Raw genomic sequence first — 53,891 nt, forward strand, 5'->3', positions numbered from 1 at the left:
GGGAGACAGCGAAAAAATCTTCGAGTACATTGAAGACGGCCAACACCATCACCATCTCATCTGCACCTCGTGCAGGACGAGCGTTCATTTACACAAATGCTTTATCGAACAATGGGAAGAAAAAATAAAAACGGTACATGGATTTGAGGTACGTTCGCACATTCTCGAATTGTTTGGGCTATGTCCAGAGTGCCAGACGAGCGCAACCGCGCCCTTGAACTAGCATGGGCACTGCCATATCCGACAACACAAAAAATGATACTTCCAAACTACAACCGGGGTTTACCACAATCGGAGCCTGGGCTCTCGGAGTAGGCGCTTTAATTGGCTCGATGGCGTGGCTTATTCACGCTCCCATGATTGCAACTGCAGGGAACCTGGGCGCAACCCTGGCTTGGCTCATTGCCGGTGTTCTCTCTATTCCGCTGGCGCTTATTCTCATGGAATTATCGTCCATGTTTCCCACTGCGGGCGGACCATATTTCTATAAATACTATGCGCTGAAACGCCTGATTCCAGGCTATGGTGATTTGCTTGGCTTTCTCACAGGTTGGCTCTTTTGGATCGCCCTAACCGTAGGACTGGCAATGATGTCGATTGGTTTGGTCAACCTTCTCGTCAGAACGCTTACACCTGGCTGTCCTTTGGTCCAACACTGGCTTTTCGGTCCGTTCGTCATCGTCACACTATTTCTTTCAACAGCAGTGCTTAATTTGCACCCGGCCAGGACATCTTCAAAAGTATCGATTGGATTTTGTTTGCTCAAGATTTTTATGGCTGCAGGCTTCGTATTGCTTGTGATCAGCTCGAACAAATGGTCGATGCATGAGGCGCTGAAAATTGTAAACCCGGGCGGTAGCAGCAATTTGCATGAAAGTATCGCTTCTGTTCTGATGCTCGCATTGACAGGTTTCACCTTCTTAGAAATTACTGGTTGTACGTCAGCTGAGACATACAACGCCGAGAAAGCCGTTCCGAAAGCAATGATGCTGACGCTTCTGACGGGTGCCTTAGTATTCGGAACGATAAGTTTTTGCTCTGCCGGCATAATACCGCTTGCCTGCGACAACAAGCTGAAAACAATGGTCATCAGTGGTACAGCACTGGAGGCAACATGTCCAGGAATCGTCACATACGTTGCCGGCACAAGCGCGGGTGAGCTATTCTTTGGTTGTGTCATCGCGTCCATTGTTGGTGGCACATTTGGTGCACTACTGGCGCTTGCCCGAGTCGGTTATTCCATGTCTGCTAGCGGACTGTTCCCGCTGCAGTTTGCGAATACTAATCGAGACGGTGTGCCCGTCTACGCACTGTGGTTCCAGTGCTTCTGCGTCATTATCATTGCCTTGAGCACGTTGTTTTTATCCCGCCTGGGGTGGTTTCCTAACGCTTATGTCTTTCTGGGCGAGACCTTTGGATTCATGTACTCGCTGATTGGAGTGCTCTATGCAATATGTTTTCTCAGCTTGCGATACACAGATCCGGAGAGGGAACGCCCTTTCCAGGTCGGAAGCATGAAAGCCGCATGGTCTGTCAGTATCATCACAATCATAATATGGAGCTATGCGGCGATTGGTTGTGTGCAGCCAATCCATCAGCTGACAGGCTTATTTATCATGTTCAGTGGTGTGCCGGTCTATTATTTCTATAAAAATCGCAGTCTCACCAAAATTTAAAAACTCTCCTACGAGACAACGATCCAAATCCGCTTAAGAATTGCATTTTTAAAAGTTGACTTTAACGCTAACGATAATCTATTATCATTAACGTTTGGGATCATAATCGCCAGAAGATTCGATGATTACTTCAATCAAAGGGCTTGAACTGTGCTCGCGAATCGAAGCGAACACGTACAACTGACTTCCGATCAAAGTAAAGGAAATAATGCGATATTTAGACTCGAAAGCAAAGCGCTGCCGCGCCGTTGGAGTGAATCTTTACGGCAATGCAAAATTTGACCGATTGTTAGCACGAGGGGCAAATCCGCCCGGAGAGCACGGTAATAAGAAACACAAATTATCCGATTATGGCGAGCATCTAAAAGAGAAGCAAAAGATACGTTGGACTTATGGTGCCTCGGAAAAACAATTTGTTCGTGCTTACGAGGAAGCGAGCCGGGCGAAGGCGGCGACAGGCACAGTTTTGCTGCAACTTCTGGAACGGAGACTCGATAACGTAGTGTATCGTTCCGGACTCTTTGCAAGCCGAGACCAGGCCCGACAGATCGTCAGTCACGGGCACGTCCTTGTGAATGGAACGAGGTTGAATGTAGCTTCAGCTCGTTTAAATCCAGGGGACGAGATCACCTTTAAAGAAAAGAGTCACTCCTTGATCAAATCATTCAGCGAATCGAACCAATCAATCGTTCCGCAATGGCTTGAAGTCAACAAAACTCCTTTACGCATAAAATTTTTAGCCGTGCCGGAACGAGAAGATCTCGACCAGACTTTTCGAGAAAATCTGGTTGTCGAATACTATTCGCGCTAAATATTACTGGTCTCTGTCGTCCAACAACGTTGATGCCACCGTATTTGGTGCCCAACAAGTCAAATTTTTTTTGCGCGCCCTGAACTAGTTGCGCACAGGAGGTGTGTTAGCTCTTTTGAGCTAACACACCACTGCAATTGAGAGCATCCTTTCAGAGGCCTGAACGATGATGTGCGCCAGATAAACCGTATCTTTCCTCTCCAGTCCTCTCAGGCTGATGCCAGCGAGGTATACGCTCGTGGCGAGATTTACAGTTCGGGAGAGAGCCCCTTGTTTGCCAATCCGTAGCGTGCCTTCAGACCACGGGGCATGCCCTGGTTCATGACCGAGGCCTGCGTCAGATAGTCGAAGTGCCACCACTCGAATGGGTAGTTGACGAAACCTACTTCCGTCATCGCCCAAAAGAGAAGGCGCCGGTTGCGAAGCGCTTCTTTGTGGCTGGCGGAGTCGGAATTCGCCAGTTCCTCGTAGTAGCGCGTGCTGCTGACACTCGATGAATCAAGATAGATGCCGCCCATGTAGGCAGCCTTGCCCGTCGCCACCTCCTCGAGCGTAAGGTCCACGGCGCCACCGGTGGCGTGAGTGGGCCAGGTTGTTGGGTCATCGACGTTGAAGGTGCTGGGGTCGGTTGCGTAGCGGAGTGCAAAAGCAGTCCACTCGGCTTCGCTGGCATGAGGCAGAAGCTGGCGCGCCTGCTCAAGCATCCAGCCCCAGAGATCGCGCTGGACGGCAATTGGGCGAAAGCCATCCAGAACGACCACTCGCATGCCGTAGGAGCGAAGGAGCTCGTCGACCTCCTTGAGCTTGCGAGCGACGCTCTTTCGGGCGTACACGCGGATAAGCCCGGATTTGAACGCACGACCGACGGGTTGATTCAGTCCGTCGGTTCGACTGTAGAACGCATCCGTTCGAATATCGTAGTCAGCCAGGTCGACCAACGGTTCTCCATATTCGGGGGCCGTTTGATCGATCTGCACGTTCTTGTACTCGTCGGTGTCGTTCTGAGAAGCGCTAGGCGGAAGCTTCCGATCGCGAAAATCAGATAGTGTTCTCATATCGTCCTTTCTTGGTTAAGGCGTCTCGGCGCACGAGTCCAGAGAACCCGTGCAACGAAGAGGCGACAAGTGTTGTTGCGAAATCCGTAACCTAACTCCGCTGTGAGCAGATTGGAGAGATAGGAGCCGTGAATGCCACCACCAATGATGATGCAGTCGAGCATAAATGCCTCCTTGACAAACCAGAATGGCAGCGATGTTCATGACCGAAGCCTTGTGCTTGAGCCATGACCACAAGTTTGCAACGCTGGCAAAGACGAGCATCCAGCGACTGCGCAGTTTGAATTCCGCGCCTATTGTCGCGAACATGTAAAGCGAGTAGCGGAGATAGATGGACAAGAACAGAAGGGTAACTCCGCTCAGCCGGGTGCGGAGCTAGCGTGAACTAAGTTACACCCAGACGACAGCGAAGCCCAAAAGCCATGGTGACCACTAACGCGGCTTTGCGGGACCTTCAATCGACTGGGACTTTTCTGCAACTGCATTCATAATTTGTCCCTTTCTCGTCGAGATTTGAAAGCACGATCACATTCAGCAAGACAGCTTGGTCTTTTAGAGGCTGAAACGTGAATTTGGATTAGCTTTTAGGCGATTTGCTTCCCAGTGGAACAGTGCATTGTTGATGATGCCTTGAGAATACAAAAGGCAGTTGATATGAGGCAACGTCTATCACGTTAGAAAAGCCCTATTTCAGTTAGTTTCATCCGCCTTGGCTGGTGATTTTCGGGGTACCTGACAGCTTGTAAATAGTCCCATCTGCGCAGAAATGATAACCATTTCCATTTGGCGCGGCAGATGCGAATGGCGCTACTTAAATCCAGGTGCGCTAGCCACGCTAGCTAATGATAATGCGTTATCATTCCTGCTAATGAAAATCTGCATCAACCACCCACAAATGTAAACAAGCTTAGCGTTTCAAGCGCTAACGACCGCAAAAACAACTGGCAGTCAAAACACAGAACGGACCTCTTTTGATCAGAAGTCCGTTGACAGAGGCAGGAATTAGAGCAAGTGCAGCGTAGTCAATGAACACTTTCCGTAAATGGTAAGAGTCCGATTGCGCGAGCGCGCTTGATGGCCTTTGCAATCATTCGTTGACTGGTCCTACCGCAGCCAGTTATTCGTGCAGGCAGAATCTTGCCTGACTCCGAGATGAACTTGCGGAGGAAGTTCACGTCTTTGTAATCAACAAACGTAATTTTGTTGGCAACCAGCGGATCAATTTTCTTGGGACGCGAAGAGATGAATGGCTCTCGGCGAGACGAATTTTTCAAAATTGATTTCCTCCTGATTCTTGGGTGTGAACTTGCGTCTGCACAAAATCGTGCTCCTGTATCCATGCGAGGGCTTGTTGTTCAGCGTTCATCAACTCGGTGGCGTTCGCTGATGACAACAAAATTCCGAGTGACTGTGTCGATGAACGAGGAAACATGCAATTGACGTTAGTGTCTGTGTGCTGAAGGACAAAACACCAGAAAAGTGCTCTTGCTTTATTTTGAAGCGCCAGTGGTCCACGACTGAGGAGCCAGACCAGAAATGCCTGCGCCTCAGTGACTCCGGCGTTAGCGGCCTGCTCAAATCTATATAGCGCCTGACTGTAATTCGCGAGCGAAAATGCCCTCGTAGCAAGATACATTTGAGCACCAGTGTGTCCGTTATCAGCCGCCAACTCATAAAGTTTTTGACTGCGTTCGTGGTCGATTTCGCAAGCGATTCCGTGTTCCAACATAGCGGCTAGTGAGCACTGCGCCTTAACACTGCCAAGTTCAACGGCGCGACTAAAAAAATGAAAGGCTTCGCCCGGTTGTTCGTTCACGCCGTAGGCATTCAGATACATATAACCGAGATAGTAATTCGCTTCCGCATGGCACGCCCGAGCGCTTGCGAGAAGCCATAGACGTGCTTTCCGAATCGATTTACGAACCCCATAAGCACCGAACAAATATCTCACTCCCAGTGAGAAACACGCTTCGATGTGTCCAGCCTGTGCAGCCTGCTCGAGCCAATACCAGGAAGCTCGTAAATGTATTTTGTCAAATCCTCTTCCAGACTCGAGCATTTTGGAAAGACGATATTGTGACTGCCGATTCCCAGCTCGAGCCGCCTGTTCACACCAAATGGCAGAGGCAACCAGGTCTTGCTGACCATATCGAGCTTCTTCATAGACTATCGATAGATAATATTGCGCCGTCACATCGCCGGAGCAAGCTCTATTTTCAAGCTGATGTAGAAGATCGGTTTCGTTCACTTCGTTGCGACCGCTGTGTGCAGAGGGCTGTGCGCAAAATCACTCAATAGCTGGATATTCCATTGCGGAAACGGATCACAAAAGTCCTCCGAACCGGCCTCGGCAAGCAGAATCTCAGATTCTCTAATTAAGCAACTGTCAAGTCGGGAAATCATCCACTCCTTGTCCATGTGCATGCCGATGAAGACGAGCTCTTGACGCCTGTCTCCGTAGGGTTCGCACCAGGATTTATCTATGTCATGTAAAAGCAGCGAATCTTGTGGCCACTTCTCTTTCGGCATGGCAGCCCACCACATCGCACCCGGTTCTATACGACATGAACCACCCGCTTGCGACCAGGCAATTGAATAGTCCATGCGCGTATAAAGCCAGAGAAAGCCTTTCGAGCGGATAACGCCAGGCCACTCTTCAGCGAGAAAGTTGCGAATTCTTTCAGGATGAAAGGGGCGGCGAGCGCGGTACACAAAACTGGTAATTCCGTACTCAATCGACTCCGGGATATGCGTTCCCCGCATTTCTTTCATCCAACCTGGCGACTCTGCTGCGCGATCAAACTGAAAAAGTTCGGTGTGCAGTATCGCAGGCAGTGGCACACGTCCATGTTGACTGCGTACAATGCGGGCATCCGGATTGAGGTGCCGCAACACACGATACAGTTCATTCAAGCTGGTTTTACTAATCAGATCGGTTTTGTTCAAAACAATGACGTTGGCAAACTCGACTTGATCAACCAGCAAATCGCTCACGGTTCGCGCATCATGCTCGTTCAGTGCAAGAGCACGCCGTCTCAATTCCTCCCCTTCTTCGTAATCTTTCAAGAAATTAAAACTATCGACAACTGTGACCATCGTATCCAAATTTGCGACATCGCCCAAACTGTGACCGAGTGAATCAGTAAATGCAAATGTTTCGGCAACTGGCATTGGCTCAGAGATTCCAGTCGATTCCACGAGTAGATAATCAAATTTAGACTCGAGAGCTAGCCGCTTAATTTCCACCAGAAGATCTTCTCGTAACGTGCAACAGATACATCCGTTAGTCATCTCTACAAGCTTTTCGTCCAACCTGTTTAAGTGCGCACCACCTGAGGCTACGAGTTGCGCATCGATGTTTACTTCGCTCATGTCGTTCACAATAACGGCAACTTTCATGCCTTCGCGATTGTGCAAGACGTGATTGAGCAGGGTGGTTTTACCGGCGCCAAGAAAACCGGAAAGAATGGTGACAGGAAGTTTTTTCATAATCTAACTTCTCATGAGAGGTTGGTGTGCATGGGCATTCAAGCTTTCGGAAGGACCGTCTTCATCTAACTGAAAACCGCCGTATGGATCTTCATAAGCCGACCACGCTTCTTCACCGAGAGCGATTTCGTCATCTGTCAGCAAGCATTGGTCAAGTTGTGAACAAATCCAATCTTTGTTCATCTTGATACCGATGAAAACTACTTCTTGCCGCCGGTCGCCCCAGGGCTCTTGCCAATCCTCTTCGATTTGCGTTCTCAACTCGCTGTCACACGGCCAATCATCTTTTGACATTGAACTCCAAAACGAAGCACCAGCTCCGATGTTTGAAGAACCACCGGCTTGAGACCACTCGATTGCAAAGTCCATATGATTTGCAAACCAGAAAAATCCCTTTGATCGAATCACACCGGGCCAGTCTGAGTTGAGAAACTCAGCCAGCCTGGCTGGATGCATCGGCTTTCGTGCTCGATAGACGAAGCTTGTAATGCCGTATTCGATTGATTCAGGAACGTGCTCTCCACGCAACTCTTTCATCCAGCCAGGCGCTTCAGCTGCTCTTTCAAAGTTGAACGAACCTGTGTTTAAAATCTGTTTGGGTTCGATGTCGCCATGTTTCGAGATGATCAGTCGTGCTTCCGGATTTAAGAATTGCAAGATGTTTTTTAGCTCTGCGAGCTGCTCTGCCTGGACAAGGTCGGCTTTATTGACGATAATCACATCCGCGAATTCAACCTGGTCGATCAACAAATCAGAGACTGTACGCTCGTCTTCGGCACTCAATTCCAAATTGCGCATTTTCAAATCAGCTCCCTCGTTGTAATCGACGAGAAAGTTGAGTGCGTCAACGACGGTGACCATGGTGTCGAGAACTGCCAATTGAGAGAGACTGACGCCACTTTCATCTTCAAAAACGAAAGTTTCGGCGACAGGCATAGGCTCTGAAATTCCAGTTGATTCGATAAGCAAGTAGTCGAAACGTTCTTCTTTTGCCAGCCTTGAAACTTCAACGAGAAGATCTTCGCGCAAGGTGCAGCATATACAGCCATTTGTCATTTCAACCAATTTCTCATCGACGCGGTTGAGACTGGCAGTGCCTTGCTTAATAAGCTGTGCATCTATATTCACTTCACTCATGTCATTGACAATAACGGCGACCTTGAGCCCTTCTCTATTGTTGAGAATTTTGTTTAACAAAGTTGTCTTGCCGGCGCCGAGAAACCCCGACAACACCGTCACGGGAAGCTTTTTCATATTGAGTCCTTTATTTGTGAGCTATATTTTCGTTTCTTTGAAGGGAGCGTGCATTCGACAACCCGGGCAGTACTTTCTGAGCATCAAGCGCTCGGGCGTATTTGCCTTATTCTTGGTCGTCACATAAAAGTGCCGGCAGTCATGCTCTACGCACGCCAATCTAATGATTACTCTGGTGGATTTTTTCATCAAAACCTCTTTTTACATTGCAAAGGTGCTAGCCAGATGGGATTTTCCAACTAACTCGGTTGCTGTTTAGTTGATAATAGATTATCATTATCAGTAAAGTCAATTCGGCGTGAGAAAATTCAACGTATGGAAAGAAACACGCAACAACGACAGGCAATCATCGCGGTTTTTAATAAGACAAAACGACCTCTGTCAGTCCAGGAGGTTCTCGAGCTTGCTCAAAAGCGATGCCCGGGACTCGGTATAGCGACTGTGTACCGCAATCTGAAGGTGCTCGTTGCAGAGGAACGTTTGCAATCGGTCGACTTGCCTGGGGGTCAGGTTCTCTATGAGCTACCCACATCCCTGCATCACCACCACTTTTCCTGCTTGAAATGCTTGAAAGTCTATGACATCGATGTTTGCGGTTTGAATTTCCAGAAATTGGTACCCCAGGGTTTTCAACTAAGAGAACATGAGCTACTGCTCTCTGGGATTTGCAGCGGTTGCTCCGCTTAATCCTCAATGAATTGACCTGTCTCCTTTCCAAGGGCTCAGGTAAATGTACGACTGGTTGGTAATCGGCGGCGGAATTCACGGCACTTATATCTCGAACCATCTCCAAAAGGTGGCTGGATTTGATGCGCCCAAAATACTTGTTGTAGATCCCCACGAAAAGCCTCTCGCCGTTTGGGACAGGTGCACTAGCAGCACGCGCATGAAATATCTGAGATCACCTTCTGAACACAACCTCGACGTTGGTACATCAGCACTCAAACGCTATGCGCGTGCCTGGTCTGCGGAAAATTTCAAAGACCAATACGACCGACCTTCACTCAATCTGTTCAACAACCACTGCCGCCATGTCATAGCCGCAGAAGCGCTAGCCGATATGAGGCTTAAAGCCTCTGCTCTATCAATACATCCATCCGCCAATTCGTATATAATTGGCACCACATCCGGTGCAATCGAATCTAGCCGCGTTATAGTCTCCGTTGGAAATGCTGATCATCTCCACTACCCAGAATGGACAAAGGCCTTACCCGAAAAGGCTCCCCTGGTACACGTTTTTGCCCCTGATTCCCAGTCGATTTTAAATGAAAACCGGCAACAAGTTGTGATAGTTGGCGCAGGCATAAGTGGTGCTCAACTGGCTCTCGCTCTGGCGGACCAGGGCGACAAAAACATCACCCTGGTCCACTCTAAACCATTAACTAAGAGGCGCTTCGACGCAGACCCTTGCTGGCTTGAACAGCGCTGTCTAAACCAATTGCGACGCAAAAAAAATTACAATGATCGCCGAAAACTGGTGGACGCAGCCCGACATAGCGGATCATTACCGGATGATGTTCACCGCCACTTGATACTGGCCACGAACGACAATTTGTTGAAGTGTAGAGAGGGAATAATTGTCGAAGCGACATTTGACGGCGCATATATTCATCTTCGATTCGATGACGGAACAACTCAAGCTGCCGATCTTGTAGTGCTCGCAACGGGATTTCAGCGCGGTATGCATAATTCGGCTTTTCTTCAAACAGCGATCGAGAACTTACAACTTAGACACACGTCATGCAGATCACCAATCCTCGACGAATACTTGCGTTGGCACAGGGGCTTATTTGTCACAGGATCGCTAGCCGAACTAGTTGTTGGTCCGGCATCAAGAAACATCATCGGAGCAAAAATGGCAGCGCAAAGAATAAGCGCTGCCGTATTGCCGAAAAGACATCGTTTTAAAGAAGAAAGCTACTTCTACTTCCAGCGTCGAAGAGCTTAGTTGTGCCGTACCACAGATTCGGATTTGCCTTTTGACTTCAGACCCTGGCGAACCGAAGAATCGTAACCTCTGAAAGAATATTCCAACTCTTCAGCGTCTTCTGCGCAGCACTGGCAAATCGTACAGCCGTAGATGGGCTTATCAGGGTGCAAGATTGGCACAATAAATTGTGGGGGCAGACCGTCCGATTGAAGCGTCTGTCCATCGAAAGGTCCGCCTGTCAACACGATTTTGATCAGCATTCTTTTTCTCCATTTGTAATTGATCCGAATGGGTGCTGCCATAAACGCAAGCAGCCGTTGTCATAGCCGATGGCAAGGATGTGAGCGAGTGGATTCCATTTAAGCGAGGAAACTGCATGCGCAGAACGAAGATATGCGACTGGATCTAATCGATCGCGCCGATCGGTGCGCCATATAACAACTGAGCCATCTTCATCACTCATGGCGAGCAGCTGGTCATAGTCATGAAATTGCACGAATCGAATCTGTCCAATTTCTCCGTACAGTGCTTGCGGTACAGCCGTTTTAGGCGCACGATTGTTGAAGCCCCATAGCCTCGCTTCTGAGTTTAAAGAACAAGCAAGCCACTGCCCACCCCAACTCCAGTCAAGACTCGTGGTAGACGGAGTGGTCGTTCCTCCGACGTGCAAAACTACACTGCTGCCAACGCTCCAGACGGAAAGCCCGGCAGTGGACATATAAGCAATCACCGAACCCGAGCGATTGTATTTTAGCGCCGTAGGATAACCCTTGCAGTTGAGCCTGGCAGTTGGAAATTGCTCGCCCAATTTCCAAGTATAAAGACCATCGGCGGCAGCAGAAGCAAAACAGCTCTGTGAAAATGGATGCCAGTGTAAAGCAGTTATCGGCCACGTGTGCTTATCCTGTTCGTCAACCAAAGCACCCGTCGTCGTCCATACGCGAAGTAGGGACGCCTGAGAAGTCAAAAGCAGCGGCAACCAGGGTGACCATGAGAGATGTTCCGTCCAGCCATCATTTGGGTTTATAGTAGCGATGCATTCACCAGAACGGGTGCTCCATATTTTGCAAAGTTCGTCTGTACCCGAGGTAGCGATAAAGTCGCCACTTCCTTCCCAGTGAGCTTGCAAGATCGTCCCTTTATGAGCTTGCCACTGGTTGAGGATTCCTCCACCTAAAGCAAGGATAGCCAACTGTCCAGAATTAGCGCCAACTAGTAATCTGTCGGCTTGACGACTCCAGCTCATAGCCACAATCTTGCCAGAAAAAGCGGCTTCGCTAATGGTTTCTCGTTCGCTATTACGTCGAGCATCCAGCGTGGCTGAGCTGATTGACATAGTTGACTCACTCTTTTGGATTTCTGAAAGCCTACCAACGATAATGATATACCATTATCATTATCGATCAAGGAATCAAATTCAATTTCACAGAACAAACTACCGTCTTGCGGCTTCATTTTTGAACAAGGGCAGTTGAAGGCGGAAGGGCTGAAACGACAATGCGTCACAGCGTTAGCCGCATTATTTCATTAAATCGCTCAATCTAACTTATTGTGGGCGTGTCATTATTGAGATATGCTCGTTTAGCAAAGAGAAGAGAAGAGACTTATGTCCTCCGATTTAAAGAACCATCTCAAAAGCGCTAGTGAATTCTTAGCGATTGCCGCACCGATAATTTGCCTTTTTGACTGCGTTGTTCTTCCAATTTTCGCCGTGTTTGCTCCCTTCCTCGGCCATCACGTTATACACGGGGTCGGAGATCAATTTTTGACAGTTCTGGTTCTGGCTGTCTGTTTGCCATTTTTGATTCCGGGCGTACGCAAACACGGCAACAAAAGGGTTTTAGTTCTTTTCGCCTCCGGCGCCTGCCTGATGATATTTACCAATTGCCTGGGCGAAAAAATAGATTCAGTCTTGCACATTGCTCTCAGCGCAGTTACCAGTGCCCTTATTTTGCATGCAAACTGGCTCAATAAACGACTACTTTCATGCAGCTGCGCGCATCACCATCACAACGCTCATAAGTAATTGGCATTGACCGCCGCTTCTCGTGAGATATCCTCACAGATGAGCTGCCTTTGGATCGGGTCCAAACCCGGCGTATAACAGACAGCGTAAAGATGCACGTTGCCGTCCCACCGCTCGGCGGCACAGGCAACCGATTCAAACTGACCCACCTCTAGCAACGAGATGCCGCGTTCACCCTTGCGCAAAAGAGCCAAAATGCCAGGCTCTGACTTAAGTTGCGATGGCTTCAAAGGACCCAGAAATTCCATACGACCAATTATTAGCATTTCCATCTCTCACAAAGATACTAATGATAACATGTTATCATTAACACTATCAAGTTCATGCAAGCGCTGAGTATGAGTGATCATCGCAACAGGCATGCAACCAAATAAGGTGGCAGGCATTCTCTGAAGATGCAGATACCGAGTAAGACTTCGACCATTCATCTCACATGCTGAATGATAACCATTTTCAGATTTTTCATTTTTCTTATACCTCGAAACCATGACCAGAGCGGAGTTTCAATAAATAACCAGATAACCTGTTTGACAAAAATCTACTTAAGAGTTTTAGTTAGAAAGTACATCCCGCCGGAGACACGAGAAAAATGACTTGCCAAAAACACAACGGACATGACCACAAACATAGCTCGAGCTGTGGACACCAAATCATTCAACATGACGATCACACAGACTTCCTGCATGACGGTCATCTTCATCATGTGCATGATGATCACATCGACGAGCATACGCTCAGCGAAAGTTCGTTTAATAAGACCGCATGTACTCCAGACCATGACTGCGAAGGTCACGAAAGCGGACACACGCATGGCAAAGACTGTGGTCATGAAGCTGTGCCGCACGGAGACCATGTCGACTACCTTGTTCACGGACATCTGCATAGCCCCTGCAAAGACCATTGCGATGACCACGGAATAATCGCTGCTTAAAAAAATGGCTGCAACCGGAGAACAAAAAAGAATTCTAGTTAACCGGCTGAGTAAGGCTGTCGGACACCTGAATGCTGTTCAGCGCATGGTTGAACAAGAAGCTTATTGTGTAGATGTTTTGAACCAACTGAAGGCTGTGCAGTCTGCTCTGGACCGCACAGCCCATCTCATGCTGAAAAATCATCTGGATACATGCGTCGTTGAAGCGGTTAAAGCCGATGACTCAAAGCGAGTTATGGAGGAGCTATGGCATCTGTTAAAAAGTGGCTCAATCGAAGATGAACCCATACCTTTCGAATCAGCAACTTGTTGTGCTAAGAAAACAGAACTCTGAGATTACTGCTGCAGACAAGACTCGCCACTATATGCAGTGCAGAAACCGATCTAAATTTGACGAGAGCAGCACCACCCATAGTGTACAAAATGGCAAACCACATTTGGTGCAGTTTTATAAAGTCAAAATAGGCAGCGGAGATTTGTATCTCCAATTTGAAGTCTTCCAACATTACAGACCTGACAGAGCACAGGACACCATGAGAACGAACAAGTTCGTCTGAGCTTCCCATACTAGACTCGTTGACGTTACCCAAAACCTTGGCGACGAGGGACGATGCACTGGAAACACCTACCAGTTGCCCACTAGGTAACGGCACGGTCACCCAAAAAATCGAAAACAAAAGTCCCAGACAACCGCCTGGGACTTAATTCTAAATGGCGGGACCGACGGGACTCGAACCCGCGACCTCCTACGTGACAGGCAGGCGCTCTAACCAACTGAGCTACGATCCCAAAACTGGTGGACTAGCCAACAGACTGGATTGGCAGTATATCACACGATTTAATTCGTTCACAAACGGTTGTTCAGCGCTTGAGAATTCAAGTCAAGAGATGCCGCTGCGGATAAAATCCCGAACAGTTCTAGGATTCAGCCCATTGCTGACAACGATCTTGTCACTTTTGCTTTTTTGAACAGCTATTTACAAAAGTACGACATTTCCCTTGAACCAGCGAAAGATGCACTCGGGACGAGTACGTTCCATGAGCGCGCAATCGCATTTCCCTCAGGATGGTCGGAAGGGGCACTCGGGACGAGTGCGTTCCATGGCACCCTTCCAAGGCACCACCTACGGCGTCACAATATTAGTTCAGTCGCGATTCGGAACAGCGCCGTAGACGACACCATGCTCCAGGAAAAACTTGAGCAAAGTCACAGCCTCGCCCCATCCCGTTGAGCACTGCATCATCCAGTACAAATCTTTCTCAGTATTTTTGTAGCCGGTTTCGACCACTTCTACGAGAGTGCCGTTTTCGAGCGGCTCCAGATTGAACTTGACAGTGGTGGGCGTATCGCCAGACTTCCATTGAAAAACCAGCTTGTTCGGCGCCGAAACGTCGAGAATTGGGCATTCAATGTCCATCTCATCATTGTTGGCACCGCAGCGTACAAATTTAAGGTGGATTTTTCCGCCCTTTCTAAGGTCTACTGCTGTGCCTTTCGTAAACCAGGCATCCCAGCCTGCTGCAGTCGAGATGTGTTCAAAAACTTTCTCTATTGGAGCGGCGATATAGCTCTCCATCACGATATCCGGCACTTTTACGCCTGTTGCTAAATTCGACATGTGTGAGCCCCAACTTGAAACGAGAGTGTCAGTCTACACCTTTCATTCCCAAATGCTCGTTTCGGGTTGCAACAATTTTGGTTAAAACCCGCATGTGCTCTCTCATAATTGCAGCTTTGCAAGCACAGATTTTCCGTTCCTGCGACAATTAGTTCGAGCTTTGACAACCATACATCCCCCGGCATTTGCGTCAAGTTTGATATATTTTGGTGATACCAGGTTTAGGAGAACGAACGTGTTTTCACATCAACAGCGGCTATTTAATCTTGCACTGGCGTTTACGCTGACATGCGGAACGGGTTTCACGGTGCCGGCATTCGCGGCGGCTACAGGCGCCGAGATCGTGGCAGGCATTGAGAAAGAACACATCCTCGCTCCCGGCGCGCGCGTCAATGCTCGTGTCGACGGACCGAACGCCTACCTGTCGACTTATCGTCACACCAAAGCCAATGATACTGACCTCAAAATCGATGCTATGTTGATGTCACGTGTCGTCATGACACTAGACCCGAGCATCTCGAACGTCACAGTCTACTTCTTCAGCAACGCTGATTTAACCAAGTACAAACAACTGACCGTCAGTTCCGTTTCAGTCAAAGCTTTCGGATCTGGCGCTGTTGGCAAAGATGAGCTCATATCCTCACTCAACTTGATCGCAGGCAGCACCCAGGACGCCGCGGCGAAGCTGGCCAACGCTCTGGCAGCCGGGCAGGGAACTGTGGGACACCGCGTCGAATCAGCTATAAATGGTAGCGAAGTGACTGTATCGACCGATCTTGACCCCGATGCCTCCGAACGCGACGTCAAATATGCTGCACTGCAATTGGCAGAAGAAGCACTGCAAGCTGCTCCTGAAGTAAAAACCGTTAAAGTCGCATTCGCCGACCTCTCTCAACCCGGTTCGTACAGACAGGTAGTGATGGACGCCAACACAGTGCGCTCACTAAACTCAGCGGTCAAGAACGCCTTGGCACCTGTCTCCGTATCAGTGCACACGGGTGGAGGAGCCGCCACTACCGCTGCCGCCTCGAGCGACGCCGCGATGCCCGGTCCGATACAGGACGAACGCCAGAAATTGCTGGATCGCATTAATGCCCTTGGCAAAAACGGTGTTGGTGTTGCTCCCTTCCTGGCAGCATTCAAAGCTATCGAACAGCAGGTCGCCGATCACGTCACGGTTGATTCAATCGCAGACGCTGTGCACAGGCTGTCGGCAAACGTAGATAGCCAGGAAAAGTCTTACAAAGAAGCCAAAGCTAAGAAACCTACAGGCACAGGTGCGGCTAGCGTAGGCGGTGGCGCTGAACCGAGAATGCCTACCCGAACAAAAGTAGGAAGATGGGCAGCCGGCCTCGCTTCAATCGGGGAACTTCAACCATACCTGATCATCGAGCGCACCGATCAATACCTCGCTGATATCGAAGGCAAGTTAAAAGCAGCCCAGTTGCCGCAGAAAGAAAAAGACGAGAAATATGCACGCACCATGCAATTCTTCATCATTACTTTGAGCGGCAAGCCGGAAAAATCGTCAGAGCTTAATGCCATGAAACGCAAACTATCTGCATTCCAGGCACAGCACCCAGAACTCAACTACGACTAAGAAGGAGCGGCCACTGAAGAAGGTGCCGCAACAGATTCTTCCATCGTCAATTTGATTTCGAAAATATGGAAAGGCGGCTTGTCTGGAAGACGCTTGCGTAAAAGCGGCATGGCGACGTTATAGACGGGCGTGCCACTAGAGGTGATGCCTTCTAAGCTGCCGCTATGAGCATGCCCGTGGAAAACAACGTCTACCGGGTACCGCAGGAGCGGCTCTTCCAGGCGGCTCGTGCCAAGGTATGGGTAAATCTCGATCGGCTCGCCGTCAACTGTGTCCTTAATTGGTGCGTAGTGCAAAATGGCTATACGCTCGTTGGTACGCAATCGCGCCAGCGCCGACTCCAGCTTAAGCGCCTCTTGCACCGCTTCGTTTACGAAAGATTTGATTGCCGGCTCGCCCCATGGACCCAGCGCTCCTCTGCCAAAGCCGCCGCAAAAGCCCTTGGTACCCGCAAACCCGATGCCGAGAATTTCGGTCGCCTCTCCATCAAGAATGGTGACACCTGCGTCTGTCAAAATCTGTGTTACTTCCTGCTCTTTGTCTGATTCAAAATCATGATTGCCGAGCACACCAACGATGGGAATTTTGACCGGCGCCAGTTCTTTGACGAATATCTGCGCCTCTTCCGGCAATCCATAATCAGTCAGGTCGCCACATAAGACAAGAATATCGGCACTCTGATTGATCTCCGCAAAAACGTTGCGAAGCTCTCCCTGCGTTGTTTTCTTGCAGTGCGTATCGCCAACGGCAGCAACTTTCACAACGTCTTTCATTTTATTCAGCTCCGTAGCCGCGCCGTCGAAGAGTGTACACGGCACGCTGCCACGCTTGCCATCGTCGACATTTGCCCAACAGCCGGACGTGTTTTGACAGCAATAAGTTGCGGCAGATGAAATTACTGATGCGCCACGGGCTTTTCCTGTCTTTTTGAGACTTTTTCAAGTCATTTACGTCTGCAAACTGGTCCGCAAAATGCGGACTGATTTTTTGAGGAGTATTCGATGGCATCAGCAAAGACTTTCAGACAGACAAAATTAGATCCTGATACAGAAGCTTTCTACCAGAAGACTCTAACGCTGCTAAACGACTCAAAAATTCCATTTATGCTCGGTGGCGCATACGCCCTTTCTCAATTCATGGAATTTGAGCGTCATACAAGAGATCTCGACGTCTTTGTGTATCGCAAAGACGCTGAGAATGTTTTGAACGTGCTGGAAAGGGCGGGCTTTAAAACAGAGATGATGTTTCCGCATTGGCTCGGAAAAGCGTTTTCCGGCGAAGACTACGTCGACATAATTTTCAGCTCCGGAAACGGCATTGCCGAAGTGGATGAAGAGGCTTTTGCGCACGCCAAACAAGCCCAGCTCCTCGGAATTCCGGTGAAAGCACTATCAGCCGAAGATATCATCTGGTCCAAAGCATTCATCATGGAGCGCGAACGTTACGACGGCGCGGATATTGCCCACCTGCTGCGAGCCTGTGGTCACGAACTCGATTGGAATCGTCTCATCGCCAGGTTTGACGGGCACTGGAGAGTACTGTTCAGCCATCTCATTTTGTTTGGCTTCATTTATCCCAGCCACCAATCGCAAATCCCTGATTGGGTAATGGACAAAATGCTGGCAAAAACCTGTTCAGAAATAAAATCAAAACCACAGACAGAAAAGGTTTGCCGCGGCACGCTGCTCTCCAGAGGCCAATACCTGGTCGACGTGGATAAATGGCACTATGCTGACGGTCGACTCGCTCCAGGCGGGCACATGACGGCAAAGGATATTGCTCATTGGACCGCCGCCATCGACCAAAAATAAAAGCCAAAAATTTTTCGCGCGAGTGTTATTTCTATTTTGGTGGGTATATAGCGAGTAGCTTGGATCGTTCCATTTCTTTCTTAGTAAAACTGGGAGCGTCCAAGCCCTTTTTTTGCCTTTTTTTGGACTGTCAAAAATTTTTTCCAAAAAAAGCGTTTAGTTTTCAGCAAGCGGGTATAAGACAGTTAGCTCGGACTACTCCGTTTCTTTCTTAGTAAAAACCGGGAGTGTCCGAGCCTTTCTTTTGTCAAAATTCAGCTTATTCAACTGACCTATTTCGACTGAACCGGCATCAGCAAATAGCGATAGTTATCATCGCCAACGCCTTTGATGATGATTGGCTTGAGCGAGCCTGTCATTTCGAATGACACATCGTCCTGTCCCAGTCGCTGCAATACATCAAGCAAGTATCGTACGTTGACGGCAACATCTAAGACCTGCCCTTCAAAAGTCATCGAAACTTCTTCTTGAGCGCGTCCCAGGTCAGGCGTGTTAGCTGTTACTTGCAGGGTCTCACCTTCGAAGTGCATCTTGATCAAATGAGTTCTGTCATCTGACATTACGGCAACGCGATCGATCGCCGATACCATTTCTTCTCGACTGAAAGTAGCCTGATAAGTGAAACTCGATGGGAAGAGCTCCAGATAGCGCGGATAATCTCCGTTGATCAATCTTGTGGACAGATAATGCGTTTCTGTTTCGAAAACGATTTGTCCAGCGACCAGCGCAAGTCTTACATCTGCATTTGTGCCTTTTGAACTATCGAGCAATTTCACCAGTTCGTTGCAAGCACGAGCTGGAATGATTGCTTTCAAGTTGTGCGGTCGATCGAGAGTCGCTGTCGAGGTCTTTGATTCGCCTTCAACCTCTTTGTCGCCCTCTACTTTCTTGCCGCTTGGAACGGATACGCTAAGCACTTCGCTGCGGTTGGCTAAACGACTGCCGTCAGTGGCAGCGCATTCGAACTTGCCGTTCTCGATGACCATGTAGATACCGCCAAGAATGCTGTTCTGTTCAAAGCTGGCGGCAGCAAAACCGGTTTGAATAATGGCTTTGCGCAAAATGTCTACGGGCATTACAACGCCTTCGACAGAGCGAGCGTCCATGAAACGTGGGAAGTCGTCAGACGCTAGTCCCACCATGTTGAATTTCGATCGTTTGCAAGTAACTGTCGTTTCCAGTGTTTCTTTGTCGATTTGGAAAACAACCAGTTCGTTCGGAAGCTTGCCGACGATTTCCAGAAGCTTCTTACCAGGCAAAGTAATTGTGCCGGGAGTATATACAACACCGGTAGTCTTGGTTTCGATTGCCAGGTCTAAGTCGGTTCCCTGGAACTTAATCGTATTGGCGTCGACTGATTCGATAAGCACGTTGCTCAAGATCGGCTGAACTACACGAGTTGCGACTGCGTTTGTCACATCCTTCAGCGCTTTTGCGAGGACGTCCTTTTGAACAGCAAAATGCATATTTGAACCTCGGTGTTGAAACTTGTAGCTCGTACAGCGCGTTCAACGCTGTTCCATCGAAACGAAAACAGGGCGACTCCGCAATCTCACTTGCTTCGTACTCAAGATTATCTTCCTGACAGGCGGTTTGCAAGGTGCTTTGGAAAAGGAACAACCCTTTTCTTTCGTAGTACTGGTTCTGTTAGTTCTCTAAATTGAAATAAATAGAAGTAGCAGTGCAAGCCGTTTTCTGTAGATAAGCCTTGAAAGTCTCACGGTTGTTAGATCTGCCCTGTAAGTTTTCGCACTGTCAGGTGTTCAAAAGCCAAAAATGGGGAGTTGGCTTCTAGTCTGCAATACACAGGCAGTTTACAGAGTATAAACACGTTTTCTACAGGTTTTGAACAGGCACTTAATGTCTGAACTAGATTGCGATTTGAGAAATGGGCTGTGACACATTCAGTTGTTTCGGGATCCGCGCTTTGCTTCTAAGATCCGCATATAGAGCCGATGTAGATCAGTCACTCGTTAATTAAATGATCACTTCGCTCAGAAGTCAAATTATTCTTGGCGCTACGAGATAGCGCAGTAAAGCTCCGAAGATCCGCATATAGAGCCGATGTAAGATCTGATCTGATCGATCATGCGATCGATTGCTTTGGTTAATTCTGCTACGAGATCGATCAGTACTAAGACCGCACGTTCGATTCAGTCAGTAGGAAAGCGAGATTGCAAGCGGTTTTCTGAGAACGCCGCAATCTGCATACCTATATAAAGATTCGCTTGAGAGATCGAGAGAAAAGTTTCGCTCGCGATCAGTCGTTGATCTGGCGGGTCAGTACTTTGACTGCGTAAGCCAGGTCAGCATCTGACTGCATCTGTTCTTTGATGCGAGAGTGTGCGTACAGAGCGGAAGTATGTTTGCGATTACCGAAGGCTTGCCCGATTCTGGGGAAACTCATCTGCATGATTTCGTGAGCCATATACATGGCTACGTGCCGTGGCAGGGCGAGGTCCTGGGAGCGTCTGGCTGAACGCAGGTCGCTTGACTCGACTCGGTAGTGAGACGCCACAGTATCGATAATCATGTCGATGGTGAGGGTTTTCTTCTGTTTCTCTGGTCCAGCCGGCTGCAGAATGCTGCGCAGAGTGGCTGGGGTCAGTTCAGTACCTGTCATGCTGGCGTAAGCGTTAGAGCGGATCAGAGCGCCCTCCAGCTCGCGTATATTCGTTGTGAATAAACCAGCTATGTAATCGAGCACATCGTCTTTAACTACGATGCCGTCGAAGTCGCATTTCTTTCTCAAGATGGCAACTCTGGTTTCGTGATCAGGCGCCTGAATGTCTGCGGTCAAACCCCATTCGAAGCGGCTGCGCAGGCGCTCTTCCAGCAATGGTATGCCTTTGGGTGGACGGTCGGATGTGAGGACAATCTGGCAGTTGTTGTCGCGCAAAGTATTGAAGGTATGGAAAAACTCTTCCTGGGTCGCATCTTTGCCCTGGATAAATTGAATGTCGTCCAGCAGCAACACATCGAGTTTGCGATAGCGTTTGCGGAAATCAAGCATGCGGTCGTCGCGAATGGAGTTGATCAGCTCGTTGGTGAATTTCTCGCAACTGACGTAGCGCAAATTGCAGTTGGGCGAATTTTTGAGAATCTCATGTCCGATAGCGTGCATGATGTGCGTTTTGCCCAATCCTACGCCACCGTAGAGGAAGAGTGGATTGTATGAATGAGCGGGGTTGCTCGCCACGGCAAGCGCGGCAGAATGCACAAAGCGGTTATGTGAGCCGACTACGAAAGTATCAAAAGTGTATTTGGGATTGAGGTTGCCCTTGTTGGTTTGGCTCGTGACTTGCTGAAACCCGCTCGGCGCGTTGCTCTGGAAGTGTGGTTGCCGGGGAACTTCCGGGCTCTGGATCACCGAAATGTTGGCGATAGTGCCGGAGTATGTGGTTGGAGCAAGGGTCGGGTCTACGACAATGCGGAGATTGACCGGTTCTTTGACGACTTCTGAGAGAGCACTGATCAGGGCTTCGCGATTGTCGCCCTTCAATTTTCCCGACGCAAATTCGTTGTTAACGCCGATGGTAGCTTCGCCGTTGTTGATCTCAAGTAACTGCGCTGGTTTGATCCATGAATTGAACGTCGGCTGACTGAGCTTCTTTTGCAATATCTGCAGTGCCTCTGCCCAGACCTCTTTAGCCGATTTGCTGAGGCGGACGTCGTCTTGTTCTTTAATGGTCATCTACAGCTCTATCCCTGAATTGATCGAATCGTATACATGGAGCCATCCGAGACGGCTCTGACATTCCTTTCCTCTAAGTCCTTCGATAGAGCCGAGCAATTGTTGCCAGGTCATCTTTGGATTAACGGAAAGTAACCCTCATAAAATTCCCGACAGCAATGCGGTACTGAATCAAACGGATATCTCCGAGATATGCCAATACTGCCTGCGGACGGGCTTTGACAAGAAGATGCGAACGGCAAATTTACCGCGAAACGCACCGCCTGTTTCGTAAAATTTTTAACCGTTCCTGCTCGGAAACGGCGTGAAGTCTATGCGAGAGATGATAGCATAGCCAGTTATTTACAGTAGCCAAAGAATTTTAAATATTGGCATGGCCAGGAGTTTACGACCATGAAGCGTACGTTGATGGGTTCTAAAGCGAAAGCGAGAAAAGGAAGCGGCTTTCTCAAACGCATGTCCAGCAAAGCGGGACAGAAAGTGATCAAAGCCCGTCGCGCCAAGGGAAGATACCGTCTTTCGGTCTAGCTCGTGCTACCTCAGCATGAACGCTTGACGCGATCAAGTCTCTTCACCAGAGCCTATACAGCTCGAAAAAGCGTCAACACGCCACTTTTCACGTTATATGTGTTGCCGAAAAATAACCGACCAGGATCTAAATCCGCGGTCGGTGTTTCAATTCCTAAGGAAAGTACGCGAAATGGCTCTGGCTCTCAAGCAGTTGATAAAATGCCTCTTGTCAGAATGCCATTGGTCGGGTTCGTAATTTCGAAGAAGGTCTGCAAAAGCGCTTGTCAGCGTAATCGAGCCAAGCGCAGAGTGCGTGAAGCATACAGAACGATGCGGAAGGAAATGGTCGAATCGGTGCAGCGGCTTGAACAATGGTACGCCCTGGTGTTTGTTCTCAATAACAAGGCACTGGAAGCTAATTGGGAGGAGATTCGCGGTACTGTTGCCGGTTGCTTGACCAAAGCGGATTCGAAGTTCGGCATGGGCACACGTGAACGTAAGCCATCGTGAAGTTTGGAGCAGCTAGCTTTTCTGTTACAGCATTGCCGCAGGCAGTGCTGGTTTTCGCTATTCGTTGCTATCAAAAAACGCATTTATTTAGAACGCCGTCATGCAGGTTTTACCCGACCTGTTCAGAATATATGGCAGGAAGCGTGACGCGTTTTGGGGTCGTCAAAGGGACTGCTCTGGGGTTGCTGCGACTTTGCAAGTGCCATCCATGGCATGACGGCGGAGTTGATCTGGTGCCAACTGAAGCGAAAGTTTTTGGAAATGTCGATTGCGTCAAACACAGCTTGCATCATGGAATGCAGAGGTAACACTTGAATTTAGACCTGTTGATTTACTACGTGATGCTTCCAATGCTGGGGTTCTTTGCCAAAGTGACTCACAGCTACGGTTGGGCGATTATCTTGCTGACATTGGCTGTGCGAATGATTGTTTGGCCGTTAGTTGCTAAATCAACGCGATCGATGCAAGCGATGTCGCGTTTGCAACCGAAGTTAAAAGCGCTGCAAGAGAAGTATAAAGACAATAAAGAACAGCTAGCCATCGAAATGGCCGAGTTCTACAAAGTGCACAAGATGAATCCGATGGGCGGATGTTTACCCACGTTGATTCAGTTACCGATTCTCTTTGCCTTGTTTGGAACCTTCACGGCGCCTCCTTTTGGCGATAAAGCAATTGATGTGAAGGTCAATGTGGTCACGCAAGCCCAGGCGAAAGAAGCGCACAGGAATGAAACTTCAGGTTCGAATAGCCCATTTGTTGCGCCGGATGGTGCCACTGCTAAAGTTGTTGTCTTCCCGGGTGATGCGACAGTTGTTCAGGGTGAAACTGTAGATTTCAGTACGCGTTCGCTGATGGGTCCTTTGCCGGCTGATTTCAAGCCTAACTGGAAGTTGTTTCCAAAAGAGACTAAAGACATCAATACTGTTCCGTTGCAGGAAGCAGAAGTCTATCGCGTGCAATTCAACAACCCGGGCGAATGGCATGTTCAAGCTGTGATACCAGGCATTGCCAAAGCAGAAGCATTCGGTTTCATCAACAACCTCGGCAAAGTGGCAAAGGGAGCCGATCTCCTCAAGCCTGAAAACTTAGACAGCGTTGCACTGATTCTCTTGTTTGGTATCACGATGTACCTGTCGCAGAAGTTCACCGTTTCTACTCCGAAGGTTCCTGAAGAGGAGATGGACGAACAGCAAAAAGTTCAGCGCGACACGATGAAGATGATGCCTATCACCGTCACGGTGATGTTCTTCTTTATACCGTTGCCAACAGGCGTCTATCTTTACATGGTGGTTTCCAACATCATGCAGACGCTGCAAACCTGGTTGATCATGCGTAGCGCCCCACCACCAGAGGAGTCTGAGCTTGCACCGGCTGGTGCATCAGGCGGTGGTCCATTGCCATCTCGCTCACGTGACGGTACAGTTAACATGTCTGCCAAAGGCAATACCTATTCCGTTGATTCCGGTAAGGATAATTCGAACGGTAAGAAGCCGGCCAGTGCGGCTTCGAATGATGATGAGAACGACGGCGATGACGCCGGTCAAACAATAAAACTGCCTAAAAAGAAGAAGAAGAAAAAATCATGAGCCCATTGGATTTTTTGCAAGAGAATGCCAGAAGCTACCTTGAAAAGATACTGGCAATCCTCGATATAGAAGCCTCAGTCAATCAAGAAGAGATTGACGAGACAACTGTTTGTTACCGTATAGAGTGCAAACCAGATGATGCCAGAGTGTTGATCGGGAGAAACGGTCAGACCCTGGAAGCCTTGCAATTCATCGTCAGACAGATGTGCAAGAGCCAGCAAACTGATCAGGGACCATTTGTCATTGACATTCTGGATTATCGTTCACGCAGAAAACGCACGCTGGAAGAGCAAGCCAAGAAGGGCGCGGTTGCTGTGTTGAATGGTGACACGGAAAAATTCGCGTTACAACCGATGTCACCATATGAGCGTCGTCTCGTACATCAGTATTTGCAGGAGAACTTCGCCGATCTCGCATCGGAAAGCGAAGCAGAGGGCGCCGATCGTCATATCGTAATCAGCTTCAAGGGAATGCCGTCTGGTGCTGCCAGTGAAGAAGACGGCGAAGACGATTATTTCGAAGGCAGTTCTGAGGAAGCTTAATAGCTGCTCTGGCTGAGTTTTGTGGTTGATTTTCTGTAGTTGAGAGTCTGCGTCCCTGGAGCTCTTGACGCCATCACATCTCTAATTTTTTGGAATACCAAGGCTTTCAATTACCTCAACATGAGGAATTTTCAGCAGTTCTCTGGGGTCCAACAAGACTTTAGTAGAACGATTGCCGCCGCCTAGAATCGCCTCAGAAACGGCGAGGACAGCTGAGTCTATGTAAATTGGAATATCCGGTAAACCGAAAGGTGTTACGCCGCCAATTTGCATACCGGTTAGTTCTTTTGTCTGGTCGCCGGTCGCAAAGGAGCCTTTCTTTACACCCAGAAGTTTGCAGACTTTTCTGTTCACATCAACTTTAGTTGTTGCAAGAATGACGCAAGCGCAAAACTTCAGAGGGTCAGCTTTTCCAGCTACTACGATTGTATTTGCAGACTGTCCTTCTGAAAAACCATACTTTTCGCAGAACTGGGCTGTATCTGCGAAGTCAGGGTCGCATTCGAATATTTTGTAGACCAGCCCGAATTTTTGCAAAAATTCTTCGACTGTAGGATGTAGCGCGGCAGCGGTGTTTGTCATCGTCACATTATAACTCGCGTTTTTGCGCTACCAAACATACTCTGGATAGGTTAAAGTCTGAGTTGGGGTATCTCTGAGGCGTAATGGCGATTTTTAGACAAAGAGGCAATAGTTACACGGGATCACGTTTCCGACGGTTCTCGGCTCTGGCTGGATTTTTGATCGCGTTATCAGGCGCGAGCTTTTTTGTTGATGCACCATCAGCAGTGGCGCAAGATTATATTCGTCGCGATCCGTATGGTAATCCGCTGCCTCCTGAAGAGCAACCGCGAAAAATTCAGGGTGGCGCGCAGTCGACTACGCTGCAGTCGGGTACAAACTCTACGACTCTGCAAACCGGCACAAACTCAACAACTTTGCAAACAGGCACAAATTCGACACTACTAGAAACTGGAACGAAATCGACTCTGCTTAATCTGGGCACGAACGCTACGAAGTTGGAAACTGGTACTGCGGGAACTCTCTTACAGACAGGGATCGAGCGAAAAATCGAGCCACAAAATGTCTTGGTTCTTTTGGATTGCTCGTCAACTATGAAGCTCTCTTTTGATGGAAGCCAGAACGCGCCAGATGAACGATTGATCGCTGCAAAGGCTGCGTTGAAGCACATTTTGCAGTCGACTCCGCCTGATGTGCGCATTGGATTGCGAGTTTTTGGAAATCGGCAGTATCGAAACGACGGAATGGATTGTAATCAAAGCTTTCTTCTCGAGCCTATAGGACTGCATAATCGAGGAGAGATGATGGCAAAAGCAGAGATTTTGAAAGCGAGTGGTTTAACGCCGCTGGAGTACGCACTTCGTCAGGCTCCAAGCGATTTCGAGGGGTTGGAAGGAACACGGCATATCATTCTGATTTCAGACGGAGCAGACACATGCAAAAAGGATCCGTGCGCCACTATTCGTAAGCTGCGCGAACTGGGATTCAAGATGCGTGTCGATGTGATAGGCGTCGACAAAAAGGCAAAAGCTGCAGAAGGTTGGCAGCTACAGTGCATCGCCCAGGAGTCGGGCGGCAAATATTTTGAGGCGGAAACAGCGGCAAAGATGGCAGATGCTGTCGGTCAGAGCATGCTTGAGGCGATATCGCGAAATGCTGCAGATCAAAAAGTTGCCGGGCAAGTTGTGCCGAAGCCGCAAGCCTTGCAAGCGTCACCAGCAGCTGCGCTTGATGTTCCACGATCCCAAAAAGCTAAGTCGGAACCTAGTCTAAAATCACCGCCGAAATCTAAGCAGAAATAAGTTATAGGCGTCAGCGCGCGTGATTCCTGGTCGATGAGCCCATTTCTCAACAGAATCTCAGCGTATACGATGTTGACTTGACATCTGTGGTCTATAGCGTATACCATATGGTATACAGATAATGGAGTGAGGTTGACGAGATGGTCACAGCAGCGAAGACAAAAACAGCACAAAGGACCGTCAAAGCTTTTGATGCAGACATCGCCTGGATTAATGAAGAAGCGAAGGTACGAGGTTGCGTAGCTGCAGAGGTGATCCATGATTTGTGCGAGAAGGCTCGCCGCCAGAGTTACCTGCAAGACTTGAGCGAATCATTTGACGCACTCAGCCAGGAGTCGGAATTGAATTCAGCCTTCAAGGCGGAAAACGCAGAGTGGGATGCTACCCTCTCAGACGGTTTAAACGATGCCACTTAGAGGCGAAGTCTGGACGGTCAATTTGAATCCAACACAGGGGCACGAACAAGCCAAAGAGCGCCCTTGTGTTGTTCTCAGTAACGACGTCATGAACACGCGCATGGGTTTGAGTATAGTCGTGCCACTAACAGGCACGCCACACTACTTGAAATCAGGTCGGCTTTCACCTGCTTTGGTGGCGATTTTTGCACCCGAAGGCGGCTGCACCAAAGATAGCTATGCAATGGCGTACCAGGTGAGAACAGTCGACCACAGCCGGTTTAGAACTCAACTTGGTAAGCTTTCGCGCGGCACTTTGGAGAAGATAGTCTACTCGGTCAAGCAAATCATCGAATAGTGGTTACTTGCCAGGCTCGCACCATTCCAGACACGTAGCTCTTCCAAACTTGTGACTGAAATAATCGCGTGTTCCAAGCAATTCTGCTCTCAACTTTTTTCGTCCTTCGTCACCGCGAAACGGCAGCACGAGCGCGTGTCTGGCTACATGCGTAAGCATGTTGAATGTTGCTGGTAAGGCCGCCGCGCCTTTCAAATATGTGTTGAAAAACAAAAAGCGATTGCGAATGTAGTAGTAGGAACGCCAGTGTTTGCGCGAGTCTTGCGTAGATGCTGATCCAAGATGCTCGATGAATGCATCTGGAACGAACAGACATTTCCAGCCCTTTAGATTTATGCGGTGGCACAACTCTGTGTCTTCGAAGTACAGAAAATAGCGTTCGTCGAATAATCCGACTGCGCCCAGAGTTGTCGCGCGCAGCAACAAGTTCGAGCCATGCAACCAATCACAGTAGACAGGCTCTGCCACCGGCTGCGAAACCACTTTTGTTTTGGCGCTGCGAAAATTGATAGTGCCGCGGCTGGCCTCTATGTGTTTTTCCTGCGCAGTCAGGGAATCCACCACGGCTCCGCCAAGTGCGCCAGCTTTTTGATCAGTTTTAGCTTGTTCGACGAGAATCCCCAACGAATCCGGAGCCACTTTCGCATCGTTGTTGATCAACCAGATAAAGTCCGCTCCATTGGCGAGACAATATTCCATGCCGCGGTTGCAACCACCCGCAAAACCGAAATTTTCCGTTAGACGCAGAAGCGTCACCTCGGGAAACTCTTTCGCCAGCTTTTCACCGTCGTGTTCGTCCGATCCGTTGTCAACTAGCAGGACCTTGTAATTCTGGTATGTGAGCTTTTGCACAGAATCCAGGCATGCCCGTGTGAAATTTAAGCCACGCCAGTGCAGGACCAGAATCCACACCAACGGTTGCGCTAATTTATAGTCTGCGTCTTCCACTTTTTTCGCCATGAACCCACGGTAATAGCTGAGGCTTGCTAATATTAGAGGAAGTCGCAGGAGGATTGATTGTGGCCACTGATGATGCTTCAAATTTAGAATCCAACCAGGGCGCTGCCGCACCAAAGGCGGCCGAGCCGATACAACGCGGCTCAGGTATGGGCAACTTCTTCAAGGCGCTCAAGCACATCAATGAAGCTTCGGTCGCTGAGAACGTCAAGCAACGTTTCTCCGACTACGTGACGATTGCCCTGGTAGTTCTCTGCATTCTCAGCCTGGTTATGGCTGTTTCGGTACCGGTTCCTCCAGGTATCAAGCTCTTGCCGCTGCTTTTCACAGTCGGCGCTGTTGTTTTCTACATCATCAATCGTCTGGGAATTATGATCAGCTTGACCGCACGTCAAGCTCTGATTGTCTGGCAGATTCTCGTAGCAGGATTCTGGCTCGGTGTTACCAGCGCGATGCTGGTTATGCTCGCTTGTTTCTATTTCGTGTCGCAGGGAACCGGCGGATTATAGTTTTTGCTCAAGTTCAATAAGGCGGTGAAACGCGCAGCTGAAAGCGCGAGTCGTCGCGGAATCCACTTTTTCTGTGCTCTGGTTGTGCTGGCAGGCTGCTCCAGCTCTGTTTCGAGGCGCCATAGCAGTCAAGACCAGATTGTCGCGGGTATGACCCTGGAGCCAATGGGATTTTATCCTCTGAGGGCGCTCGATTCTGGTTCTTATTACGCTCAGACGCTTGTCTACGAAGGCTTGGTGCGCTACGGTTCGGATTTGAATGTGGTGCCGGCGATTGCAAAGACTTTTGCGATTTCGCCAGATGGATTGACGTACACATTCGAATTGCGTCCCGATGTGAAATTCAGTGATGGCTCTCCACTGACTTTTGCTGATATCAGTGCGTCTTTTAAGCTCGCTCAGTCGAAGTTGTCACCATTCAGAAGCGATTATGAGGCGATTGAGAGAATTGAACTTCAAAGCCCCTCAAAGCTCATTCTGCATTTGAATAAACGCAGTGCTCCGCTGCTTTCTCGATTGGTTGAGTTGCGCATTTTGCCGGAGAAAATAACATCCGCCAGAGATCATGGGAAAAATGCGTTGAGCAGAAATCCCGTTGGTAGTGGACCTTTTCGATTGCTGCGCTGGGAGTCTGGTCTCGAACTCGTTTTCGAGCCAAATCCGTTTTACTGGGGTGTGAAACCTGATTACAAGCAGCTGGTCTGGCGTGTGGTGCCTGATAAAACGCTTATGGCAATGGCATTGAGCCGCGGTGAGCTGGACGTTGCGGCACTTGATCCGACCAGTTGGAAAGTCATCAGGGATGGTGCCAGAGGCACAATCGAACTCGATCGATTTCCAGGTTCGCGGACGTTATATCTCGGTTTCAATACGGTCAAAAAACCGTTCAATAATGTACTTGTACGTCAGGCGATGGCTGAGGCGATCAATCGTACCGAACTTGCCAACGCCCTTTATTCCGGCTTCGCTGTCGTTCCCCGCAGCGACGTTTCTGTGGGTAGTTGGGCCTACAACGCATCAGCGAAACTGTGGCCGTTCGATTTAGAAAGTGCTCGCAAAAATTTGGAAGCAGCCGGATATAAATTTATCGGACGCAACTGGAAATCTACGTCTGACGATCAACTGCTGGCCTTCAGAATACTGACCATTCGCGATTATCAAGACGTCGCACAAGTGGTGTCTGATGATTTAAAAAGCCTGGATGTTCCCAGTGAAGTGCAGGTGGTTGAGTATTCGACTCTGCGCCAACGTTATCTGCAAAAAGGCGATTTTGAAGCGATTCTCTGGAGCCGCTCATCAGGTCCAGACCCCGAGTGTTCCCTGGTCTGGAGCAAGGATGGAGCCATGAATTACTCCAAATTTGCAAACACAAAAATAGAGTCACTGCTTGCCGAAGGCAGGCTTGTGACCGATAAAGTTGCTCGCGCAAACGTCTACAAAGAAATTCAGGGCATTCTCGCTAAGGAGCTGCCCTGGGTATTCTTGATACAACCTGACTTGCTTGTGGCGCATTCGGTGAATGTGGGAAACATCAAGCAAGCCAATCAAAATTTGACCGGCTTGCCTTGGGATAACCCACTATTCAACGCCGCCAGTTGGAAGCGCATCGACCAAAACTAACAAGTTTGCAATCCGGTTGGATTACTTGCCAGTTGTGGTTGTGGTAGTAACGGTAATGCCAGCGATGTTGGCTCCTGGGCAAATTGGTGTATTGCCGAGGTGCTCTCTATACCAACGAAGCGCTTCAGCCATTTTGTGAATGGCATGTCTGCGTGCCGAAGGAATTGAGTAGCTTGGTGGTGCCAAGTGGAAGTAACGTCCTTCATCTCCACAAGCTTGTGCAAAAGCTGGTGAAGCCATCGATAGCGCTGCAAGGACAAGAAGTGCTTGTCTCATTAACTCTGCTCCTTTCTGAGGTTCGCCTGTACCATGATCAATGGTTTTAGTATTGGTCGTGGCCGAGCCCTGAAAGTTCCTTATTTGCATAAAGAACTCCTGGTCATTGTACTATTCCACGGGTTGCCCCAAAAATGTCAAGAAATCGAATGTATAACACTTATCGCTGAAGGACAAATACCCTGGCTTGTTTTAGGACTTTACAAAATTAATCTACGAATTTTTCGACCAATCTTGTCAACCCCTTTGCCTTTCAAGTAGCCTGTTGACGGGTTTTCAAGTAGAATCTTTAAATCTGGGAGTTTTCCGAATATAGTCTGTGCGTTTTCGCCGGGCTACATCACATCATCAATAAGGCTTCATTGTGCCGCCCAAGGGACACAAACCCGCACCTCAACCCAGTCGTACTTCTTCGCCACAGCCGGCGGATTGTCGTGACGCGCTGCAATGGTTCGTGGATAGTGTCGGACTTTATCAGACATCCGCCAGGGGGCTGATTGCTACTGACTTCTCGGAGGAGTGCGAGTCGCTTCTCGAGGCAGCCATCATCAATTTAAAATCGCGTGGAATCAACCCGGTTGTCATCGCCGGTGATGCCCTTTACCGGCAGGGTGAATTTCTCTGGGAGCAGGCCGTACAGCACACCAGGTTTGGCAGACCGCTGGCCAGTCAGTTCGAATTGGATATGACCGGTGCCGATGTTTTGATTCTGCGGAACGTCGAGGCACCAGAGACAGCACACCACCTCTGGTATCTCTATCACCACGTTTTTTATCCCCGTGCACTGGCTGGAAAGCCTTTGCTGATGACAAGCCCGCTCACCCTGGATGAACTCCATAAATATGGTGCCGCTTGCGACGATTTTGAATTTGCAGGACGCAAAGTTACATGGCAAAAGCTTGCCTGGTTGATGGAAGCAACATCTCTTGACCTGGCTCATTATCGGACGTTGAAAGACGAAGCACTGCCTCCGATGCTCAAGGCAGAGCATGTATTACTGAATGCACTGAAAGAGCGTGGACTGGCAGTGCAACCGCAGCATGTCCTCGGTGACTACATGCTCGACATGGCTATGATCGATCGCGATCGCAAGCTTGATATTGAATGTGATGTTCTGACGAGTCTGGATTCAACTGGTGCCAATGCCTGGCAAGCGAAGAAGAATTTGCTTTTGCTGAGCGATGGTTGGAAGGTCTTGAAGTTTACGACTGCCGAGATTATCAGCAACACTCACGCCTGCGTAGACGTAGTGGAAGAAGTGTGGACACAGGGAAGGAAACGTTCTTCAATCGGCAGGCTGCTTTCAGGGCAAGCTGCTGCAAGTGTTCCTGAACTGCCTGTCGATGATGACGTTCAACGCCTCGTCATCACTCATGGTGCGGGTCCATGTGCGGTGGAAGGTGGTGCGGGCACCGGCAAGAGCAGTTGCATAATTCATCGAGTCGCTTATCTGCTTGCCCAGGGGATAAATCCCGATCGCATTCTTGTCATATCTCATTCGCAAGATACGGTTAAGTCGCTCAAGAGTGCTGTGGAAGCGATATCGGATCGGCAAGCGGCACAGCGCGTCTCCTTTCATTCCTGGCATGATCTTGGACTCAAGATTTTGAAGGAAAACTTGAGCGCCGTGAAAAGAAAACCGCCTTTGAAGGTCGAGTCTAATCCGCAGAAAGTCATTCAGAGATTACTGACAAAACACAAAAAAGACCTTGATCCGGTTACGCTGGAGCTCTCAGAAGAACTTGATGAATTCACGATTGCGTCTTTGATTTCGCTGTACAAGGCCAATTTGATTACGCCCAAGCACTTGAAAGAGAGAAGCAAAAGCGATGTCGATGAACTGGTTTCAAAAGTCTTTCAGGGTTATGAAGATCAGCTGCAAAAGATCAATCGCATTGATAAGGATGACATGGTTTCTCTGGCTGCTCATGCCCTTGTAGATCAGGTCGATTTGCGAACAAAATATCAAAACCAGTACGATTACGTACTGGTGGATGAGTATCAGGATGCCACTGCGGCTGGTGATCTTATGGCGCGTATCCTGGCGGCTCCGCAAGACAATTTATATCTCACAGGTGATGAAGACGAGGCCATTTACGAGAGCAAAGGAGGCTTGCCGCGCTTGATGGCAGACGTTTCGCTACGCATGCCGAATGCTCGTTGTTATATTCTGGAAAAAAATTGGCGGTGTCACCCGGCAATCGTTGATCACACGCGTCAGTTGATAGCGAACTTGAGTCGGCGCCGCGTCCAGAAAGACATGACTTCCGGTTGGGGAGCGGCTCCGACGACTGCCATCATCGGACCGCAATTTTCGGAAAGCGAAGAAGCTGAGGCGGAATGGGTCGCAGATGAGATTTCCATTTTGATTGACAGCGGTCGCAATCCGCAGGAGATAGCCGTTCTCTATCGCTATCACCGCTACGGCATCATTATCGAGGAGGCTCTTTCGCGTCGGAATATCCGTTGCGTTACGTCGCATCCGGAAGCGGGTTTGGTGCCAGACGAAGTCGGCGACGTCATGGCTTTCTTGAAATTGGTAATGGATCCTGATGGACCAAAAGCGCGTGAGTCGTTCGAACGCGTTTGTCAATTGCGTGTCAAAGAAGTCGACCCGAAGTTGTCTTCGACAATAGCCAGTTTTGCCGAGGCCAACAACCTTTCTTATCTGAAGGCGGTTGAAATTTATTCAGAGGCTGTAGCCGAGCAATCGTGTCTTGATCTGTCTCAACTGGTGCGGATTATTCGTACGATGCATCAGGAAAATTGTGCTCCAGCCGAGACGATATCGTTGCTGAAACGGACGCAGCGGCTGAGTGATTACTATCGGGCGGTGAAAGTTCCTCCTGGCGTCAATTATGAACCGCTTCGGAAATTGACAGCACTGGAAGAAGAGGCGCGCAATTACAAAACTGTCGCGGAATTCGTCAAGGCTCAAACGGCAACTCCGGCGCGGGGCTCCACGTCAGCGGGCTTTGATTCGGATCACGTGGTGCACATACTTACTCTGCACGAGGCGAAGGGCAAGGAGTTTGCCGTGTCGTTTCTGGTCGGATTGGCGGAAGGATTGTTTCCCGCAGACAGCGCTATGGATCTGGAGGAGGAAAGGCGCCTTTGCTATGTCGGAATGACTCGTGCGAAGGAGCTCTTGTACTTGTCATTTCCATCAATATTCAACAATGTTGGACTTCAACCATCGTCATTCCTTGTAGAGGCGCGACTGATGGCGCAACAGCCGATGCATATTCCGGCACCGACTTTGCCGCCTGCCGCACCACAGGCGGTGACTCAGCCGCCGCCCGCGCCCGCTAAAGTTGCCCCGTCCCAACCAGCGGCTAAGCCGCAGACTCCGGCACAGCCGGTCCAGCCGCAACCGCAGCCAGTCCAGCCGCAACCGCAGCCAGTCCAGCCGCAGCCGCAGCCAGTCCAGCCGCAACCACAGCCAGTCCAGCCGCAACCGCAGCCAGTCCAGCCGCAACCACAGCCAGTCCAGCCGCAACCACAGACAGTCCAGCCGCAACCCGTTCAGAGACCACCCCAACCGGTTCAGCCACCACCGCAGCCAGTCCAGCCACCGCAGCCGGTCCAGACGCGACCACAACCGATTCAGCAACCGATTCAGCAACCGCCGCAACCGATTGAGCAACCACGGCAACCAGTTCAACAGTCAACGCAGCCGGTCCAGGCGCAAACCCCGGCACAGCCAGTCCAGCCACAATCGCAAGCGCCGCAGCCAGTTCAACAACTGCCGCAGCCCGTCCAGCAACCGCGGCAACCAGTTCAACAGCCAACGCAACCAGTACAGCAACAACCGCAGTCCGTTCAGCAACAACCGCAACCAGTACAGCAACAACCGCAACCAGTACAGGAACAACCGCAGCCCGTTCAGCAACAACCGCAACCAGTCCAGCCAGAAGCGTTGCGAGCTCAGTCGCAGAGAGAACCGTCTGTGCAGGCAGAACAACCAGGACTTCGGCAAGATCCTTCAGTTCTTGATGATTTCAGCCCCGGGGCGCCGCCTGTTCACACGCCTGTAAATTCTCAAGTTGTGACACGGGCAGCAACTTCGAAGCCGGTTCACACGCTCGGAAACGCAGCAGCAGGTTTTCACAAGGCATTCCAGGAGCAGATTCTGGATCAACACGCGGCACAGCAAAGAGAAATTGCAGCCTCACTGCTTGCTGCCGAGGCTGCTGAAAAGAAGGAGCCTCCGCCGAGACCTGGTCGTAAAAGCAAGGCGGAAGCCGCTCAAGACGCTGCTGCCGGCATGGGCCCGGTTCAGGCTGCGCTTCAGCGCCGGAACAAGGCGAAACAACAACAGGCTGTAACGGAAGCGGCCAGCGCAGCTGCCAAGCCGACTGAAGGAGCGTCGAACACTGTTGAGCCTGTCGTAGAATCTGAGGCGCTCGGAGCCTTGCCGGAGTCATCGGCACAGAAGGAGTCTGTGGCTTTAGCACCTGAAGCGGTATCGTCGCCCACGGTGTCTTCATTTGAACAGGCTGCCGCAATGCAGTCGGCTTTAGAGGCAAGAGCGGAAGAGACAGATCAGGCTCAAGCTGCGTTGTTAGCTGCTCAGCAAAAAATGCAGGCGGCACGGAACCAACAAGCATCGCATGATCCTAATACCGGCGAAACAGTAATCATCAAAGCGGATCTTTCCATTGCGCATGATGCGATCGCGCCGGACCCAGTTCAACGCTTTACTGGTGCACCGCCTGTTGGAAAGCGGCGCGGTACGACGGATAAGAGTGCGCAGACACAACCGGCTGCCCAGGAAGTGCCCATGGCACAGCCCGCTCAACCCGTTCAGCCAGCGCTCGAACCTGCTGCTCAGACACAAACGTCATCAGATCCACAATCTACTCAACACTACCCATGGTCGATTCCTGCACAGACCGCAGAACCGGCTCTGGCTGAGTCATTTCAGCCCGCTCCTCAAAGTGATGAGTCTGAAAGATATTCCAGTCTGACCAGTGATGTGCCACCAGGAGTAGTGGTACATAACGGACCGGTCTCTAAAGGCAGAAAGAAAGATCCGAACCAGGTTCCTGTACCTGTAGAAAGTCCAAGTTTACAGCCTGGCATACAGCCAACACTTTCGGAGACAGAGACAGTTGCTTCTTACGATTACACCTTGCCGCCCGATGTAGGTGGCAAGGCTCAACAGCAAGCAATTTCCGCTGATCTGGGCGGATATGTGCCGCCTGCTCCCGACGAGCAACAGAAAATGTACCAGATGTTCGAGCCACCTCTGCCGCTTTCCACCGAGGAGCTTCTTGCTGAAGCGCTCTCATCTCACGATGATTCGGATGCTGCTTTTGCCGGTCGATCTGCTCAGTTGGACGGTATCAACTCGTCGTTTGAGGGCGAACAGGTCGGGCAGTATGAGCAATCTTACGATCAATCTCATCAATCTTACGATCGAGGCACTGGTCACCCAGCCTCCTCGACTGAAGAAGCTTATGACGCTGCATATCAATCGGATCAGTTTGACGAATATGATGACAGCTATTCGCCTGCGCCGGTTCAAAACAATCAGGCTATGTTGCAAGATTCCGCTGTCTGGGAAGACAGCGAGTCTGATATGGAGCATCGTCCGCGGTGCACCGGTTGCGGTACTTTTCTTGAAGTGGGTTCCCAGTTTTGCGGTGAATGTGGACATCGACTCGAGGCTAGAATTCCAGGTTGTCATCTTTGCGGCTCCCCACTTGAGCCATCGGCAAAATTCTGTGGTGAGTGCGGTTCCAAATGTGGTTCGGTTAGACCGGCACCACCTATGCCCGAACGCCTCCTCGATGCTCACAGAATTCCTGACAGGCAAAGTGAAGAGTACGAGCAGTACCGGGCGCAATCGACGGAGAAACCTACTCAAAGAAGCTGGGTAGTTAAGCTTTTGAAGATGCTCGAAACGTGATCGGGTCGGGTTATTTCAGGAGCCCTTGCTTAAGTGCTTGAACTGCAGCTTGTGTGCGATCTGAGACCTCGAGCTTGTCCATGATACGTTTCAGGTGTGTTTTTACTGTCTCCACGCTAACCATCAGGCGAGAGGCAATTTCGTTGTTGGTCAATCCTTCAGTCACACAAGTCAGAACTTCGATTTCTCTTGGTGACAGTGTCAGTTTTTTTACTTCGAGATCGCCCTGAGCTAATCCCGTCTTGATGTAGTTCAGAACAATTTCTGCGATTTCGCGATCAAACCAGGCGGCTCCGCTATCCACGGTTTTGATTGCCGCTATCAAGTTGTTTGTCGTGACGTTCTTGAGACAGTAACCGTGCGCTCCGGCTGCCAGAGCAGCAAAGACGTAAGACTGTGTTTCGAAGGACGTGAACATGATGATTTTTGTAGCGGGCACAGCTTCTTTCAGAAGGTGGCTGGCTTCGATGCCGTTCATCATGGGCATGACGATATCCATGACAATGACTCTGGGCTTGAGTTTCTTTGCCTTCTCGATCGCTTCTTTACCGTTACTCGCTTCACCCACAACTTCGAAACCCTCGACATTCGAGAGCAAGCTCTTGAGGCCGAAGCGCATTACTTCGTGGTCTTCTACGACCAGAATGGTGATTTTTGGATCCATTGAATTAAGCTTACACTCTTTTTGCAGTGAGGAACGCGATTTCAATCTGCTCAACTCTTCAACAGCTTCTTTTATTTTATAATTTATAGTAGATAAAGGGAAAAAGACAAAAGCCTGTGCCCGTAAGGGATACAAGCTTTTGTCGAAAGTGGACTGGGCATCAGCGTCTTGTTTTCAAGTTTCAAGCTGCTGCCAAGCATAATTAGCTGAAGAGCCAGCCGAAGATGGCGCGGAAGAATCCACGCACACCGTTGGCGACGCGCGTGCTGAACGGCAGAACGGTCTTCTTGAGCGCGTTTAACTGTGCCGCTGACCCGTTGAACCAGTCGGTGTCGACGTTGCCAGTGATACCGGCGACGGTGCCAGTCTCGGAGTCCTGCCAGAAAGTCCAGTCCGAATAGGGCGCGGGCACGGTCGGTGCCGTCACCTTGTAGTGAGCGACCCAGAGCAGGTACTTCTTCAGCTTCGGCGATCCGCCCAGGATATCGCGCACGAAGCTCGAGCTCGCGTAGAGAATAGGGGTGACACCGAGCTGTTTCTCGACGCCATCCATCCATTCGACGATCTTCGCCACACGCTGGTCGACGGTCATGGTGAGCCACGCCGCCTGCATGTGAGCCGCTTCGTCCGGCGCAGTGATCCACCGCGAGGGCACTTCGGCGTCGAGTACCGGCGGCAAATCGCCAGACTTGAGGCTGCCTACCTGGTTGCAGAAGTTGGTCACCTGCTGCGACACAGACGACGTCGGGATGAAGAAGTGGTATGCGCCGGCGGGAATGCCGAGAGCACGAGCCCGGGCGATGTTGGTGGCATACTGATCGTCGCCGAGCGTGAGACCTTCAGACGCCTTGATGAAAACGAAGTTGACACCGGCATTCTTGACCTTGTTCCAGTCGATGATGCCGTTGTGATGTGAGACGTCGATGCCGAAGAGACGGTTCGAAGCAAGACGATTGCGGTTGGACATGAGCATGGTCTGATTCCTCAGATTTATGTGAGTTCTATAGCGTTCTCCTCCTTGGGGATTCCCCAGGGCTAGGAAACGATGTGTGAAAGTTTTGAAGCTGCTAGTCTCGGGTCGTTAAGCCAATCCAGTCCAAATCAACACAGCGTGGCTGAGCATGAATGGCTTGAACTCGACGCGAAGGAATCGGTTTGAGTGGATTTCGAGAAAAACAACTTGAGAGACAATGACAACAGTTTTGCTCATTTCGATGCGCATAAGTAATAGGTACTTTTGTTTTTATGCAAAAACTCATTCATAACGGTTCTCGCAAGCTATCACTTCTTGGCAGCGGGTGTTGGGCGTTGATGCCCAGAAAACCAGGCTTTTGCCTTGTTTTTGGCTGGAAGCGTTTTTGATTGCTACCGTTTGGTGGCGATGTCGTGTTACATCCTGTCACGGCAATCAACAACTATATGAGTTGTGCGAGCTTTATACTGTTTGCACTGCAGACAGAACAATGTGAGTGGGTATTGTGAAAAACAAAGCATCAGAAAAGAAGAACAAGGCACCGGAAGAGCTAGTGATCAAGTTACTTTCCGAAAAGGACGTGGATATTTTCTGGACGCTGCGCTTGAAGGCTCTTAAGGATGAGCCGCATTCTTTTGGCGCTGATTATGATGAATCGACGGCGCTTGATCCGAAAGAGGTAGCTGGACGGCTTGTCTGCAACGACGATAATTTTGTGCTGGGTGCATTCTGTCCAGATTTGATTGGATATATTGGCTTTGTGCGTCAAAAAACCAAGAAAATGCGCCATCAGGGCACACTTTGGGGCTTGTACCTGTTGCCTGAGTATCGCGGTCGGAGTATTGCTCGGCAGCTTATGGTGGCATCGATTATGTATGCACAGGAATTGCCTGATCTGGAATATCTGAAATTAACCGTGACCATTCCCAACAAACCAGCGACGAAGTTGTATAAATCGCTTGGTTTCGAGAAATATGGAGTCGAGCCGGCTGCTTTGAAGGTGGATGGTAAGTACGTCGACGAAGCTCTGATGCAATTGAAGCTGCATCAAGACTAGTGTTTGTGATTATTGCCCAGACCATCGCCAAAATCTCCGAGCATATCTTTGACGGCTTCCTCTTGATCTTTGGATTGACAGGCAGCGCTCGAGGTCGCTACCCGTGTCCATGATGGAAGCCGTTTTTCAAAGTCTGCATCCGTGAATTGCTTTTTGGCATAAGTCATTGTTCTAAGGTAGACTTTTTCTTCGTCGTCGAAATCTTTGTAGCGCACTCTGACAGGAATTCCGGGTGGGCTTGCCAGTCCGAACACTCGTCCCAGCAGCGCCACTGCTCGCGGTGGCGCCGGAATAGCAGGATTAACCCAGACATCGATAGTTTTGGGATTTCCGCTGCTGTTAGTTACGTTTTTTCTGGCTTCCGTAGCCCGTTTTAGATATTCAGGTGATGTTGTATAGAGAAGCAGTCCGTCGGGTTGTTTCTTAGGCGGCGAATATTTTGCATCTGAGAGCATTCTGCCGGTGAATAGAGTTACGCCCTGAGTCAAGGTGGCCGTGAAATTGTCGATGTTGCCTTCGAAATAAGTCTTTGCGGATGGATTGAGAATTTGTAGTTTCCATTCGGGTGCCCGACTCGAGTAGATTAAACCGCGCCCGTGTTCGATAATCTGTATCGCTTTCGGATAGACCCGCATTGTAATGTTTCCAACTAACAAACTTTTTTGAGTCAATTCGTACCCGGGCTCTGCCTTCTCGGCTGCGAAAACGGGGCTGTGAGCCGTTGCAAGGCTTGCCACGAACAGGACGATTGCCAGTAAACATTTACTGGACGCGTTCAAGTTCGAGCTTATGTTTGATTTTTTCAAGGAGAAGATCAACTTGTTGCGCAGTGTTCTGGGGTGTGCCTGAGTTGTCTATAACGGCGTCGGAGAGGGATGCCTTTTTCTCCTGGCTCCATTGGGCAGCCAGTCTTTTTTCCACTTCTGAATCGGAGAGATTGTCTCGTTGTCGCAAACGCTGTTTCAATGTTTCCAGGTCGGTCGTAACCGCCCATATCTCATTGTATTCGTTCTGCAGACCGGCTTCGAACAAAAGTGGTGCTAATACTGCTGCAATCGAGTTCTCCGGCAATTCATTAATTCGTCGCCGAGTTTCTTTAATGACAGCCGGGTGCACGATTGCCTCCAGGTCTTTTCGCGCCGTTGTATCTGAGAAGACAACTTTTCCAAGCCTGACGCGATCGATAGCTCCATTCCTTTCCGGATCTACGATGTTCTCGCCGAAGCGCTCCACTACTGCCTTTCTAGTGGGCGTCTCAAGACGGAGCAGGTCGTGAACGATGCTATCCGAATCGAAAACAGGCACGTTTCGCTCAGCTAAGAGCTTTCCAACCAGTGATTTGCCGGAAGAAATCGTTCCCGTAATTCCGAGTATGTACGGATGTTCTGTTTTAGCCAACTAGAGTAATCCCTTGTCGCTTATGGACGATTCGACGTAATTCAACAAATCGTCGAATGTATTTTGCCTGGAGCGGTTGTCTGCATCAAGTCCGATGCGCACGAGCGTGGTTGTTTTGGAAATCGGTTTAACCGAGATGATGATGCGTGATCTTTCCGGGGCGCTGTCTGCTGGATGAGCAAGGATCTGTCCGGCTGAGTCATACATGTCGTCGATTACGAATCCTTTTGCCGAGCATGCCGCTGTGACCGCCGCAGTTGTGTCCTCGAAGCTGGCGTTTACCAGCCTCGACGCCTTTACCAGACCGCCGTGTGCGTCGGGGCTCTCCGATCTCAGTTTGTAAGCGCGTGTTCTCCACGAGAGGTTGTCTTTTAATTGTCCACCGTTTAGTGGTGCCAGTAGTGACACTGCAGGTGGTGTGGGAATGGGAGGGCGCGGCATCAATTCCGGATGAGTTACTGCCGGCGAAGGTGTGGATGTCGCGGCGTCGGCTGGCGAGCTTGTGGACTGATCGGGTGCGGTTTTCGTACCATTATCCGGAACTGACATGGCATCGTCGAGATCATTGACGGCGGGCTTCGCGGGAATCTTTTCCTGTGGTTTCATCACCGGCACATCAGGAGCGAGTGCAGGTGATTGGATAATTTCAGGTGGCTTTTTTGGCCTTGACCGTTCATAAAAGTCCTGATGAGGATCAGGTATCGCATCAACCTGGGCCGGAGCCGGATTGGTTAATAGCGGGAGCGTTGCACAGATCAAAATTATTAGAAGAGAAGGCTTTTTCATGGAGTTCAATCGGTCAGTTCCTCAACCAATCCAGTTTATCAGCTCGAAAATTTATAGTGCACTTGTCAAAGAGTGGGAGTAAACTAGAAGCACCGCTAAAGCTGACCGCATGGCACTATCGATCCACCGCACGATTGCAAACATCTTGATACAGGGGGCGATTTCCCTGGCGTATTCTTGTGCTGCGCCGGCCATGACTCCAGCGGCGCTCTATCCGGCTGGTTCGGCAAGCGCTCCGATGACCCTCATGCAGAAGGGGCAGCGGTTCATGGAGCTGGGGCAATACTCTCAGGCAGAAGAATGTTTCAGGCAATCAGCTGTGGAACACCCTCGCGATGCGTCGGTTCATTACTTTTTAGCCAACGCTCTCGTCTATGAAAAGAAGCATCCGCAAGCGATGGAAGAATATAACCTGGCTTACAGGCTCGACCCGTACGGACCCGTCTCTGGATATTGCCGCAAGGCTTTGATGACTTACCGATTGCATGGAGCACCTCCCCCATGTGAAAGTGAGGAGAATGAGCCGATTTCAGCTGCTGAGCGGTTGGGAATCACTGTGCCGAAGGAAAGTGGGCACGGGGCGGTGGTGAGAGTTATTCGCAGTCAGGTAGAGCGTGAAAAGAGCCGTCATCGCCAGTACGCTGAGTCGATCGCCGCTACGATGGTACGAGGCGGCGAGACGCGTGCCAAAATTATTGAACGTAATGCGCAAGATGCGATCAATGAAGCGCTCAACAGTCCTATGCGTATGCGCCCTTTTGAGAATCCATTTACGGCTATAGAAAACCGAAAATTGCAAATCGAGCAAATGCGCAAAGAGGCGGAAGAAGCTGCTAAGCATGAGCGTGATGCGGCAGCCGAGAAGTCGGATTCATACAAGAGATGGTCGCTCGATCATGAGTTTTCACTAGACGAAATTGCCTCCAATTTGGAAGCGCAATTACTGATGAAATCGCTGCCGGGCAGTGCCCGACTTCGTCCTGAGGGTACGGGGCTCTTCGTTCGCTATTATGGCCGGTCGAATAATGATGTCGATGTGCATAATAGTGTCGCTCATTTTACCGATCATCGCAGCTTCGAGAACGATGATGCGGAAGATGCGCGTGAGCAAGAAGATACAGGTAAGTTGGTGCAAAAAGCCCACAACCAGCGCCCGCTGCAGGTGCGCGAAGGCACCGTTCGTGGTGCTCTAATCAAGTAGCGTGCTATGTCTGCCGATCTGAATGAATTAAGAAAACGAGTTGGAGAACCGCATGAAACGACGAGAGTTGTTTTGCAGAAGGGTGATACGTTCTGGCGGCTTGCGGAGATCAAATATGGTGGCATGCACCCGATTGACGCTATCTATGCCGTCAATGATCTCTTGCCGCGCTATGAAGATCGTGATGGCAGAAAGGTTCTGGTCGATCCCATATATTATGCAGGCAGAGAGTACATACTTCCGGCTAAGCATGAGTTAGCTAAATTGCAAACAGAGTTCTGGCAATCGTTCGATCCTGCGACTGACGAAGAACGGCTTGGAGTGTCAGATAAGCGTAGTTCTGTCTGTTTACGCTGGGATGAGAATTTTACGGAACTGACCAGGAAGAAATACAACGGCAGAGATGCAGCGAACGCGGTTTACGAACTCAATCACATGACTCCCTCGGTTACAGTTCAAGATGGTGTGAAGCAAGTCTCTGAGCCGATTTGTCAAGCCGGTCGGTCGTACGATTTTCCAGCTGAGATTGAAATTTCAGAGTTGGAAACAAAATACAAAGAGCGTATAAAACGGCTGCTGGTCGATTAATTCAAAGATGTACAGATGCGGTCCTGTATATTTCGGTTGACAGGCTCTGATCATTTTTCTATGATTCAGTTAGTCTCGGTCTTGGACAGAGCTCTAAAAAGTTTTGTCCTACAAATCGAGTATATTGGGGAGCTGGCTCGAGACGAGTACGTATACCTATGAGCCCGAGCGTTGTGTGTAGACACTTCGAATTTGGGAATTAGGAAACGGAAGAGCGTTAAGGAGGTTCCCCACCTGGACATATCCGGGTCAAAACTCGCACCGTCCTGGGCTGAGACCAACTATTAACTCGCTAAACATCCTGCTTCCCGACCATCAGGCCACGCTTATTTTGGGACGGGCTTTAGCAGACGCTGTCACCACGCGCGCCATCATCGCCTTGAACGGGCCCATGGGCGCAGGCAAAACTACGCTCGTGCAGGGCCTTGCCAGGGCGCTCGGTGTAACAGAAACCGTAAGCAGCCCGACTTTTACGATGATGAATGAATACCATTCGGGGCGCATGGCGCTCTACCACCTCGATTTGTATCGTTTGTCGGAAGATTCGCAGTCGGTCGCCGACGCTCTGGCGATAGAGCTGGACCAGTTTATCGACCAGAAGATGATTGCTGTATTTGAGTGGGCGCATCTCTTCAAGGTCGATTCAAGCAGTTACTTCGACCAACTGGACCATTTAGTAGTAGAGCTTGATTATGTTGATGAAGTTAAGGCATCTGAAGACGGCGAAAAAAATTCCCCATCCTTTTATATGGAAAGTGGCCGAAAAGCAAAGTTGACCGCCTTTGGAGTTGAGTCAGGCATCTTGATTTCGAAGCTGAAAAGCCTCCAGAATAGCCAGCTTAAAATTCTCTAAGGTAGTGAATAGCCAAAAGGTTTGGTACAACGCTTATGGAAGTCGGTAAGTCGAAGGGCTGCCAAAATCCAGGGTCGATTCAGGTCGTCTCTGGAGACCCCGCAAGATAGGCAGTTCCAGAAAGGGGGTATTGACTCTCGTGTTATACTTCAGCCCGTCAAGACACCTTGACAGGTTCCGGCATCTTCGTCATCCCATCCTTTTATATGAACACAAAGACGTGCAATGGTTAAATCGTTAGTTATAGTCGAATCCCCCGCCAAAGCAAAAACGATCAGCAAGATCCTTGGAAAAGATTTCACGGTGAAGGCAAGTATCGGACACGTGCGAGACCTGCCTCGCAATAAGCTGGGCGTCAATGTCAGAAAAAACTTCGAGCCGATGTATGAAATATTGCACGACAAAGAAGCGATAGTCGAAGAGCTGCGCGACGCAGCGAAAGCAGCAGACAAAGTCTTCCTGGCGCCCGACCCTGACCGCGAAGGGGAAGCGATTGCCTGGCACTTATCTGAAGTGCTGGATTTACCGGGCAAGAAGTTGCATCGCATCGAGTTCAACGAAATTACAAAAGATGCTGTACTGGCGGCAATGAAGTCGCCTCGTAAGATAGACAAGAATCTTGTCGATGCGCAGCAAGCTCGACGCGTATTAGATAGATTAGTCGGCTACAAAATCTCGCCGCTTCTCTGGCGCAAGGTGAACGGCAAATCGGCTGGCCGTGTGCAATCTGTTGCCGTTCGTCTGATCTGCGAGCGCGAAGCAGAAGTTGAAAGTTTCGAGCCGAAGGAATACTGGTCAATTAAAGCCGAACTGGCAAGACCTAAGTCCAAGCAGTCTTTCATAGCGCCGTTGAACAAATACAACGGTAAACGCATCATCGCTGCATCAGACAAAGCTACCGCTCAGTCGATGGTTATTGATTCTGAAAAGCAGGCAAAGAAGATTGTTTCAGAGCTGAGCAAGGAAGATTTCGTAGTCACTGCGGTGACGGAAAAAACCAGTCAGCGCTCACCGCTGCCACCGTTCATCACTTCTACGCTACAACGTGAAGCCGCCACACACGTCGGTTTCGCTGTGAAGAAGACTATGCAGATTGCCCAGTCTCTCTATGAAGGGGTTGAACTTCCTGAGGGACCTGTTGGTTTGATCACCTACATGAGAACCGACTCTACACGCGTCTCTCCGCAAGCCCAGGAAGAAGCGTTGAAGTACATTACCGAGCGATTCGGCAAAGACTATTGTCCGGATAAGCCTCGCATATACTCTCGCAAAGCCAAGAGCATGCAAGACGCTCACGAAGCGATTCGCCCATCTGGAGTAGAGCGTACACCTGAATCGATCAAGTCGTATCTATCGAACGATCAATTCAAGTTGTACAAAATCATCTGGGAAAGATTCATGGCAAGCCAGATGGCTTCAGCAGAAATTCTCACCAGAGCTGTTGAGATTACCGCTGGACAAGCGCTTTTCCGTGCTTCTGCTTCTGAAATCAAATTCGCTGGTTACACGATAGTCTACAATCGCCCGAAGACCAATGATCCCGACTCGGAATCAACTGGTGAGCAAGGCAGCGAAGATGAAGCGCAGAACCTGCCTGATTTGAGTAAGGGTGAAGCGCTGAAGTTGAAAGAAGTTCTGCCCGGTCAGCACTTCACTCAGCCTCCACCGCGATATTCGGAAGCCAGTCTGGTAAAGACTCTGGAAGAACTGGGCATCGGTCGTCCATCTACGTATGCGGCTACGGTAGCAACAATCGTTGACCGTAAATATGTGGAAAAACAACAGAAGACCTTGATTCCAACGAAGCTTGGAAAAGCAGTCAATTTGCTGCTTGTCGAGCATTTCGGTTCGATTGTCGATGTTGGTTTCACAGCCGAAATGGAAGAAAAGCTCGACCAGGTTGAAGAAGACAAAGTCGACTGGCACGGCATGCTCAAGCTGTTCTATCAGCCTTTCAATGAAACGTTGAAGAAGGCCGAAGAGAACATGAACAAGGTCGTCATTCTGACAGACCAGAAGTGTCCTCTTTGCGGACAGGCTATGGCTCAGCGTTCTTCACGTTTTGGTCAATTCCTTGGCTGCATCGGGTATCCTGAATGTAAAACCAAGATCGCGCTTACCCGCGATGGTTTGCCGGTTCCAGAAGATCGTCCAAGCGAAGAAATTTGCAAAACTTGCGGCTCGCCGATGTTGATCCGTTACGGAAGATACGGAGACTACCTGGCTTGCAGTAAAGAGGAGTGCACCGAGCAACGTCCGATTCTCAAGGTCACTGGTGTTCTTTGTCCACGCGAAGACTGTGATGGTCAGATTGTTGAGAAGAAATCCAGAAGAGGAAAAATCTTCTACGGCTGCAGTAACTATTCGCAAAACCAGTGCACATCTGCATTCTGGTATCCGCCTTTGATCTCAGGCGGTCCTGGAGGCGGCAATTTGTGCCCGACTTGCAATACGATGCTCGTCTACAAAACCTTGAAGCGCGGCGACCAGATCGCTTGCTCGAACAAGGAATGTACTTTTGCACAGCTTGTTACAGGCGAAGAAAAATACGCCGGTCAACAACAGCCTGCAAAGCCCGAAGAAGCGGCTGCGCCTACTCCCGTGAAGGTGTAGCAGCGACCAGCTTCGACAGTTGAATATTTAGGAAGCCCTTGATTCTCTCTGGGGCTTTCTTTTTTGCAGGAGGTGACATGAAGTTCGATTTCGCAGTTTTTTATGCAGAGATGGAGCGAGAAGCACAAGCTTCAGCAAATTTTGAGTCGTCGATGTTGCGCCTTGTCGATCGAGTTCAGGAATGGCTTCCAGAAAGTGATTTGTCGCCTTTGAAGCAATTGGATTTTAGTGCCGATATGGTCTCTGCAAAAGACTGGTTTAAGAGGCTCTGGTCTGAACGTCCCGCTCAGTTCGACACGCGAGCGTTGTATTTTGGAATTTCGGAGGAATTTGTCGAAGATCCAGAGACCAGCGGAATCATCGCCGAATATGCACGGTTGTATCTGGTTCTTTTCAGTGAATACAAAGCTGGAGATGAGACGCTCGAGTGGATATATGGCAACAACCGGTTTGACTATGATGATGCCAGGGCTGAGCTGCCGGCGCTGGAAGCGATTGGAATGATCTGCCATCAGTTCAAGTCAGGTGGCAGCGAGTCATACATCGCCCTCAGTGTTGCCTATTGCGTGCTTCTGGTGAAGTACCTTGTTTGTGATTTAACGACCGATGGCGCGGCCCAAACGGTGGGCGTGGTTACGGGCTTCAGCTCCGGTGATCTGTTCAAAGTTTGCGACGTAAAAATGTGAACTAAGGAGAAAGCGCTTATATGTTGGATGTGTTTCCGCTCGTAGCTGCATCTTTTGCCCTTGTTTTGCTTCTTGTATTGTCGGTTGTGTTTGCATCTACCTTGAAGAAGTGTCCGCCCAATCAAGCAATGATTGTTTCAGGAGCTTCCTCCGCTAGTGAAGGGCTCTCTTACAGAGTTATCCTGGGTGGGAGCGCCGTTGTGCTTCCGCTGATTCAGCAAGTGCATTATCTCGGTCTGGATGTGAGAACGGTGCAAATCAAAACCGAAGCACCTTTGATAAGCGCTGATGGGGTGCCCCTTCAAATCGAGTTGTCAGCCCAGATCAAGGTCAAATCTGATGTCGAGTCGGTTGCAAGAGCTGCTGAACTGATGCTCGGAAAGTCGCCACAGGAAGTAAATCAGCTACTGGCTGCACAAGTGCTCAGCAAACTTCGCACCCTCGTCGAGGGCATCTCTGCTGAACAATTCAGAAATAGTTTTGATGTTTATGCGGACACTCTAAGCGAAGACCTGACTAGAAAATTTGGCGTGGAATGTCTCTTGATGTCTCTGGATAGAGTCTCTTAAAGCGGCTTCCTGAGCCAATATCAGATGGAACGAATTTTTGAATCTAGCGATAACACCGGCAAGCGCATGAACGAGAGACAACGCTCCTTATGTTGCAACGAGATTTTGGTCTGGCTCGAAAGTATTATCGAACCCAGTAAATAAGCCAGCTCCCAGCCAAGGTTGTCATGCAACTGGTATCCGATTTGATACTCAAGTAGATAGCAGACTTATATCTGTTGCTTGAGATGAAAGACAAAAATTTTTGGAACACATTGCCGATATTGGCTCTACGATTGGATACTATCAACACATCGACAGGTTCTCTTTACAGCCTGTTTCGTGCACCGGCGCGGAAAACTCTGCAATTAGCCGGTTTCTGGCAAACCTAAAACTTCACGATATTCGCAATCACTCGCCATTCGTGCGAAACGAGAGGCGCATACGTGAGTTAGAATGTAATCACATTATCGGAGTCTAGGGAGGCGCAAAGCGCCATGTTTGAAAGATTCACCGAAAAGGCGATCAAAGTAATAATGCTTGCGCAAGAAGAAGCGCGCCGACTGGGTCATAACTTTGTCGGCACAGAGCAGATCTTGCTTGGTTTAATTGGCGAGGGCACTGGGATCGCTGCGAAGACGCTGAAGTCTATGGGAGTAAATCTCAAAGACGCGCGTGTCGAAGTGGAAAAAATTATTGGACGAGGCTCCGGTTTCGTTGCAGTAGAAATCCCTTTTACTCCGCGTGCCAAGCGAGTTTTGGAGTTATCCTGGGACGAAGCTCGACAGCTTGGTCACAACTACATCGGTACTGAACATCTGCTGCTTGGCTTGATTCGTGAGGGCGAAGGAGTAGCTGCCAGAGTGCTCGAGAATCTGGGAGTCGACCTGACTAAGGTGCGCAGTCACGTGATTCGCTTGTTAGGCGAAAGTGGCGCAGCTACGGCAGGCAGCTCGACAACGACAGGCACCGGACGTTCTAAGACTCCGACTCTGGACGAATTTGGCTTGAACCTGACACAAGCTGCTCAGGAAGCGCGTCTTGACCCAGTTGTCGGTCGTGAAAAGGAAATCGAGCGTGTCATTCAAATTCTTGGACGACGCACGAAGAATAATCCTGTCCTGATCGGTGAACCTGGTGTTGGTAAGACTGCCATTGCAGAAGGTCTCGCTATCCGCATCGCCAACTCAGACGTTCCAGACATCCTCTCCGACAAGAAGATCGTCATGCTCGACATCGGTCTTCTGGTTGCAGGAACCAAGTATCGAGGCGAATTTGAAGAACGTCTGAAGAAGATCATGGACGAAATTCGCGCTGCCGGAAACGTCATGCTAGTCATCGACGAGTTGCACACGTTGATCGGAGCAGGTGCTGCTGAAGGCGCCATCGACGCTGCCAACATCCTCAAGCCTGCCCTGGCAAGAGGTGAGCTGCAATGTATCGGTGCCACAACGATGGATGAATATCGTAAGCACATCGAACGCGATGCCGCTCTCGAACGCCGTTTCCAACCAGTAATTATCGATCCGCCTTCAGTCGAAGAAACGATCGAGATTCTGCGCGGATTGCGTCCGAAGTATGAAGAGCATCACCGCCTCGTCATCTCAGAAGAAGCTATCGACCAAGCGGCAAAGCTTTCCGATAGATACATCAGCGATCGTTATCTTCCAGATAAAGCGATCGACTTGATCGACGAAGCCTCATCACGCGTGAGACTGCGCGCTAGCTCGCTTCCTGCCGAAGGCAAAGAAGTCGAGAAAGAGTTGCGTCAGGTTCGTCGCGACAAAGAAATGGCTATTCGCAATCAAGAATTCGAGAAAGCGGCATCATTGCGCGAGCAAGAAACCAAGCTCTCCGAGAAGATTCGCGAAGTGCAAGCTGCCTGGAAGACCAAGCAGGAATCTGAAAAGCCTGTTGTTACTGCAGAAGAAGTAGCGCATGTAGTCAGCACCTGGACTGGTATTCCGTTGCTCAAGTTGACTGAAGGCGAGTCTGAACGCTTGCTGCACATGTCAGATGTACTGCACCAGCGCGTAATTGGACAGAACGAAGCTGTAGAAGCAGTCTGTAAAGCGATTCGCAGAGCCCGTGTCGGCTTGAAGAATCCAGCCAGACCAATTGGAAGCTTCATCTTCTCCGGACCGACCGGTGTTGGTAAGACAGAGCTTGCAAAAGCGCTTGCCGGCTACTTCTTCGGTTCAGAAGATGCGCTCATCCGTATCGACATGTCTGAGTTCATGGAACACCACACAACTTCCAAGTTGATTGGTTCACCTCCAGGATACGTCGGCTATCAGGAAGGCGGTCAGCTGACCGAAGCTGTCAGACGTAAACCATACAGCGTTGTGCTCTTCGACGAAATCGAAAAAGCGCATCCCGATGTGTTCAACGTTCTGCTGCAAATTCTCGACGACGGACGTTTGTCGGATTCGAAGGGAAGAACGGTCGACTTCAAGAACACAATCATCATCATGACGTCGAACGTCGGTGCTCAGTTCATCGACAAGTCATCGCTCGTCTTGGGCTTCCAACAATCAACAGCCAACCAGGCTCACGAAGAGAAGTACAAGAAGATCAAAGACCTCGTCATGGATGCGATGAAGAAAACATTCCGTCCAGAGTTCCTGAACAGAATCGACGAAATCATCGTATTCCAGCAATTGACGAAGGAAGAAATCAGAGAGATCGTCGACATCATGTCTGCGGATCTGCAGGAGCGTATCAAAACGCAAGGCATGCAGCTCGTTATCAGCGATGAAGCGAAAGACTTGCTTGCCAAAGACGGATATAACCCCACATATGGTGCTCGTCCGTTGCGCAGATCGATTCAGAGATTGCTCGAAGACGCTCTTGCTGAACAGGTTCTACAGGGCAGCTTCAAGGAAGGCGACGTAATTATGGCTACGCTTGACGGCGAAAGCATAAAATTCGAAAAGTCTGACAAGAAAGCCGACATAGCACCAGCTAAGAAGGAAAAAGCAGAAAAGCCTGAAAAGGCTGAAAAGGAAAAGGGCGAGAAAGCTGAAAAAGCTGAAAAGCCTAAGTCCGATGAAAAGCCTAGCGAAGAAGCAACCGCGACTAAGTAAGGTCTGATCTGAAAAACTTGAAGCGCCCGCTGACTGAGTCGGCGGGCGTTTTTTATGACCTTTCGCGGGCAGATTGAGTCGGTTCAGTCAGGTGCATGCGGTTTGTTTATCTTCCTTCGATCGTAATGACATTGAAATTCTTGAGATATTGTCGATAAGACATAGTGGAAGTGCCACCGGGCCCGTCTGTTGTGTTGCCCCAGGGATTGCGAATCGTCAAAGTACCGCCGTCTTTACCCTGCGGATCCCATCCGATAATGCTGTAGACATGGCGTTTTGTGTAGCCGTCTCTTGTTTGCCCATGGGCAATTGCACCGATTGAACACGTGACGGCGCGCCCCTCTGCAAAAGCGGACGTTAGTTCTCCTTTGATGGTTTCATTCGTGGAGGAGCTTCGCCAGCCAGACAGCCAGTGTTCAGTCACTTTCTTACCCGTTAAAAGCTTCGTTGACCGTGAGGCGAATCCTCCGCCATCTGCACCTTCTGTTGAGGAATAGCCTTTTGTGCCGAGATATGAATGTTGTACAAAGTACTCCCCGAATGCCTTTTCGAGAACATTGGGCCAGATGCCGTACTGACCTGGCTCCGAATTGAGACCCATTTCAGCTTCAGTTGGGGCGCTGACAGTCACCGGATTGGCGCGGTCACCAGGGAAAGTGACGGTATAGGTGCCGTTGCCATTGTCTTTGATCATGTCCCGGATTTTGCCGGGGCTGGAAGCCGCTATTGAGGCAATTACCGCTTCCAGGTAGCAATCACCAATCGTCCCCTGCATTATCGCTCTGTAGGTGATGCTGGCGCACGGATTCGCCTCATCCTGATAGAGCGAGCATGGCAGAGTATCGCGCTGGCTGTTGTTGGTGCGTTCCAGAAACCATTCCACTCTCTCCACCAGTGCATTCTTTGGTTCTTGCCTGGCTAGTTTGTCGAATTCCCGCAGGTCTTCTTTGGTTGTCTCGCTTTCGGAAAATAGCCCGTCGTCGCTCAGTTTTCTCAAGTCATCACGGCACTTGTAGAAAGCGGCCACCACCTGGGCGTCTCTGCCTGTGAAGCGAGGATTTTCGAGTGCCCGTCCTAATTCAGATCCGCTTAAATACCCATTCTTATCTGTGTCAATTTGGGGAAACAGCTGCTCGGCTCGTTTGCTGAAATCGCTGACTGGAAGCAGTTTTTCGAAAGCGAGGTGTCTGCCGTCCAGTGTCCAACGGTGGACGGAACCGGTTTCTGCGTTTTGCTCAGAGATTAAGCCTGAGCTGGCCGAGACCGTTACGGTGCCGCGCCAGTCTGATTGAGCGCGTGTCGTGTTTGCGCTCTTGTACCAGTTGATACCATCAGTGGTGTTATAGGTGCCCCGCTGATCTGACATCTCCGTCATTTTTCCCAACGAGTCATATTGGAAGGTTGTTTGCTGCTGGTTGGCGTTGACAATTCGGGTGACGTGCCCTTGTTTGTCTACATCCAGGTGTCGTCCGTTCAGGTAGTGTGCGACGCTGCTGCCGTCAAAATTCCAGCGTTTGTATAGTCCTGAGCCTGAGCGCTCCGAAACGCTGCCATTGTGAGAATAGCTGACGGTGCCCAACCAATCGGGTGCATGTGGTGGTTTGTGGTCGCCGTGATACCACTCGTAGCCGTTCTTCGTAGTGTAGGTGCCTCTGGGATCGCTCATAGATGTCATCTCACCTGCATAAGAGTAGGTAAGTGTGATTTTGCGTCCGTTTGCTGCCACCATCTCAGTCAGCCGGTCTGCCGGGTTGAAGTCAATTTTCGATTTGTCGTTGCGTTCAATTGTGTGAGAACCATCGATACGGAAGATATCCCGCTCGTCTGCACGTAGTACTGTTACCGTGCCGTTCGGTGCCGTTTCCACTCTGCCTCTCCAGTCTGGCAGCACAGGCGCTTTGTTTCCATTGAAGTACCAATTGGTATCGTCAGTGGTGTATGAGAGGGTGCGATCCGACGTTACTTCGTTGATCCTACCCTCTTTGTACGCGAAGGCTAGCCTCTGACCCGTGCTGCGATTTATTTGAATGACGTGATTGTCTCTGTCGAAAAATACTTTGCCTTTTTCAACATTCAGCTCATGGTCGAACTGGACTGGTTTTTCTGGAACCAGTGAGGGATTCGCTGTCTTTTCATCGGGCTGCAAGTGAATTGCAGGCAGCCATGTCGAGTGTGGTTCGGAGGCAAGGTCTTTCAGAATCAGTCGAGGATTCTGTCTGGAGTCAGGTAGAAAATCCGGCTCAACATCATCGTGATTGAGCGCGGTGGAGCTGTATTTGTCTGTTTCGGATGGTTTCCATGTTTTCGGAGGATAGGACATCTACAGGTTCCTCTAAGGGTTCCTCACCGCCAGACCGTGTGTTCTTATCCTGTCCAAAAAAAGTGACTAATTGGTTGCTTTGAAAGCTCCGCCCTTGCTGGAAACGTGCCGGCGTGTTGTTTGATTATTTGACCTTCCCCCCATTTAGTAGACAGTGGTCTAAAGCCGACCCGCTTTAGGCCACTTTCTTACCTTTTTGGCCTTTTTCCCACGGTGTGAGGT

At 49.8% G+C, this 53,891-nt stretch carries 51 protein-coding genes and 1 tRNA gene (1 of these 52 only partly in view); 29 read left to right on the forward strand and 23 right to left on the reverse strand.

The features are described 5' to 3' along the window. The 3 genes from EKK48_29445 to EKK48_29455 all read left to right on the forward strand — a co-directional run. On the forward strand, window positions 1-223 hold the final stretch of the coding sequence (locus EKK48_29445) for a transcriptional repressor (protein RTL35291.1). The gene continues 254 nt to the left of window position 1, outside the view; 223 of the gene's 477 nt are visible here — the last part of the coding sequence; its start codon lies beyond the left edge, outside the window; its stop codon occupies window positions 221-223. A 1-nt stretch (window position 224) separates the two neighbouring features. Further along, entirely contained in the window at window positions 225-1,676 is a 1,452-nt protein-coding gene (locus tag EKK48_29450) for an APC family permease (GenBank protein RTL35292.1), read from the forward strand. A gap of 205 nt (window positions 1,677-1,881) precedes the next feature. Then, window positions 1,882-2,487 carry a 30S ribosomal protein S4 gene (locus EKK48_29455; GenBank protein ID RTL35293.1) on the forward strand — a complete coding sequence of 202 codons (606 nt, stop codon included), beginning with the start codon at window positions 1,882-1,884 and terminating at the stop codon, window positions 2,485-2,487. A gap of 248 nt (window positions 2,488-2,735) precedes the next feature. Here the strand turns inward: EKK48_29455 and EKK48_29460 are convergent, their stop codons facing one another. The 6 genes from EKK48_29460 to rpmG form a co-directional block, all read right to left on the reverse strand. After that, on the reverse strand, window positions 2,736-3,542 hold the full coding sequence (locus EKK48_29460) for a hypothetical protein (protein RTL35294.1): 807 nt from the start codon (window positions 3,540-3,542) through the stop codon (window positions 2,736-2,738). Between the two features lie 1,022 nt (window positions 3,543-4,564). After that, on the reverse strand, window positions 4,565-4,882 hold the full coding sequence (rpsR, locus tag EKK48_29465) for a 30S ribosomal protein S18 (protein ID RTL35295.1): 318 nt from the start codon (window positions 4,880-4,882) through the stop codon (window positions 4,565-4,567). After that, complete coding sequence (locus EKK48_29470) at window positions 4,813-5,790, reverse strand: sel1 repeat family protein (GenBank protein ID RTL35296.1); 978 nt, start codon at window positions 5,788-5,790, stop codon at window positions 4,813-4,815. The genes rpsR and EKK48_29470 overlap by 70 nt, the downstream gene beginning before the upstream one ends. After that, window positions 5,787-7,031 carry a GTP-binding protein gene (locus EKK48_29475; GenBank protein ID RTL35297.1) on the reverse strand — a complete coding sequence of 415 codons (1,245 nt, stop codon included), beginning with the start codon at window positions 7,029-7,031 and terminating at the stop codon, window positions 5,787-5,789. Before EKK48_29475 ends, EKK48_29470 begins: the two co-directional genes overlap by 4 nt. A 3-nt stretch (window positions 7,032-7,034) precedes the next feature. Further along, window positions 7,035-8,285, reverse strand: coding sequence for a GTP-binding protein (locus tag EKK48_29480; protein ID RTL35298.1), 1,251 nt, complete (start codon window positions 8,283-8,285; stop codon window positions 7,035-7,037). 21 nt (window positions 8,286-8,306) lie between these two features. Next, window positions 8,307-8,474, reverse strand: coding sequence for a 50S ribosomal protein L33 (rpmG, locus tag EKK48_29485; protein ID RTL35299.1), 168 nt, complete (start codon window positions 8,472-8,474; stop codon window positions 8,307-8,309). Window positions 8,475-8,600: 126 nt separating this feature from the next. Here rpmG and EKK48_29490 point away from each other — a divergent pair, with 126 nt between their 5' ends. Next, window positions 8,601-8,972 (forward strand): transcriptional repressor, encoded by a 372-nt coding sequence (locus tag EKK48_29490; GenBank protein ID RTL35300.1) that lies wholly within the window; start codon window positions 8,601-8,603, stop codon window positions 8,970-8,972. Window positions 8,973-9,015: 43 nt separating this feature from the next. Then, complete coding sequence (locus EKK48_29495; GenBank protein ID RTL35301.1) at window positions 9,016-10,233, forward strand: hypothetical protein; 1,218 nt, start codon at window positions 9,016-9,018, stop codon at window positions 10,231-10,233. On the opposite strand, the gene EKK48_29500 is transcribed toward EKK48_29495, so the two are convergent. Both EKK48_29500 and EKK48_29505 read right to left on the reverse strand, forming a co-directional pair. Beyond that, window positions 10,230-10,475 (reverse strand): hypothetical protein, encoded by a 246-nt coding sequence (locus EKK48_29500; GenBank protein ID RTL35302.1) that lies wholly within the window; start codon window positions 10,473-10,475, stop codon window positions 10,230-10,232. The genes EKK48_29495 and EKK48_29500 overlap by 4 nt on opposite strands. Then, window positions 10,469-11,551, reverse strand: a complete 1,083-nt coding sequence (locus EKK48_29505; protein ID RTL35303.1) for a hypothetical protein — start codon at window positions 11,549-11,551, stop codon at window positions 10,469-10,471. The genes EKK48_29500 and EKK48_29505 overlap by 7 nt, the downstream gene beginning before the upstream one ends. 270 nt (window positions 11,552-11,821) lie before the next feature. Here EKK48_29505 and EKK48_29510 point away from each other — a divergent pair, with 270 nt between their 5' ends. After that, window positions 11,822-12,241 carry a MerC domain-containing protein gene (locus tag EKK48_29510; GenBank protein RTL35304.1) on the forward strand — a complete coding sequence of 140 codons (420 nt, stop codon included), beginning with the start codon at window positions 11,822-11,824 and terminating at the stop codon, window positions 12,239-12,241. Here EKK48_29510 and EKK48_29515 read toward each other — a convergent pair. Continuing rightward, a complete protein-coding gene (locus tag EKK48_29515; GenBank protein RTL35305.1) occupies window positions 12,232-12,507 on the reverse strand; it encodes a hypothetical protein in 276 nt (91 codons plus the stop codon). The two genes, EKK48_29510 and EKK48_29515, sit on opposite strands and share 10 nt — an antisense overlap. Window positions 12,508-12,830: 323 nt before the next feature. Here EKK48_29515 and EKK48_29520 point away from each other — a divergent pair, with 323 nt between their 5' ends. Beyond that, window positions 12,831-13,172: a hypothetical protein gene (locus tag EKK48_29520; GenBank protein ID RTL35306.1), complete on the forward strand. Its 342-nt coding sequence runs from the start codon at window positions 12,831-12,833 to the stop codon at window positions 13,170-13,172. A gap of 4 nt (window positions 13,173-13,176) precedes the next feature. Further along, complete coding sequence (locus tag EKK48_29525; protein RTL35307.1) at window positions 13,177-13,506, forward strand: transcriptional regulator; 330 nt, start codon at window positions 13,177-13,179, stop codon at window positions 13,504-13,506. 378 nt (window positions 13,507-13,884) lie between these two features. Here the strand turns inward: EKK48_29525 and EKK48_29530 are convergent. After that, window positions 13,885-13,961: transfer RNA gene (locus tag EKK48_29530), tRNA-Asp, on the reverse strand. Between the two features lie 356 nt (window positions 13,962-14,317). Further along, window positions 14,318-14,791 carry an SRPBCC domain-containing protein gene (locus EKK48_29535; protein ID RTL35308.1) on the reverse strand — a complete coding sequence of 158 codons (474 nt, stop codon included), beginning with the start codon at window positions 14,789-14,791 and terminating at the stop codon, window positions 14,318-14,320. Window positions 14,792-15,026: 235 nt separating this feature from the next. On the opposite strand from EKK48_29535, the gene EKK48_29540 reads away from it, so the two are divergent. Further along, a complete protein-coding gene (locus EKK48_29540; GenBank protein RTL35309.1) occupies window positions 15,027-16,391 on the forward strand; it encodes a hypothetical protein in 1,365 nt (454 codons plus the stop codon). On the opposite strand, the gene EKK48_29545 is transcribed toward EKK48_29540, so the two are convergent. Beyond that, a complete protein-coding gene (locus EKK48_29545; protein ID RTL35310.1) occupies window positions 16,388-17,164 on the reverse strand; it encodes a metallophosphoesterase in 777 nt (258 codons plus the stop codon). The two genes, EKK48_29540 and EKK48_29545, sit on opposite strands and share 4 nt — an antisense overlap. A gap of 228 nt (window positions 17,165-17,392) precedes the next feature. Between EKK48_29545 and EKK48_29550 the strand changes: the two genes are divergently transcribed. Further along, entirely contained in the window at window positions 17,393-18,202 is an 810-nt protein-coding gene (locus tag EKK48_29550; GenBank protein RTL35311.1) for a hypothetical protein, read from the forward strand. Window positions 18,203-18,474: 272 nt separating this feature from the next. Here EKK48_29550 and dnaN read toward each other — a convergent pair whose 3' ends face one another. Beyond that, window positions 18,475-19,668: a DNA polymerase III subunit beta gene (dnaN, locus tag EKK48_29555; protein ID RTL35312.1), complete on the reverse strand. Its 1,194-nt coding sequence runs from the start codon at window positions 19,666-19,668 to the stop codon at window positions 18,475-18,477. Between the two features lie 794 nt (window positions 19,669-20,462). Next, window positions 20,463-21,896: a chromosomal replication initiator protein DnaA gene (gene dnaA / locus EKK48_29560; GenBank protein ID RTL35313.1), complete on the reverse strand. Its 1,434-nt coding sequence runs from the start codon at window positions 21,894-21,896 to the stop codon at window positions 20,463-20,465. Between the two features lie 393 nt (window positions 21,897-22,289). On the opposite strand from dnaA, the gene EKK48_29565 reads away from it, so the two are divergent. From EKK48_29565 to EKK48_29585, 5 genes are read left to right on the forward strand one after another with little or no spacing between them, the layout of a single operon-like run. Beyond that, a complete protein-coding gene (locus EKK48_29565) occupies window positions 22,290-22,424 on the forward strand; it encodes a 50S ribosomal protein L34 (protein RTL35314.1) in 135 nt (44 codons plus the stop codon). 3 nt (window positions 22,425-22,427) lie between these two features. Continuing rightward, window positions 22,428-22,916: a ribonuclease P protein component gene (locus tag EKK48_29570; protein ID RTL35315.1), complete on the forward strand. Its 489-nt coding sequence runs from the start codon at window positions 22,428-22,430 to the stop codon at window positions 22,914-22,916. Window positions 22,917-22,948: 32 nt separating this feature from the next. Then, window positions 22,949-23,224 carry a membrane protein insertion efficiency factor YidD gene (gene yidD / locus EKK48_29575; protein ID RTL35341.1) on the forward strand — a complete coding sequence of 92 codons (276 nt, stop codon included), beginning with the start codon at window positions 22,949-22,951 and terminating at the stop codon, window positions 23,222-23,224. Between the two features lie 3 nt (window positions 23,225-23,227). Further along, window positions 23,228-24,502: a membrane protein insertase YidC gene (gene yidC, locus EKK48_29580; GenBank protein RTL35316.1), complete on the forward strand. Its 1,275-nt coding sequence runs from the start codon at window positions 23,228-23,230 to the stop codon at window positions 24,500-24,502. Beyond that, complete coding sequence (locus EKK48_29585) at window positions 24,499-25,044, forward strand: KH domain-containing protein (protein ID RTL35317.1); 546 nt, start codon at window positions 24,499-24,501, stop codon at window positions 25,042-25,044. Before yidC ends, EKK48_29585 begins: the two co-directional genes overlap by 4 nt. 81 nt (window positions 25,045-25,125) lie before the next feature. Here EKK48_29585 and EKK48_29590 read toward each other — a convergent pair whose 3' ends face one another. Then, window positions 25,126-25,626 (reverse strand): hypothetical protein, encoded by a 501-nt coding sequence (locus EKK48_29590; GenBank protein ID RTL35342.1) that lies wholly within the window; start codon window positions 25,624-25,626, stop codon window positions 25,126-25,128. Window positions 25,627-25,709: 83 nt separating this feature from the next. Between EKK48_29590 and EKK48_29595 the strand changes: the two genes are divergently transcribed. From EKK48_29595 to EKK48_29605, 3 genes are all read left to right on the forward strand, one after another. Continuing rightward, on the forward strand, window positions 25,710-26,867 hold the full coding sequence (locus tag EKK48_29595) for a VWA domain-containing protein (protein RTL35318.1): 1,158 nt from the start codon (window positions 25,710-25,712) through the stop codon (window positions 26,865-26,867). Window positions 26,868-27,007: 140 nt separating this feature from the next. After that, window positions 27,008-27,283 carry a hypothetical protein gene (locus tag EKK48_29600; GenBank protein RTL35319.1) on the forward strand — a complete coding sequence of 92 codons (276 nt, stop codon included), beginning with the start codon at window positions 27,008-27,010 and terminating at the stop codon, window positions 27,281-27,283. Continuing rightward, on the forward strand, window positions 27,273-27,620 hold the full coding sequence (locus EKK48_29605; protein RTL35320.1) for a type II toxin-antitoxin system PemK/MazF family toxin: 348 nt from the start codon (window positions 27,273-27,275) through the stop codon (window positions 27,618-27,620). Before EKK48_29600 ends, EKK48_29605 begins: the two co-directional genes overlap by 11 nt. 3 nt (window positions 27,621-27,623) lie before the next feature. On the opposite strand, the gene EKK48_29610 is transcribed toward EKK48_29605, so the two are convergent. Then, a complete protein-coding gene (locus EKK48_29610) occupies window positions 27,624-28,580 on the reverse strand; it encodes a glycosyltransferase family 2 protein (protein ID RTL35321.1) in 957 nt (318 codons plus the stop codon). Between the two features lie 59 nt (window positions 28,581-28,639). Between EKK48_29610 and EKK48_29615 the strand changes: the two genes are divergently transcribed. Both EKK48_29615 and EKK48_29620 read left to right on the forward strand, forming a co-directional pair. Beyond that, window positions 28,640-29,086 carry a hypothetical protein gene (locus tag EKK48_29615; protein RTL35322.1) on the forward strand — a complete coding sequence of 149 codons (447 nt, stop codon included), beginning with the start codon at window positions 28,640-28,642 and terminating at the stop codon, window positions 29,084-29,086. Window positions 29,087-29,089: 3 nt separating this feature from the next. Then, window positions 29,090-30,706: an ABC transporter substrate-binding protein gene (locus tag EKK48_29620; GenBank protein ID RTL35323.1), complete on the forward strand. Its 1,617-nt coding sequence runs from the start codon at window positions 29,090-29,092 to the stop codon at window positions 30,704-30,706. A 21-nt stretch (window positions 30,707-30,727) separates the two neighbouring features. Here the strand turns inward: EKK48_29620 and EKK48_29625 are convergent, their stop codons facing one another. Beyond that, a complete protein-coding gene (locus EKK48_29625; protein ID RTL35324.1) occupies window positions 30,728-30,982 on the reverse strand; it encodes a hypothetical protein in 255 nt (84 codons plus the stop codon). 454 nt (window positions 30,983-31,436) lie between these two features. Between EKK48_29625 and EKK48_29630 the strand changes: the two genes are divergently transcribed. Continuing rightward, window positions 31,437-36,896, forward strand: a complete 5,460-nt coding sequence (locus tag EKK48_29630) for a DUF559 domain-containing protein (protein RTL35325.1) — start codon at window positions 31,437-31,439, stop codon at window positions 36,894-36,896. Between the two features lie 10 nt (window positions 36,897-36,906). Here EKK48_29630 and EKK48_29635 read toward each other — a convergent pair whose 3' ends face one another. Both EKK48_29635 and EKK48_29640 read right to left on the reverse strand, forming a co-directional pair. Further along, a complete protein-coding gene (locus EKK48_29635; GenBank protein ID RTL35326.1) occupies window positions 36,907-37,560 on the reverse strand; it encodes a response regulator transcription factor in 654 nt (217 codons plus the stop codon). A gap of 202 nt (window positions 37,561-37,762) precedes the next feature. Further along, window positions 37,763-38,533 (reverse strand): hypothetical protein, encoded by a 771-nt coding sequence (locus EKK48_29640; protein RTL35327.1) that lies wholly within the window; start codon window positions 38,531-38,533, stop codon window positions 37,763-37,765. A gap of 496 nt (window positions 38,534-39,029) precedes the next feature. Here EKK48_29640 and EKK48_29645 point away from each other — a divergent pair, with 496 nt between their 5' ends. Then, a complete protein-coding gene (locus EKK48_29645) occupies window positions 39,030-39,590 on the forward strand; it encodes a GNAT family N-acetyltransferase (protein ID RTL35328.1) in 561 nt (186 codons plus the stop codon). Here the strand turns inward: EKK48_29645 and EKK48_29650 are convergent. The 3 genes from EKK48_29650 to EKK48_29660 all read right to left on the reverse strand — a co-directional run bounded on the left by EKK48_29650 (window position 39,587) and on the right by EKK48_29660 (window position 41,783). Next, window positions 39,587-40,225, reverse strand: a complete 639-nt coding sequence (locus EKK48_29650; GenBank protein RTL35329.1) for a hypothetical protein — start codon at window positions 40,223-40,225, stop codon at window positions 39,587-39,589. The two genes, EKK48_29645 and EKK48_29650, sit on opposite strands and share 4 nt — an antisense overlap. 127 nt (window positions 40,226-40,352) lie before the next feature. After that, window positions 40,353-40,988 (reverse strand): dephospho-CoA kinase, encoded by a 636-nt coding sequence (locus EKK48_29655; GenBank protein RTL35330.1) that lies wholly within the window; start codon window positions 40,986-40,988, stop codon window positions 40,353-40,355. Next, on the reverse strand, window positions 40,989-41,783 hold the full coding sequence (locus EKK48_29660; GenBank protein RTL35331.1) for a hypothetical protein: 795 nt from the start codon (window positions 41,781-41,783) through the stop codon (window positions 40,989-40,991). It lies immediately after the preceding gene. A 100-nt stretch (window positions 41,784-41,883) separates the two neighbouring features. On the opposite strand from EKK48_29660, the gene EKK48_29665 reads away from it, so the two are divergent. From EKK48_29665 to EKK48_29695, 7 genes are all read left to right on the forward strand, one after another. Further along, window positions 41,884-42,975 carry a tetratricopeptide repeat protein gene (locus EKK48_29665; protein ID RTL35332.1) on the forward strand — a complete coding sequence of 364 codons (1,092 nt, stop codon included), beginning with the start codon at window positions 41,884-41,886 and terminating at the stop codon, window positions 42,973-42,975. Between the two features lie 6 nt (window positions 42,976-42,981). Further along, window positions 42,982-43,563: a LysM domain-containing protein gene (locus EKK48_29670; GenBank protein ID RTL35333.1), complete on the forward strand. Its 582-nt coding sequence runs from the start codon at window positions 42,982-42,984 to the stop codon at window positions 43,561-43,563. A gap of 283 nt (window positions 43,564-43,846) precedes the next feature. Beyond that, a complete protein-coding gene (tsaE, locus tag EKK48_29675; protein ID RTL35334.1) occupies window positions 43,847-44,416 on the forward strand; it encodes a tRNA (adenosine(37)-N6)-threonylcarbamoyltransferase complex ATPase subunit type 1 TsaE in 570 nt (189 codons plus the stop codon). A 225-nt stretch (window positions 44,417-44,641) separates the two neighbouring features. After that, on the forward strand, window positions 44,642-47,029 hold the full coding sequence (gene topA / locus EKK48_29680) for a type I DNA topoisomerase (protein RTL35335.1): 2,388 nt from the start codon (window positions 44,642-44,644) through the stop codon (window positions 47,027-47,029). A gap of 77 nt (window positions 47,030-47,106) precedes the next feature. After that, the gene (locus EKK48_29685; GenBank protein ID RTL35336.1) at window positions 47,107-47,715 is read left to right on the forward strand and encodes a hypothetical protein; all 609 of its coding nucleotides are present in this window, start codon (window positions 47,107-47,109) and stop codon (window positions 47,713-47,715) included. A 20-nt stretch (window positions 47,716-47,735) separates the two neighbouring features. After that, entirely contained in the window at window positions 47,736-48,284 is a 549-nt protein-coding gene (locus EKK48_29690; GenBank protein ID RTL35337.1) for a hypothetical protein, read from the forward strand. A 476-nt stretch (window positions 48,285-48,760) separates the two neighbouring features. Then, complete coding sequence (locus EKK48_29695) at window positions 48,761-51,349, forward strand: ATP-dependent Clp protease ATP-binding subunit (protein RTL35338.1); 2,589 nt, start codon at window positions 48,761-48,763, stop codon at window positions 51,347-51,349. 106 nt (window positions 51,350-51,455) lie between these two features. On the opposite strand, the gene EKK48_29700 is transcribed toward EKK48_29695, so the two are convergent. Then, window positions 51,456-53,669 carry a hypothetical protein gene (locus tag EKK48_29700; GenBank protein ID RTL35339.1) on the reverse strand — a complete coding sequence of 738 codons (2,214 nt, stop codon included), beginning with the start codon at window positions 53,667-53,669 and terminating at the stop codon, window positions 51,456-51,458. Between the last annotated feature and the right edge of the window lie 222 nt (window positions 53,670-53,891).

It is taken from the genome of Candidatus Melainabacteria bacterium, from assembly GCA_003963305.1.
GTDB lineage: Bacteria > Cyanobacteriota > Vampirovibrionia > Obscuribacterales > Obscuribacteraceae > PALSA-1081.

What these genes read in the sequence shown, in the direction of transcription:
- EKK48_29700 (RTL35339.1), bottom strand. Translation starts at nt 53,669, where the DNA reads ATGTCCTATCCTCCGAAAACATGGAAACCATCCGAAACAGACAAATAC.
- EKK48_29595 (RTL35318.1), top strand. Translation starts at nt 25,710, where the DNA reads ATGGCGATTTTTAGACAAAGAGGCAATAGTTACACGGGATCACGTTTC.
- EKK48_29525 (RTL35307.1), top strand. Translation starts at nt 13,177, where the DNA reads ATGGCTGCAACCGGAGAACAAAAAAGAATTCTAGTTAACCGGCTGAGT.
- EKK48_29650 (RTL35329.1), bottom strand. Translation starts at nt 40,225, where the DNA reads ATGCGGGTCTATCCGAAAGCGATACAGATTATCGAACACGGGCGCGGT.
- EKK48_29625 (RTL35324.1), bottom strand. Translation starts at nt 30,982, where the DNA reads ATGAGACAAGCACTTCTTGTCCTTGCAGCGCTATCGATGGCTTCACCA.
- EKK48_29600 (RTL35319.1), top strand. Translation starts at nt 27,008, where the DNA reads ATGGTCACAGCAGCGAAGACAAAAACAGCACAAAGGACCGTCAAAGCT.
- rpsR (RTL35295.1), bottom strand. Translation starts at nt 4,882, where the DNA reads ATGGATACAGGAGCACGATTTTGTGCAGACGCAAGTTCACACCCAAGA.
- EKK48_29695 (RTL35338.1), top strand. Translation starts at nt 48,761, where the DNA reads ATGTTTGAAAGATTCACCGAAAAGGCGATCAAAGTAATAATGCTTGCG.
- EKK48_29590 (RTL35342.1), bottom strand. Translation starts at nt 25,626, where the DNA reads ATGACAAACACCGCTGCCGCGCTACATCCTACAGTCGAAGAATTTTTG.
- rpmG (RTL35299.1), bottom strand. Translation starts at nt 8,474, where the DNA reads ATGAAAAAATCCACCAGAGTAATCATTAGATTGGCGTGCGTAGAGCAT.
- EKK48_29510 (RTL35304.1), top strand. Translation starts at nt 11,822, where the DNA reads ATGTCCTCCGATTTAAAGAACCATCTCAAAAGCGCTAGTGAATTCTTA.
- EKK48_29450 (RTL35292.1), top strand. Translation starts at nt 225, where the DNA reads ATGGGCACTGCCATATCCGACAACACAAAAAATGATACTTCCAAACTA.
- EKK48_29475 (RTL35297.1), bottom strand. Translation starts at nt 7,031, where the DNA reads ATGAAAAAACTTCCTGTCACCATTCTTTCCGGTTTTCTTGGCGCCGGT.
- EKK48_29515 (RTL35305.1), bottom strand. Translation starts at nt 12,507, where the DNA reads ATGCTAATAATTGGTCGTATGGAATTTCTGGGTCCTTTGAAGCCATCG.
- EKK48_29690 (RTL35337.1), top strand. Translation starts at nt 47,736, where the DNA reads ATGTTGGATGTGTTTCCGCTCGTAGCTGCATCTTTTGCCCTTGTTTTG.
- EKK48_29520 (RTL35306.1), top strand. Translation starts at nt 12,831, where the DNA reads ATGACTTGCCAAAAACACAACGGACATGACCACAAACATAGCTCGAGC.
- EKK48_29550 (RTL35311.1), top strand. Translation starts at nt 17,393, where the DNA reads ATGGCATCAGCAAAGACTTTCAGACAGACAAAATTAGATCCTGATACA.
- EKK48_29585 (RTL35317.1), top strand. Translation starts at nt 24,499, where the DNA reads ATGAGCCCATTGGATTTTTTGCAAGAGAATGCCAGAAGCTACCTTGAA.
- EKK48_29605 (RTL35320.1), top strand. Translation starts at nt 27,273, where the DNA reads ATGCCACTTAGAGGCGAAGTCTGGACGGTCAATTTGAATCCAACACAG.
- dnaA (RTL35313.1), bottom strand. Translation starts at nt 21,896, where the DNA reads ATGACCATTAAAGAACAAGACGACGTCCGCCTCAGCAAATCGGCTAAA.
- EKK48_29460 (RTL35294.1), bottom strand. Translation starts at nt 3,542, where the DNA reads ATGAGAACACTATCTGATTTTCGCGATCGGAAGCTTCCGCCTAGCGCT.
- EKK48_29505 (RTL35303.1), bottom strand. Translation starts at nt 11,551, where the DNA reads ATGTCAATCAGCTCAGCCACGCTGGATGCTCGACGTAATAGCGAACGA.
- dnaN (RTL35312.1), bottom strand. Translation starts at nt 19,668, where the DNA reads ATGCATTTTGCTGTTCAAAAGGACGTCCTCGCAAAAGCGCTGAAGGAT.
- EKK48_29610 (RTL35321.1), bottom strand. Translation starts at nt 28,580, where the DNA reads ATGGCGAAAAAAGTGGAAGACGCAGACTATAAATTAGCGCAACCGTTG.
- topA (RTL35335.1), top strand. Translation starts at nt 44,642, where the DNA reads ATGGTTAAATCGTTAGTTATAGTCGAATCCCCCGCCAAAGCAAAAACG.
- EKK48_29685 (RTL35336.1), top strand. Translation starts at nt 47,107, where the DNA reads ATGAAGTTCGATTTCGCAGTTTTTTATGCAGAGATGGAGCGAGAAGCA.
- EKK48_29640 (RTL35327.1), bottom strand. Translation starts at nt 38,533, where the DNA reads ATGCTCATGTCCAACCGCAATCGTCTTGCTTCGAACCGTCTCTTCGGC.
- EKK48_29535 (RTL35308.1), bottom strand. Translation starts at nt 14,791, where the DNA reads ATGTCGAATTTAGCAACAGGCGTAAAAGTGCCGGATATCGTGATGGAG.
- EKK48_29500 (RTL35302.1), bottom strand. Translation starts at nt 10,475, where the DNA reads ATGCTGATCAAAATCGTGTTGACAGGCGGACCTTTCGATGGACAGACG.
- EKK48_29635 (RTL35326.1), bottom strand. Translation starts at nt 37,560, where the DNA reads ATGGATCCAAAAATCACCATTCTGGTCGTAGAAGACCACGAAGTAATG.
- EKK48_29565 (RTL35314.1), top strand. Translation starts at nt 22,290, where the DNA reads ATGAAGCGTACGTTGATGGGTTCTAAAGCGAAAGCGAGAAAAGGAAGC.
- EKK48_29495 (RTL35301.1), top strand. Translation starts at nt 9,016, where the DNA reads ATGTACGACTGGTTGGTAATCGGCGGCGGAATTCACGGCACTTATATC.
- EKK48_29545 (RTL35310.1), bottom strand. Translation starts at nt 17,164, where the DNA reads ATGAAAGACGTTGTGAAAGTTGCTGCCGTTGGCGATACGCACTGCAAG.
- EKK48_29670 (RTL35333.1), top strand. Translation starts at nt 42,982, where the DNA reads ATGTCTGCCGATCTGAATGAATTAAGAAAACGAGTTGGAGAACCGCAT.
- EKK48_29665 (RTL35332.1), top strand. Translation starts at nt 41,884, where the DNA reads ATGGCACTATCGATCCACCGCACGATTGCAAACATCTTGATACAGGGG.
- EKK48_29480 (RTL35298.1), bottom strand. Translation starts at nt 8,285, where the DNA reads ATGAAAAAGCTTCCCGTGACGGTGTTGTCGGGGTTTCTCGGCGCCGGC.
- EKK48_29490 (RTL35300.1), top strand. Translation starts at nt 8,601, where the DNA reads ATGGAAAGAAACACGCAACAACGACAGGCAATCATCGCGGTTTTTAAT.